Below are 55,597 nucleotides of genomic sequence, written 5' to 3'. Positions count from 1 at the left end.
GCGGATGAAGGCCCCCGGAATCGAGCCGGACCCGATCCGGACCCCGACCTGCCCTCCGGCCGACGATCACGTTCGCGAGCACCCCTCAACGTCTTGTATTGTTTGCGGCGGAGGATTCGCCTAGTGGCCTAGGGCGCACGCTTGGAAAGCGTGTTGGGGGCAACCCCTCACGAGTTCGAATCTCGTATCCTCCGCCATTGCTCTCACCGGGCAATACGTTGAAGAGCCCCACCGCTTGCGGTGGGGCTCTTTGCGTTGTCCCGTCTCAGTTGGGGTCGGGAGCCTCCTGGGCGGCCCCCCAGAGCGCGTCACCGATCTGCTTGGCAACGTTCTTGAGCATAGGCCCGGTCACGTGCATGTACCGGGCGCGCATCCGTGCGGACCCGCCCGGCTCCCAACCCATGATCGCGTCGACCACGACGTCGGGGACTCCCAGCAGCAGGAGCACCGTCCGGCGGTGTGGCGCGCGTCATGGAGCCGCCCGTCGCGGACGCCAGCGTCCCCCAGGAGCTTCTTCCAGTGGTGGTAGTCCGTGTTCGGGATGAGCGGCCCGCCGGTCGGCTGCGCGAAGACGTACCCCTTGTCCTCCCAGGCGTCTCCGGCGTGCTTCCGCTCCCGCCCCTGCTCCTCCTGGTGCTTCCGCAGCAGCTTGATGATCGGCTCGGGCAGGCCGATGGTGCGGCGGCCGGCGCGGGACTTGGTGTTCTTGACCTCGCGCCGCGTCTCCTTGCGGGCCGGGCAGTACCCCGGCTTCCGGCCGCAGCTCTCCCGGCACCCGTGCTCGTACTTCGGGCGCAGGCGGTTCTTCCGGACGCGGATGTACCCAGCGTCCAGGTACACGTCCTCCCACATCAGCCCCAGCGCCTCTCCCTGGCGCAGTCCAAGGGCCAAGGCGATGACCCACCGGGCGCTGTTGCGGAGCTTGGACGCCTCCAGAAGGAGACTCTGGATCTGCTCGATCGTGTACGGCTCGATCTCCTCCTCTTCGAGCCGGGGAGCCTTCGCGATCTCAGCCACGTTCTTCGGGACGTGCCCCCGTCGGACCGCCTCGGTGAGGGCAACTCGGATCGTGCGGTGAACGTGGTGCGCCGTCCCGGCCGCGCTGCCGTTCATCTGCATGCGGGCGTAGAACTCTTCCAGGTGCTCCGGCTCCAGCCGATCCAGCTTGTGAGCACCGAGGCCCGGTGCGAGGTGGACCCGTACGTCCACCTCGTACCCGTCGTAGCTGTTCTCACTGACGTACTTCTTGGCGATGTTCTCGACCCAGTGCTCCAGCCAGGTCTTCACCGTCCACTGCTTACCGATCTTCCGCACGGTCCCGGCTTTGCGCTGCTGCTCCAGGGCGCGAACGGCCTCGGTGACCTCGGCACGCGTCTTGCGCTCGACGTGCCGCCGGTCGGGCTTGCCGTCCGGCCGCACTCCGACGGTGACACGGCCGTGCCACTTCCCATCGGTGCCGAGGTAGATCGATGACGCGCCGTTGGGCTGTCGGGTCCGCTTCTTCTCGCTCATGAGCGCCCCCTCAAGCCGCGGTGCGGAGTCTGGCGACGTACGCGGGCAGCGCGTCCGGCGGGATGCGCCGCAGACGCCCCACGGTGACCGATTCGAGTGCCCCAGAGGCCACGAGGGCGAAGCACGTCGTACGGCCGATGCGCAGGCGGCGAGCAGCCTCCTCGACCGTCAGCAGGACGAGTGTGGAGTCATGCGGGTCGTTCACGGGCCCTCCTCAGGGTCAAGCGCGGCGCAGGCCTCCCGGGCGACGTCGCGGTTGGTCTTGATGTCGTTGGCGATGGTGGCGGCGAGCCAGGACTCGCCCGGCGTGTGTCCGTGCCCGGCGTAGGTCCAGTGGGCGAGGACGAGCGTGGAGCGCTCCGCATCGTCGTCAGGGTCGGGCAGGCCGCGTTCCCTGCGTTCCTGGGCGGCCCGGTAGTCCGCGCGGGTCTGGCGGAGAGCCCCGAGGGTGGTGGAGTAGGCACGGGACTTGGTGGAAAAGTGGCCTCGGAAGCCGAGCATGTGCGACCAGTGCGCGAGCAGCCGTTCCGGGTAGGCGTCGTCCAGGTGCCAGCAGGCTTCGATCAGGCGGCGGGTGTGGGCGGGCAGCCGGAGCTTGTCCAGCTCTGCCAGCTCCCCGATCCGTCGGTCGGTAGTCCCTGTGGTCTCGGCGGCCTTGGTCGCGTACTTCGCCACGTACGAGGCAACCGCCTGTTCGGTCAGGTCTTCGTGGCCAAGGCCCCCGATGGGCTGAACGTCGATCTGGGTGCCCCAGCGCAGGATTCGCGCGGAGTGGTCGCCGGAGGCCGGGACGGTGAGGGCGACTCGGCCGGCAGCGGCCCGGATCGCGTCATCCAGCAGAGCGACCGACGCCCAGGAAGGCGGAGGGCTGTCCGGTCCGTCGGGACCATCGAGGCGTACGACGGTGTGAAAGTGGACGGCGCCGCGCTTTTGGAACTCTGCGACCTTGCCGAAAGAGACCCGGCAGGACTCCTTCAGCGCCGTCTGCGTGATCCCGGCACGGGCGGCTATCTCACGGCGCAGGTAGATGGTGAAGCGCTGCCAGAGCTGCCCGGCGTAGTTGTTCCACAGCACCGCCCCCGCGTAGTCGTACCGGCCGGGGTCCAGGGCTGTTCCGAGCAGCGGGTCAGTCTCGGCGTGGATGGTGCCGCAGCGACAGCAGCCCGAGGCGGGCCGGTTGTGGACGGGCCCGAAAGACGGGGCGGTCAGGGTGGCGAACACCCTCGGGTGCTCCCGCACGGTGGCGGGCACATGCTTGGTCTCGTCGCCGGTGATCCCGGCCCGGATCAAGTGGTAGGTGTCCCCGGCGTAGGTCCAGGCGCAGGAGGGCAGCGGGAGGCTCGCCGGTTGCCGCAGGCGACGCGTAACCGGCCGCCGGGCTCATCGGCGGTCGAGTACGAGTAGAGGACATCCCCGGTCCGGCGGTCACGCGTCACGGTAGATCCCGAGAGGTGAATCGGATCGGAGCAGCCCCCGGTACGGCGGACCTGTTCCTGCCAGCGGTCGAAGCCGGGGGTGGAGGCGACCCGCAGGAGATCGGCGAGGGTGAGCGGGTCGGTGCCCAGAGAGGCTGCAGCACCGGCCACGGCCTCAGGGGCGACGGGGAAGACCGTCACGCGGCCACCGCCAGCACGGTGGCGTTCGCCCGCGAAGGGGTGTGCACCCAGCACGGGCGGTAGGCCGGGGAGTCATCCGTGCTGTCCAGGTCCGCGATCCAGCCGGTGAAGCCGCCGTCCAGGGGCCAGCCCGTGAGGAAGCAGGCGCAGTCGGTGCTCTCTCCCTGGTCGGAGTTGGTGCAGTGGCAGGGGATCAGGGAGCCCCGGAAGCCGGTCATGGAGCCGTCCGAGTCCACCACCACGAGCGAGCCCGCGCAGTCGTCGCAGTCCTCCAGGGGTTCGCCCGTTTCCCAGACGAACGGAACGGACACCGGGCAGCGCTCCCCGGACCGGTGCATCAGGACACCGATACCGCCGGACTTCACCCAGTCCGAGCCGCAGGCCGCAGCACAGCTCTGGCAGGAGGACGGGATGACTTTCGCGTCGTCCCTACGGGACAGCGGAGCGGATAACGCAGTAGAGGCCGGAGCGGCGAGGTCTGCGGGCATGATGGAAGCTCCCTTGTTGGGACCGGGAGCGGCGTATCTGCTTGGCGGTAGGGCGCCGCTCCCAGCGGGACATCTCTAACTTCTCTTGTGTTACCTAGATTAATAGGGATGGTGAAGAGCACAAGCCCTTGGGGAAGACTTCTTTAGATCACTTAGATAACCTGGGTTTGTGACCGTGAGCCCAGATGATCCCCGAAGCGCCTACGCGCAGGTGGCCGACGACCTTCGACGGCAGATCGCGAGCGGAGCGCTGACGGCCTGCCAGCGGCTCGACGGGAACGCCAAACTGGCCGAGCGGTACGGCGTTGCAGCCATGACCGTTCGGCACGCGTTGGACATCCTTCGCGATGAGGGCTTGATCGTGAGCCAGCAGGGACGCGGGACCTTTGTCGCCAGCGACCCGCCCGCAGTCGAGACGGAGCAGGCCCCGACCCTCGCCAACGAGTTGGCGGAGATCAAGGCCGCGCTGGAGCTCATCAACTCGCGGCTCGACCGCCTCGAAGGGCACGTGGCCGATCTTCCGTGACCGCAGCGGACAGCCGATCCACCCGTTGCGCCGCCTCGGTCAGCTTCTTCCGAATCTCGTGCAGCTCCACGAGTAATCGCGCTTTCTCTGCCACCCTCACGGCGACGGCCCCCTCTCCGTCCGGCCTGATCAGCTGAGCTTCATGTGTCCGGCCAAGCGCCGGATCTCTTCCGTGCGAGCGTTCCGATTGGCAGACCGCAGGTCATCCACCAAGTTGCGGGCGACTGGGCGGTTGCGTACGTGCTGAGGAGCGACCGAGTCGGCACGGAGGATGGACTCAGCCGCAGCCTCGGCCTTGCCGTTCATCATCTGACCGGCCGCCGTGCAGACCCAGAAGTGAGACTGCCTCTCACCCGATGCGATGTGCATGACGTCGACCACTTCGGACCGGGACAGCACGTCGCGCGGGTGCCCGAGTTCCAGGCTGACTTCCACACTGTGGATCTCCGCGTTCACCGCGTTGAACTGGGTCTGGAAGACGTTGCCGTCCGCGGGGAGGTTGGCGGCTGTCCGGCGCGCCTCGGCGAGGTGGGACTCAGCTTCGGAGCGATCCCAGAGACGCGACCAGGCCACGGCGGCCCGGAGGTGCATGGCGCCCCACAAGGAGCGGATGTTCTCGTCAGCGGTTGAGAGATCCGGTTCGAGATCGTCCAGGGCTCGGAGCGCCATGTCCCGCGCTGCCGCCACTTCCCCTTCGTAGAGCCATACCCCGCAGAGGTCCCAGCGGGCAGCGGCCCTAAGCGCCGGCGACTCCGCGCGCTCAGCCGCGACAAGCTCGCGCTGGACAGCACTCCAACCGAGGTCGTGATGACCAAGCAGGTTCGAGGAGACGCGGGCCATGTGGCTGGCTCGGAGCATCAGGGACTCGGCGCGGGAGAGGTCATCGCCGTCCGCCACGTCACAGGCAACGATGAGGTCGCGAAGGATCTGCGGGAGGACATCACCGAGAGCCGTGAACTTCGCGTCCTGGCGGAGTCGCTCGGCGGCTTCCACGCGCACGGAAATCTCTGCGAGCGACGGGGGCTCGATGCCACCGAGGAGGAGAGCACCGCCGGGCATCGTGGCCTGCTGGAGAGCGAGGCGAAGGCCGGGGATGGCCGCGTGACCCGAGTCGAGTTCCGAGGAGTCGTGGCGGTAGGGCTGCCCCGTCAGCTCGATGACCTCAACGTCGAGGGCTTCGGCGAGTTGCCCGAGGACGCTCATGCGGTCCAGCGGAAGCCGTCCGGTCTCCACCTTCGAGACCCAGCTAACCGATCGCTCTACCGCTGCTGCCAACTGCGCTTGGTCCCAGCCAAGTCGGCGGCGTGCCCGTGCCACCCTTTGCCCTGTGCTCAGTTCGGCCCCCACGATGGGCTCCCTTCGACTCTACGAAGGTACCCGCGCCCCCAGGACGGCACTGTCAGAAAAAGTGCCAGCGATCGCACGAAGTGCCATGACCCACAGGCCTGTTACAGGTTTCTCTACCTCATCAAGCACCCGGCTGCGCTCCGCTCCGCCGGGCGGGCTTCCCGGCTCCGCTCGGGGCGACGCTCCTGCCTTCGGCCCGCTCCGCGCGCGCTGCGCCGACGCCCGCCCCTACATGCGGGGTAGGCCCAAAGGCATGAGTCGAGTCCTCGCGGCCGCGGTTCTGGGGGTCACCGACATGCCTCCGGCGGGGGCGCTCCGACTCCGGGATGGCGGGGGCGCCGTGGGCGGGTGCCGGCCGAGTGGGGCTGATGCGGGGAGCTCCCATCCCGCCTGCCATCGGCCCAGGGCGAGCCGAGCAGACACGGCACCGGGCGTCCAGGTCGTTCGTCCAGTTGGGCGCTCCACCTGGACGCCCGGCACCGCGTCCGCTCCACATACGTGTGGGCCGACGGCAGACGGGATGGGAGCTGGGGTGAGTGGTGGGCGGGCATGAGGCGGCCGTGAAAGCCGGATTCCCCATCGATGGGCTAAGTAGCGCGCCTGCTAGCGTCACGGCCTGACGTGACCAGGACAGCTTGGTACTGAGCAGGAAGGCAGGCATGGCAATGCTGCGTCCTTTATTTGTGCTTTTTGCGCTTATCTTCACACTTGCAGCATGTATGCTTTTCCTAGCCTGTGGAATCCTCGTGGTCAGCCATGGGGGCTTGAGTGTCGAGTTCTTCAAGGCCCTGGCTCTCCTGGTGCTGGACTTTGGTCTCCTCATGGCCTGCAATCGCTACCTGACCGGCCAGTGGCACAGGTGGTCGCGGCCTGCGTCAGCCAGGGCTGGGCATCGCTGAAGCGGTCGATCCCCTGTGTCAAGCGAGCTCTGTTCGCTGACATCAACTGCTGACACCAACAGAGGCGGATCCCGCCGATCATCGATGAACCCCGGCGGCAGGTCAGCCAGGGCTGCAAACGGAATGTGCGAGATCGCGTACCCCGGGTCATCGACCTGATAGGGATGAGGCCAGAGTCCAAAATCTGTGCCTAGCGCGGGTGCTGTCTCTCCAGAGGGATAGCACCCGCCGACATCGTCGGTCCCATTGCTCAGCACTGAGGGACGCAGCGGTGGCATGAACGCCGCCCATGCCTGGTGCCAGGTCAGTGGTTTCACCCAGCCGGTCGGCCAGGCCACGCTGGAGGCCCGGCTCTAATCAGCGGGTGCTGGGCGGCCGCCGATGGCTGGAATACGCGAACTGTTGTGGGCGGTTCAGGTGTTTTGACCTCGCCCAGAGTCTGGCTTTTCTACGCTGGATCCTTTCAGAACCGTATGAGTCGGGGGAACAAGTGAGTACTGAGATCGTACAGTTGGTCGAGCAGGCAGGTCCGTATCTGACGGCCGCGGTCGGTACATACGGGGCAGCTGTCCTTACCCGGGCAGAGGACGCAGCGGCGGACGCCACGGTCACGCTAGGACAGCGGATCCTTGGGGCGATGTGGCGGCGCCGGGACGAAGCGGGCCAGGCGGAGCTGGAACGCGTGGTGGACGAGGCCGCCGACGAACAGGACGAGTCCTACACGGCGGCAGTGCTGGGCAGGCTGCTCCGGCGGGCGTTGCAGGACGATGCCGAGTTGCGTGCGGAACTGTCCGCGATGCTGCCGGCTCCGGCTGCCGGTTCAGTCACCATCACGGCGTCCGGTGAGCGGTCGATCTCCGCTCAGCACATCGGTACCGCGATCACCGGTGACGGTCACACCGCGCCACGGCCGTGAGCACCGACGACGAGCTGTCTCGGCTGCGGATCGAGGCGGCTGGGCAGAGGCCGATCGCCGCTCAGCACATCAGGAATGCCTACACCGGCGACGTGCTGCCCGCCGAGGCACTACACAAGCCGGAGAAGGTATCCGCTGCTCCGGGCACCTCCAACCTGCCGCCAGCCGCCCTCTGCCTGGGGCGGGAGGAGGAACTGGCCCGGCTGCGGCGCATCCTGAGCAGTCGGCACGAGGGTGCGATCACGCAGAGCGGGACGGTGCATGGTCTGGGCGGGATCGGCAAGAGCACGCTCGCTCTGCACTATGCCCACCGCCACCGCGGTGACTACGCTCTGATCTGGTGGATCAACGGCGCGTCCCCCGACGAGATCGAAACCTCCCTCACCACCCTCACCCACACCCTGGCGCCCGGCTGGGCCGCCACGGCCGATCGTGTGGCGCAGGTGGCGTGGGCGATGCAGTGGCTCGCATGGCATCCGGAGTGGCTACTGATCTATGACAATGTGGAGAACCCCGACGACCTCACCCCCTACACCGGCGCACTCCACCAAGGCCATCACCTCGCCACCAGCCGCCGCACCACTGGCTGGCCCGACAGCGCCCCCACCCTGACCCTGGGCAACCTCGGCCCTGACGACGCCACCACCCTGCTGTGCCGACTTGTTTTCAAAGACGCCAGCCCCAACGCACGCCAGCGGGCCGAAGCCCGCGCTCTTGCCTTCGAGTTGGGGTATTTCCCTCTGGGAATCAAACAGGTCGGCGCCTACCTGGCCCAGAACCGCGGCATCAGCTTCGACGCCTACCGCCGCCGCCTTGACTCCAAACTCGCCAAGACCGCCCACGGCAGCGACGCCGAACGCACCCTTGCCCGCATCTGGAACGTCACCCTCCACGCCTTGGAGAAGGCTGATCCGCTGGCTGTGGAATTACTGCACACCGCCGCCTGGCTCGCCCCTGATGACATCTCCCACAGCCTGCTCACCCCGCCCGGCACCGACCCGGACGACATCGCCGAAGCCACCGGAACCCTTGCCGCCTACAGCATGGTCACCGACACCGGCACCACGCTGAGCCTCCACCGCATGGTCCAGACCGTCCTACGCACCCCGCAGCACACCAACGACAGCGGGTCAACCCGGCACCTGCAAGGACGCGACCGCGCTGAACAAGCGATCCTCCACAGCCTGACCCCGCCGCCGGGCCAGAACACCCCCACCGAAGGCCAGTGGGACACCCTTACACCCCACCTCGTCACCCTCGCTGCCACCAAACCACCCGAACATCACAATGCACCACTCACCAGCGCGTACGAGACCGCCGGCCATCGGCTCCACCAGCAAGGCCACACGGCCCGCGCCATCCCGCTGTGCGAGGCGACCCTCGCCCAGCGTGAGCAGGTCCTAGGTGAGACCCACCCCGACACCCTGACCAGCCGCGACAACCTCGCCAGCGCCTACACGTCGGCGGGGGACCTGGGACGGGCCATCCCGCTGTACGAGGCGACCCTCGCCCAGCGTGAGCAGGTCCAAGGTGAGACCCACCCCAACACCCTGACCAGCCGCAACAACCTCGCCTACGCCTACAAATCAGCGGGGGACCTGGGACGGGCCATCCCGCTGTACGAGGCGACCCTCGCCCAGCGTGAGCAGGTCCAAGGCGAGACCCACCCCGACACCCTGACCAGCCGCAACAACCTCGCCAGCGCCTACTACGAGGCGGGGGATCTAGGACGGGCCATCCCGCTGTATGAGGCGACCCTCGCCCAGCGTGAGCAGGTCCAAGGCGAGGACCACCCCAACACCCTGACCAGCCGCAACAACCTCGCCAGCGCCTACGAGTCGGCGGGGGACCTCGGACGGGCCATCCCGCTGTACGAGGCGACCCTCGCCCAGCGTGAGCAGGTCCAAGGCGAGACCCACCCCAACACCCTGACCAGCCGCAACAACCTCGCCTACGCCTACAAATCAGCGGGGGACCTGGGACGGGCCATCCCGCTGTACGAGGCGACCCTCGCCCAGCGTGAGCAGGTCCAAGGCGAGACCCACCCCGACACCCTGACCAGCCGCAACAACCTCGCCAGCGCCTACAAGTCAGCGGGGGATCTAGGACGGGCCATCCCGCTGTGCGAGGCGACCCTCGCCCAGCGTGAGCAGGTCCTAGGTGAGACCCACCCCGACACCCTGACCAGCCGCAACAACCTCGCCTGCGCCTACGAGTCGGCGGGGGATCTAGGACGGGCCATCCCGCTGTACGAGGCGACCCTCGCCCAGCGTGAGCAGGTCCAAGGTGAGACCCACCCCGACACCCTGACCAGCCGCAACAACCTCGCCAGGGCCCGTGAACTCGCCCAGACCGTACAGCAACTAAGTACCGCAACCACAGCAACTGACTCCGGCCGACAACCCCCTTCAGAAACTGCCGAGCGACCTGTATGACCCTCGATGACCGATCTATCTAGAGCTACGGATCAGATGCTGTCGGCTGCGTCTAGTTCGGCCTTCCGCCGGCGGGCGTAGCCCTCCAGGTCCCGCTTGATGGGCATGACCTCCTCGACCGGGATGCGGATCGGCCCGCAGTGCTGGCCGTCGCACGAGCGCGGGAAGCTGCCGTCGATCAGCGAGATACCGCTCAGCACTACCCCTCCGTCATCGTCGATCTCCGTGCAGAGAACCGGGTGGAAAGAGCAGTCCTCGTAGATGTCCCCCACACGGATGCCCGCCGGGTTGCGCTGGTCTATCGCATCGTTCATGCCGCCCAACATGCCATGGCGGCCGCACAGGCGTTGTTGCAGTTCCGCGCCCGTCTCAGTTTCCGTCTCATTCACTCGCGTCCGCTGCGGTTCGCAGCCGTCCGGGAACCGGCCCGGACGCCATCGACGGGCGGCAGCGAACGCAGGTGAACGACCTTGGGTGGAGGCCTGACCACCGCCAACACACTTGGAAAGCGTGTTGGGGGCAACCCCTCACGAGTTCGAATCTCGTATCCTCCGCCAGTGCCTCACCGGGCACTTGAAGGCCCCGACCGGGAAACCGGCCGGGGCCTTCTGCGTTCCTCACCAGCGTCCAGCCGTTCGCCAGGGCGGTGGCGGCGATCAGCGCATCGGGGGGATCGAGGCTGGTTCCGGCACTCTTGAGCCTCCGGTGAAGAGCGAGGTAGGCGAGTGCCTCCCGCTCGCCTGCTGCGGCGATCCGGTCTCGGTACTGCTGACGGATGTCCGTGAGCGCCCGCTCGAAAGCGATACGCCGCACTGGATCAGGCGTTCCTTCAATGCCTGCTCCGATCTCCGCGACCGTGATGACGCTCAGCCAGAGGGCAGGAGACGGAACCGAGCGAGCCCAGGCGATGACGGCCGGGGCAGGTTTCGGCCGCGTCGTGATCTCGGCGACCACATTGGTGTCGGGCAGATGGATCACTCGCCGTCCGCCGCATCGTCGTAGGACCGCTGCCCGAACTCCAGACCCTCGAACGGGGCCGCCGTAAGCCGCTCAAGGAACCCGTCGCTGCCCAAGGTCTCTCCCGCATCCACAGCGTCATGCCGGCATAGCCCCGCAGACGCGGCCCGAGCCCGTCCATCCCATGACACTGGTGAACCATGAGAGGTATACTTGTCTCCACAGTTGATATAAAGGGGGTGCACAATGAGTCGGACGGTGATCGACCTCGATGACGAGCTGCTCGCAGACGTAGCCAAGGCCCTGGGGACCAGCACCAAGAAGGAGACGGTCAACACGGCCCTGCGCGAGGTACTGGAGAACAGGCGGCGCGCGCTGGCTTTGACCCGCCTGCGCGCAGCGGCCGACGAAGGCGCGTTCGATCTGACACTCTTCGAGGACAAGCGGAACTACCGACGGTGAACGCCGCTCTCTACCTGATCGACACCAGCGCCCTCGCCCGCTTCATGCGGGGCGACGCGGAGCAGTACGGCTGGGACCAGGCGGCGGCCGCCGGCCTGATCGCCACGTGCCCCATCACGGAGCTGGAGTTCTTCCACAGCGCCCGATCGGCCGCCGACCGGGCACGTGGCATCGAGGACGTCCGGCTGATCTTCGGCTGGGTCCCGGTCGACGACCGCGCCTACGACCGGGCCTGGCAGGTCCAGGAGGCCCTCACCAAGCAAGGCAAGCACCGCAGCGCCGGTGCGGTGGATCTCGTTGTCGCCGCGACTGCCGAGTTGCAGGGGCTCACCCTCCTGCACTGTGACCACGACTTCGAGTGCATCGCCGCAGTAACCGGCCAACCCCTCCAGTGGTACGGCCCCGAGGGGCGTAAGTAGTCGAGCGGTGGTTGCAGTTCGGGCACTTGAAGGCCCCGACCGGGAAACCGGCCGGGGCCTTCTGCGTTCCCCGGATCGTCCGGTCCCGTCTCGGCCGCGCTCCACAATGGGCCGATGACCGACGAGGTGTTCCTGATACCGGCCCGGCCGACCGCCACCGCCGGGCTGCTCGCCGGGGCCGCCGCGCGGCGGGGGATGGCGGTGCGGGCACTCGGCCCCGGTTTCGCCGCGCTGGCCGGGCGGGCCGTGCACTGGTGCGGCGGTCCGCACGCCGGCGCGCGGGTGGCCGGGGTGCTGGGGCTCGGGCTGCTGGAGCCGCCGGACGACTGGCTCGCGCGGCTTCCGGAGCGGTTCACGGGCCGCCGGATCGAGCTGACCACCCTGGGGCGGGCGCGGGCCCTGACCGGCTCGGGGCGGGCCGCCTTCGTGAAGCCGCCGCGCGAGAAGTCCTTCCCGCCGGCGGTGTACGGGGACGGCGCGCCGCTGCCGCGGTCCCTGCCCGCCGCCACCCCCGTCCTGGTCTCGGAGGTGGTGGACTTCGCCGCCGAGTACCGGCTCTTCCTGATCGACGGGGAGATCGCCGCCGCGAGCCGGTACGCCGTCCACGGGCGCCTGGACCCCGCCCCCCTCGACGCGGATCCGCGCGGGGCGGACGTACGCGGGTTCGCGGCCGGGCTCCTGGCCGAGACGGCCCCGTCCCTGCCCAGCGCCGTCACCGTCGACGTCGGCCTCGTCGGCGGGACCGGCCGGTTCGCGGTGGTCGAGGCCAACATGCCGTGGTTCTCGAACAGTTACGCCGCCCGGCCGGACGCGGTCCTGGACGTGGTGCTGCGCGCCGCCGGGCCCCGCGACCGCGTCCGCGCCGCCGACCTGCCGTTCGTGACCTCGTAGGCTCGCGGCATGGTGCCCTCCACCCCCTCCACCGCGGACGTCTACAACAGCGGGCCGGTACGGCGGCTGCTGGACCTCGCCATCGGGGTCCAGGAATCCCGCGGCGCGCTGAGCCTGGACGACGAGCTCCGGCGTTACATACGGGCGATCCGGACCTCCTGGATCGCCCGTACGCACTGCGAGCCCTACACCGCCGCCGCCCTCCTCGACCTCGTCGCACAGACCCTGGACGTGCCCGGGGCGGCGGAGCGGACCCCCGAGGGCTTCCGGGAGCGGATGGCCCGGGCCGCCGGCGACATGGACTGGGCGCAGTACCTGCGGATGCTGGCCGGCCTCGTCCGGATCCTCGACCGGGAGCCGCCCGCCTTCTACGACGAGCTCCCCCTGGGCGGCTGGGAGTCCCACGTCACCTTCCCCCACCTGGGCGACCTGCCCGACCTCCTGTTCGACGACCAACTGCCCGGCGCGACGTTCGCCGAGGCGTTGACCGCGTACGTGACCCAGGAACACCCCTTCTGCGACGAGCACCTCGCCCCGGTCGCCGCCGAGGCCCAGCACGCCCTGGTGCTCTTCCCCGGGAAGCAGTCCTACGGCGGTTGGACCCGGGCCGGCCTGCTGGAACTGCTGGCGACGATCAACGACCACATGGCGGCCGAGCACGCGTAGGAGCACGGCCGTCACACGGAGGCGGCCCGCACCCGGCCGAACAGCCGCCCGGCGAGGTCGGCGCCGACGATCACCCCTTTCTCGTCGCGGGAGAAGAAGCCGCGCTGCCCCTTCAGGCCACCGGCGGTGACGATGTAGCCGTCGTCGTCGCCGGGCAGCAGGCCCATGGCGGCCGGCTCGTAGTCCGGGGGCAGCTCGGTGTCCGACGCCGCACGGATCTCCGGCTTGATGGCGGCCCCGATCGTCAGCTCCGCGCCGTCGGTGGCGATGGTGAGCGTCATGGCGTCGATGTCGTAGCTCCCGACGACCTCCAGGGCCCGCTCGTGGTCGTAGGGGAGCGGCTCGGGGTCGCGGTCCGCCACGCCGAGGAAGGTCTCCAGCGCCCAGCGGACGACGGCCCGGTTGAAGTGGAGGCCGGCGTCCGGGCCCGCGTTGGACAGCGCGACGACGGCGAAGTCGCGTTCCGGCACGGTCAGCAGCTCGGCGAACTGGCCGTTCCCCGAACCGCCGTGCCCGACGGTGCGCACGCCGTCCACGTCGCGCAGGAACCAGCTGATGCCGAAGGCGTCGCCGAGCGTGCTGCCGCGCAGCTCGGCCGTCGGCTCCTTCATCCGGTGCAGGGCCTCGGCGGACAGCACCCGCTCACCGCTCTCCGCGCGGCCGTCGCCCAGGTGGAAGCGGGCCCAGCAGAGCAGGTCCGCCACCGAGGAGGCGAGGCCGCCGCCGGGGTTGTTGTAACGCCGCAGGGTCCACGGCCGGGCCACGGCCGGTGCGCCGTCCTCGCCGGGGTTGTGGCTCGCGCAGAACCGCCGGGTCATGACGTCCGAGGGCGCGAAGAAGCTGTGCTCCAGGCCCACGGGCTCGAACACCAGCGAGGCCACGGCCTGCTCGTAGGTGAGGCCGGTGACGTTCTCCAGGATCCGCCCGGCCAGGTTGAACGCGCCCTGGCTGTACGAGGCCCGGGTGCCGGGCGGCGCGATCTGCTCCAGCCCGGGCAGCATCGCCACGAAGCGGGCCAGCGCGTCGTCGCCCTCGCCGGTGTCGACGATGAGGTTCCAGGCGAGGCCCGCGGTGTGGTTGAGCAGGTTCAGCACGGTGATTTCCGCCGCGGCCCGCTCGTCGGCGAGACCGAGCTCGGGAACGTACCGGCGCACCGGCGCGTCCAGCTCCACCCGTCCCTCCTCGACCAGGCGCATCAGCGCGGTCGCCGTGTGGGTCTTGGTGACCGAGCCCACCTGGAACAGCGTGTCCCGGTCGACGGGCAGCGGGTTCTCGACGCTCGTCACGCCGTGGCAGGCGTAGACCTCGCGCCCGTCCACCCACACGGCGACGGCGACGCCGGGGACGCCGAACTCCTCGGCCGTCGCTCCGACGAACTCGGACAGGGCGGTCTGCGTACTCGTGGTCACGGTGATCTCTCCTCATCGGGGTGCTGCCGTTCTCGATGAGCAGGACGATGCCCGCGGGTCCTGACGGGCCGCTGACGGGCCGCTGACAGGCCGCGGACAGGCCGCGGACAGACCACTGAGGCACGGAGGCCACTGAGGCCGTTCCCGAACACCCGGCGGGGAATGCGGTCCGTAGAGGTGAGTCCACTAGTGCATCGGGTGCCCTCCCCGGCCCCGTCCACGTGTTTCCCGCCGCCGCGCGCCCATGATGTCGGGGGAATCCGCGGAGTCCTCGGCCTGCGCCGCCGGCCCGCCCCCACAGCCCCGTGCCCCTGCCGTGAACCGCCGGCAGGGGCACGGGCACGTGCACGCACACCCTCGGCCCGGACGGGGTGGGTGCGGGATCGGCCGGGCTCAGCCGAAGCTCGGCATCTCCCCGACCGTCGTCGACATGTCGATCACCGCGAAGGCCGCGCCCTGCGGGTCCGTCACCGCCGCGAAGCGGCCGAACGGGCTGTCCATCGGCCCGAAGTGCAGCTTCCCGCCGTGCTTCTTCGTCTTCGCGACCGCCTCGTCGCAGTCCGGGACGCCGAAGTAGATCTGGATGTACGGCGGCACCTCCGGCGGGAAGTCGTCGTCCATCTTCATCCGGCCCAGCACCGGGTTCTCGGGACCGTTGACGCTGAAGACCTTGAAGTCCATGCCCGCCGCCGCGGGGTCGTCGCCCGCGTCCATCTGCTGGGCGTTGTACGGGAAGACCTGCGGAAGGAACGCGTCCGGCTTGTCCGGCTCCCGGGTGAAGACCTCCGCCCAGGCGTAGGAGCCCGGCTCGCCCATCTTCTCGAAGCCCTTGTGCTCGCCCGGCTGCCAGACGCCGAAGACCGCGCCGCTCGGCTCCTTCGCGATGAGCATCGTGCCGAAGGCGCCCACCCGCATCGGACCCATCAGGACCTCGCCGCCGGACGCGGTGACCTTCCCGGCCGTCGCCGCCGCGTCGGGCGAGGCGAAGTACAGACACCACTGCGAGGGGGCGTCGACCCCCGGCATCGGCGGGACGACGGCCGCGACGGCCTTCCCGTCGGAGTAGGCCTGCGTGTAGTTGCCGTACTCGGTGCCGGCCTCGCCGAAGGTCCAGCCCAGTACGTCGCCGTAGAAGGTCTTGGCGCCCTCCACGTCCGTGAACATCGCGTCCACCCAGCACGGTGCGCCTTCGGGAAACTCAAGCATGATCGATCGACTCCTCGACTCCGACTCGTAGCTGTTCGTCGTACTCACGCTAGGCGCGCGGTGTGCCGACCGCGCGGGGAGCACGCCCACGCGGGACGCTGGAGCCATGGACAAGGACATCACCATCCGGCTGGCACAGCAGCCGGATGCGGACGCGCTGCTCGGCCGGAGCCCGCTCGCCGCGCTCGTCGGGATGCTGCTGGACCAGCAGGTTCCGATGGAGTGGGCGTTCTCGGGGCCCTGGACGATCGCCCAGCGGCTGGGCTCCGACGATCTGGACGCGCACGCCATCGCCGCGTACGACCCGGAGGCCTTCGCCGCGCTGCTCTCCGAGAAGCCCGCCGTGCACCGGTATCCGGGGTCGATGGCGACGCGGATCCAGCAGCTGTGCGCGTACCTGGTGGAGCACTACGGCGGGAACGCCGAGGCGGTCTGGGCCGACGCCGCGACGGGCCAGGAGCTGCTGAAGCGGCTCAAGTCGCTGCCGGGCTTCGGGGAGCAGAAGGCGCAGATCTTCCTCGCCCTGCTGGGCAAGCGGTTCGGCGTACGCCCGACGGGCTGGCGGGAGGCCGCGGGCGGGTACGGGCAGGCGAACGTCTACCGTTCGGCGGCCGACATCACCGGGCCGGAATCCCTGGCGAAGGTGCGGGCGCACAAGCAGGAGATGAAGGCCGCGGCCAAGGCCGCCAAGGCCTCCGGCGGCTCCTGATCCCCTGGTCCCCTGGTCCCCTGGTCCCCTGATCTCTGATCTCTGATCCGGCTCCGGCTCCGACTCCGGCTCCCGCCCTGGTCAGGCTCCGTACCTGGTCAGACCCGTGATCAGAATCGCGTTCAACGCTGAATTGACCGGGCTGACTGCCCACCGATTGACCTCTGCGCTCGGTCTATCGGGGCATAAATTGGGGGACATGACAGAGATCGCGACCCGCGCCGCCACCGCCGAAGCCATCCAGGACGCCCCCGGCAGCCTCATCACCCTGCTCACGGACACCGCCGAGCTCACCTGCAACACCGCCACCTTCGAGGAGGGCGCGGCGGGCGCCCCGGTGCACTTCCACACCAAGGCCACCGAGTTCTTCCACGTCACCGCCGGGCAGCTCGACGTCCTCGTCGGCGACGAGATCCAGACCCTGGGCGCCGGCGACTTCATCGCCATCCCGCCGGGCGTCAAGCACGCCTTCGCCCCCGCCGCCGGCCACACGGCCGCCGTCTTCGTCGGCTTCACGCCCGGCATGGGCCGCTTCGACTACTACCGGCTCCTCGGCCGCGTCAACGCGGGCGAGGCCACCGTGCAGGACATCAAGGACAGCTCGGCGACCTACGACAACCACTACGCGGAGAGCGCCGCCTGGAGCGGCCGCCGCCGCAGCGCCGAGCCGTAGACCATGTCCGCGTCGAGCCGCCGCAGTTCCTCCGCGATCAGTTCGGCGCCGCTGCGGATCTTCAGGGCCACCTTGCGGTCGGGGCTCCCCGGCAGGGTCAAGGTGGCCAGCGCCCCCGCGGGCCGGTCCACCCGGATCTCCCCGCCCGTGGTCTGCAGGCTGACCCCGGTGATCACCGGCCCGTCGGTCGCGACCCGGGACACCGCCACCCCCAGCCGGTCCTCCAGCCAGCGCGCCAGCAGCTCGGCGCTCGCGTTGTCGGGCTCGCTCTCCACCGCCGCGGCGGTCACCGGCAGCGGCTTCTGGTCCAAGGCGGCGGCCAGCAGGGCCCGCCACGGCGTGAGCCGGGTCCAGGCCAGGTCGGTGTCGCCGGGCTGGTAGCCGACGGCCCGCTCGTCGAGCACGCCGACCGGGTCGAAGGCGGCGGCCGCGTCCGTGATCCGGCGCTGCGCGAGCGCGCCCAGCGGGTCCCGCGCCAGGTCGGTGGGCGCGTCGGCCGGCCACCACGCCACCACGGGCGCGTCCGGCACGAGCAGCGGCAGTACGACCGAGCCGGCCTGCTCCGTCAGCGCCCCGTGCAGGCGCAGCAGCACGACCTCGCCGCTCCCGGCGTCCGACCCGACCCGCAGCTCGGCGTCGACCCGGTTCGCGCGGAGCTTGTGCGGGCCGCGCGAGGTGCGCCTGATGACCGCGATAATGCGGCACGGGTGCTCGCGCGAGGCCTCGGAGGCCGCGCGTACGGCGTCGTAGGCGTTCTCCTCGTCGGTGACGAGGACAAGTGTCAGTACCAGCCCCATGGCGGGGCTGCCTATGGCCCGGCGTGCTTCGAGCAGGGCACGGTTGACCTTGCTGGACGTGGTGTCGGTGAGTTCGGTCCGCATGCACCGAGTCTGTCACCGCGTCACCGGCGCTTGCGCGCCGTCCCGAAGATCGAGCGCGAGATCTCCCGGCCCAGCTGCGTCCCGATCGACCGGGCCAGCGAGCGGAACAGCCCGCTCCCCACCACCTGCTCGGCCAGCGAGGGATCCGGCTTCGGGGCGCCGCGCGAGGCCCGCGCGGCCTCCTTCTGCGCCTTCTGCGCCTGCTCGGCCTGCTTCTCGGCTTCGGCGGCGGCCGCCGCCTCCTCGGCCTTCGCCTCCGCCGCTGCCTGCTCGGCGGTGATCTTCTCGTACGCCGACTCGCGGTCGACCGGCTCCGCGTAGCGCGACCAGAGCAGCGAGGACTTCACCGCCCGGTCCAGCGCCTCCGCCCCGACCGGTCCCATCAGCGACTGCGGGGCCCGCAGCCGGATCGCCGCGACCGGGGTCGGGGCGCCGTTCTCGCTGAGCACGGTGACGACCGCCTCGCCGGTCCCCAGCTGCGTGAGCAGCTCCTCCAGGTCGTAGGCCGAATGGGGGAACGTCTTCACGGTCGCCTTCAGCGCCTTGGCGTCGTCGGGGGTGAAGGCGCGCAGCGCGTGCTGCACCCGGTTGCCGAGCTGGGCGAGCACGTCCGCCGGCACGTCCTTGGGGGTCTGCGTGACGAAGAAGACGCCGACGCCCTTGGAACGGATCAGGCGCACCGTCTGGGTGATGGAGGCGAGGAAGGCCTTGGAGGCCCCGCTGAAGAGCAGGTGCGCCTCGTCGAAGAAGAAGACCAGCTTGGGCCGCTCCAGGTCGCCGACCTCGGGGAGGTCGTTGTAGAGGTCGGCCAGCAGCCACATCAGGAAGGTGGAGAAGAGCTGCGGCTTGTCCTGGACCGCCGGCAGCTCCAGTACGGACACCAGTCCGCGCCCGTCCGGGGCGGTGCGGAGGAACTCGCTCGTGTCGAACTCCGGCTCGCCGAAGAACTCCGCGGCCCCCTGCTGCTCGAAGGCGGTCAGCGCCCGCAGGATCACCCCGGCCGTCACCGTGGACAGCCCGCCGATGCCCTTGAGTTCGGGTTTCCCCTGGTCGGAGACGAGGAAGGCGACGACCGCGCGCAGGTCCTTGAGGTCGAACAGCTCCAGGCCCTTGGTGTCGGCGTAGTGGAAGATCAGGCCGAGCGACTGCTCCTGCGTCTGGTTGAGCTGGAGCACCTTCGACAGGAGCACCGGGCCGAAGCTGGTGACGGTCGACCGGACCGGGATGCCGGGGCCGATCCCGCCGAGCGAGTAGAACTCGCCGGGGCAGGCGGTCGGTTCCCACTTCTGGGCCACTTCCCTGGCCCGTTCCTCGATCTTGTCGTTCGTCGTGCCGGGCGCCGAGATCCCCGAGACGTCGCCCTTGATGTCCGCGAGGAAGACGGGGACGCCGCCCGCCGACAGCTGCTCGGCGATGAGCTGGAGGGTCTTGGTCTTGCCGGTGCCGGTGGCCCCGGTGACCAGCCCGTGCCGGTTGAGCATCGCCAGCGGGATGCGGATCTGCCGGTCGGGCAGACACGTGCCGTCCCAGAGCAGGGCCCCGAGGTCGAGCGCGGGTCCGGTGAACGCGTACCCGGCGGCGATCTGGTCCGCCGGGACGGCGGGGTCGGCGCTCTGACTCATGGATCACTCCCCAATTGGCACTGTTCGCCACTTTTGCACCACCGCTGCGAGGCTGCGCCCGCAGGCACCGGCCCGGTAGGCTTTCCGTGTGATCTTCAAGCGCATCGGAAGCGGGCGGCCGTACCCCGACCACGGCAGGGAAACCACCCGGCAGTGGGCGGACGTCGCGCCGCGCCCGGTCCGGCTCGACCAGCTCGTGACGACCAAGGGGCAGCTGGACCTCGAAACGCTGCTCGCCGAGGACTCCACCTTCTACGGCGACCTGTTCGCCCACGTCGTGAAGTGGCGGGGGGATCTCTACCTGGAGGACGGGCTGCACCGCGCGGTGCGCGCCGCCCTGCAGCAGCGCCAGGTGCTGCACGCCCGCGTCCTCGAAATGGACTGAAGGCCCTGACGGCTTCGCGTAGATTGCGCCTTTCGGGTCACCATTGACCTATCAGCAGATCATTTAGTAGGCATCACCACCGGGCCGCACTACGCTGCGCCCATGAGCATGCTCACTCCCCCCGGCATGGGCGGAAAGTACCGCGTCACGGGAGCGGCCTACCCCCGCATGAGCCGTAAGCGGAGCCGTCCTCGGATCGTCCTCGCCGTGCTCGGCTCGGTCCTCGCGCTCGCCCTGGTCGGCTACGGGGCGCTGCAGCTCATTGACGTGTTCCGGGGCGACAGCCCCAAGCGGAACACGGCTGCGGGTGCCAAGGACTGCCCGACGACGCCCCCCAAGCCCGCTGCCAAGGGCGGCTCCACCGCCGCCTCGGCCTCGGCCCCGGCCAAACCGGCGGTCGTACTCCCGCCGCCCGGCGAGATCACGGTCAACGTCTACAACGCGACCCCGCGTGCGGGCCTGGCCAAGGCCGTCGGCGACGAGCTGGCCAAACGCGGCTTCGTCGTCGGCCAGGTCGGCAACGCCCCGGCCGACTTCGACAAGAAGGTACCCGGCACCGGGATACTGCTGGGCTCCCCGACGACCGACAAGGCCGCCTACTCGGTACTCGGCACGCAGCTCGCCGGCACCACCCAGCAGAACGACACCCGCGAGACCGCGGACATCGACCTGATCCTGGGCGACGCCTTCAAGGAGCTCAGTACGAAGGAGGACGCGGACAAGGCGCTGGCCCTGCTGGCCAACCCCGTGCCCGCGCCCGCCAAGTGCTGAACCGCGGCCCGCTCGGCTACTCGGCCGAGCCGTACATCCGGTCGCCCGCGTCACCCAGGCCCGGCACGATGTAGCCGTGCTCGTTGAGCCGCTCGTCCACGGCGGCCGTCACCACGGTCACCGGCGTGCCCGCCAGCTCGCGCTCCATGATCTCGACGCCCTCGGGCGCGGCCAGCAGCACCACGGCCGTGACGTCGTCGGCGCCGCGCTTGATCAGTTCCTGGATCGCCGCGACGAGCGTGCCGCCGGTGGCCAGCATCGGGTCGACGACGTAGACCTGCCGGCCGGAGAGGTCCTCGGGCATGCGCGTCGCGTACGTGGAGGCCTCCAGGGTCTCCTCGTTGCGGACCATGCCCAGGAAGCCCACCTCGGCGGTCGGCAGCAGGCGCACCATGCCGTCGAGCATGCCGAGACCGGCGCGCAGGATCGGGACGACCAGCGGACGCGGGTGCGAGAGCTTCACGCCGGTGGTCGGGGCGACCGGGGTCTCGATGTCCGCCTGCTCGGTGCGCACGTCCCGGGTGGCCTCGTACGCGAGCAGGGTCACCAGCTCGTCGGCGAGCCGCCGGAAGGTGGCGGAGTCGGTGCGCTTGTCGCGCAGGGTGGTGAGTTTGTGCGCCACCAAGGGGTGATCGACGACCTGCAAACGCACAACATCCTCCAAAACTCAGCCTGCGACCTGCAAAAACGGCCGCACGACGCGACCTGCACCCAAAAGGCTACGCGGTGAAGCAGCCCCTTCGCGTCCGAAGCCGCGGCCACGCCCGCAGCAGGCTGCGGATGCGACCCGCGCGGACGCCCAGCACGCTGGAACGATGAGCAACGCACCGGTCATCGCAGCCGTCGACGGGTCCGAACACAGCCTCAAGGCCCTGGAGTGGGCGCGGGCCGCGGCCGTCCGGCACGATGCGGGGCTGCTGATCGCCCATGTACTGCCCGACCACGCCCAGTTGTATGCGGGGCGCCGGGCGTCCCTGCACGACGCCTCGCAGCCGGAGACGTTCGCCGACCCCGTGAGCGACTGGGTCCGGGCGCTGTTCGGAGGCGGCCCCGAGCTGCCGGAGGGGGTCCGCTACGAGGCGCTGGAGGGCTCCGTACCCGAGGCGCTGCGGGTGATCGGGACAAAGGGCCTGATGCTGGTGATGGGCTCCCGGGGCCGCGGCGGCTTCGCCAGCCTGCTGCTCGGCTCCAGCAGCCGCGCCGTGGCGAGCACGGCGGCGTGCCCGGTCGTGGTGGTCCCGCACGCGGAGCGCAGCGCCCGGGACGCCGACGCGGAGGAGTCCGCCGGGCGGGTGGTGCTCGGGCTGCACGCCGCCGAGACGCCCGACGACGTACTGGACTTCGCGTTCGCGGAGGCGGCCGTGCGGGGGACCACCGTCCAGGTGGTCTCCGCGTACGCCATTCCGCCCGCGCCGACCCTGGTGATCGACAGCCCGTTCGCGGTGATCCCGCCGGAGGGGCTGGCCGACGACGGGGACGCGGTGCCGGCCGAGCGGGAGATGCTGCGCTCCCAGACGGCGCGGCTGGCGCCGTTCCGCATGCGCTACCCGGACGTCCGGGTCGAGCAGGCCGCGGTGCCCGGGGACGCGGCGGGCCGGCTGGTCACCGCCTCCCGGTCGGCGGCGCTGGTCGTGGTCGGCCGCCACCACCCGCGGCGCACCGCCATGTCGCTGATGATCGGCTCGGTGGCCCACGCGGTGCTCCAGCACGCGCACGGCCCCGTAGCGGTCGTCCCGACCCTCAAGGACGACGCCTGACCTGCGACGGGGTGGCATCAAACGGCCCGTCCGGGGGAAGGTGGGTGCAGGGGGGACGACCGACCAGCCCAGGTGGTGGCCGATGCCCGACACGCAGCCGAGCGATGATGCCCCGGAGACCCCGGCGCAGCGCCGAGCCCGCCGCGCGCAGTTCCTGCGCGAGCTGATGGAGGCGCGCGAGCTGCGCGACCGCGTCCAGCCCCGCCGCGCCCGCGCGGCCCGCATGCGCCAACAAATGCGCATGCGCACGTTCCGCTGGTAACCGGGCAAAACCAGCCCCGCCGGCCCAATCCAGCCCCGCCGGCGTTTGAGGCGCGGGGTCCGGGGGCGGAGCCCCGAGTCCTTCAGCCCCGCCGGCGCCTGAGGCGCGAGCCCGGCCCAGCACCGCGCAGCGCCCCGCCCCGCCGCGACACGAGCGGCCCGCAGGCCAACCGAGACGGCCCCCGCCACCCCGAAACACCCCGCCGCCGCAACCCCGCACGCCCCCCACCACCGCACGGCGCGGCACGACGCAAGCGCGGAAGACCTCTCGCAACGCCGCTGTTTCTGCCACGATGCCGATTGGGCGGGGTACGGGTGGCGAGCACACGGCCGCTTTGCCCCAACCTCCGGCCGGGGGGACCTCCAACCGGCACGCCTAAGACCAGTGGGAGAGTCACGGTGTATTTCGCCGCACTGCTCGCGCGCACCGAAGACGGGTGGGAAGCGAGCGACATGGAACTCGACGACGTCGAGTCCCTCAGTGATCTGATCGATCTCGCCCGTTCCGCCGCTGTCGACGACGACACGGTGGTCGCCCTCATCGAGCAGGAGGACGCCTGGTTCGGCGTCGTCCGCGTGGACGGCGAGGAGGACCCGCGGTACTTCGTATCGAACGCCGCCGCGGCCGCCCGCAGCTCCTACGGCTCGATGCTGACCAAAGAGCTGCTGGGCAGCGACGAGGAGGACGACGAACTCGACGAACTGGACCTGGACGGCACCGAGGACGGCGAGGAGGACGCCGTCGCCTCCTACGCGGACGACGACGCCGACGAGGACGAGGCGGGCGGGACCGGCGCGGAGCCGGTGCCGGCCGGTCCGCTCGGCGACCCCCGGCTGCTGGACGACCTCGGGGTGACCCACAAACAACTGATGACCCTCGACGGGGACGCACTCTCGGAGATCGCGGAGTCCCTCGGCGCCACCGAGGTCCTGGAGGCCGTCCGCTAGTGCTCCCCGCACACACCCACGATCCCGTGAGGGACCCGTGGCGGGACTCCATGCGCCTGGCGCTCCAGGAGGCCGCCCGGGCGGTGCCGGCCGGCGATGTGCCGGTCGGCGCCGTCGTGCTGGGCCCGGACGGGCAGCTGCTCGCCACCGGGTACAACGAACGCGAGGCGACCGGCGATCCCACGGCGCACGCCGAGGTGGTGGCCCTGCGCCGGGCGGCCGCCAAGCTCGGAGAATGGCGGCTTCCGGGGTGCACCCTCGTGGTCACCCTGGAGCCGTGCGTCATGTGCGCGGGCGCGCTCGTGCAGTCGCGCGTCGCCCGGGTCGTCTACGGCGCGGACGACGAGAAGGCGGGTGCGGCCGGGTCGCTGTGGGACCTCGTACGGGACCGCAGGCTCAACCACCGCCCCGAGGTGGTCCGCGGCGTCCTCGCCGAGGAGTGCGCCCGGCAGCTGACGGACTTCTTCCGGGACCTGTGACGGATACGGATTTCAGCGCACGGGCCACTTTGGGCTAAGCTCTCTCTCGGTAGCGTGTCCGAGCGGCCGAAGGAGCACGCCTCGAAAGCGTGTGATGGTGCAAGCTATCCGTGGGTTCAAATCCCACCGCTACCGCTCTGATCGAGAGCCCCGCCCCGCAAGGGTCGGGGCTCTCGGCGTTTCCGGAACCCGGAACCCGGAACCCGGACCCCAGCACCCCCGTCGGCCCCGCCCCCGTCGGCGCCCGCACGCGGACGCGCCCCTCTGGAGTACGGCGGCGTGACCGCCCGCCCCTTCCGCCGTTGTCACGGCATGACCAAGACCCAGCGCATCCTCGCCGCCTTCGCCCTCGCGGGGGCCGCCGCGGGCCTCGCCGCACCCGCCGCCTCGGCCGCCCCGATCGCCCCCCTCGCCCTCCCGGACCTGCCGACGGCCGCCCCGGGCATGCCGGCGGGGGCCCAGCCCTCCTCCGTCCAGGAGATCGGGGGGAAGCTCAGCGAGGGCCTGAACCAGCTCAACGCGCTCGCGGAGCTGCCCAACCACCTGGCGCCCGTGATCGCCCCCGTGCAACCCGTCACGGATCTGGCCGGCGCCATCCAGTAGCCCCCACCCCCATCCCGCCCGGCCCCGCCCCGCCCCGCCCCCCGCACCGCCGGACAGCACGAAGAAGGCCCCGACCGGGGTCGGGACCTTCGACGGGTGGGACGGGGGAAGTGGCATCGGGGGGACAAGCCACTTCCCCCGATGCGGACGGACCTGCCGGTCCGGGCCGCAGTAAGGGGGAAGCTCGCGGCCCGGACCCCGCAGTGAGGCCCTGTCCCTCACCCACCGATTTCCTGCCAGAACCGGTGGGCTCACATCAATCCTGCGCCCGCCGCAACCGCGGACTCACCGGCAAAGGACCCGGAGTGCCGGGTCATTGGTCCTTAAAGGGCAGGTGAGTGTCCCATCTTGACCGGTTAGACTCACCCGACTTGCAAGGACCGGTTGGGGAGGCCGCCCGCACGTGGACACCAAGAAGCTCATCACGGGTGCCCTCACCGTGTTCGTCCTCTTCGTGATCATCACCCAGCCGAAGAGAGCCGCCGAGATGGTGGAAATAGGCTTCCAGGGGATATCGGATGCCGCCTCCGGCATCGGCGAGTTCATGACCGAACTGGTGCGCTGACCCCGTACGCTGAAGCGGTTCCCGGAATTCCGGCCCCCCACTCCGACGGGTGGGGGGCTTTTTGCATACCCATCACTGGGCACAATGCCCTGATATGCCCAACTTGCCCTCAACACGGCGATATACGGTGCTTGCACACAGTGCACATCTCTTGTGATGCTATGACCGCTTTTGACGGATGAGTTGACTGAAGGGGTGGCGTGACCGTGCCGGCCAGTACTGCGCCTCAAGTGCCACCCCGACAGGACCCCCAGGTACCGCCCCAGCAGGAGCCCCAGCGAGAGCACCGCCAGGAGCCCCGCCAGGAGCCGCCCGAAGAGCCCCCGGCCCCGCCGAGACCCCCGAGCCGGGGCGCGGACACCCGGGCCCTCACCCAGGTGCTCTTCGGCCAGCTGAAGGGTCTGGAGCCGGGCACGAGCGAGCACACCCGGGTGCGCGGGGCCCTCATCGAGGCCAACCTCCCGCTCGTCCGGTACGCGGCCGCCCGCTTCCGCAGCCGCAACGAGCCGATGGAGGACGTGGTCCAAGTCGGCACCATCGGGCTGATCAACGCCATCGACCGGTTCGACCCGGACCGCGGCGTGCAGTTCCCGACCTTCGCGATGCCGACCGTCGTGGGCGAAATCAAGCGGTACTTCCGCGACAACGTCCGCACCGTCCACGTCCCGCGCCGCCTCCACGAGCTGTGGGTCCAGGTCAACGCCGCCACCGAGGACCTCACCACCCTCCACGGCCGCACCCCGACCACCGCCGAGATCGCCGAGCGGCTGAGGATCACCGAGGACGAGGTGCTGTCCTGCATCGAGGCCGGCCGCAGCTACCACGCGACCTCGCTGGAGGCCGCACAGGAGGGCGACGGCATGCCCGGGCTACTGGACCGCCTCGGCTACGAGGACCCGGAGCTGGCCGGGGTCGAGCACCGCGACCTCGTCCGCCACCTCCTCGTACAACTGCCCGAGCGGGAACAGCGGATCCTGCTCCTGCGGTACTACAACAACCTGACGCAGTCGCAGATCAGCGCGGAGCTCGGCGTCTCCCAGATGCACGTCTCCCGGCTGCTCGCCCGGAGTTTCGCCCGACTGAGATCCGCAAACAGGATCGAGGCGTAACCGGAACGAGTGGAGATCATTCAGTCGTTTCCCGACAGAACGGGCTGATCGCCTTCTTACCTCTTCTGTCGCTGGAGATATATGTCGACTTGGCGCTACAGCGTGTTGCCGACATGTGACATTCTGCTTGAACCGCGTTTGCCGCAGCCCCGCCTCCGGTATTCAGGTGGAGGCTGCGTTCCTCCGACGGGCGCGCCGTACGCGACCGTCCGCGACCTCAAGGGGGTGGCATGTCCGTAGACCAGGGCAGCTCCAAGGTGCTCACGCTCGTCAAGAGCGCGACACCGCCGGCAGTGTCCGACCGCTCGGAAGCCATCGACACCCGCACCCTCTCCCGCTCCCTCTTCCAGCGACTTGCCGCCCTGGACGCGGACAGCCCCGACCGGGCGTACGTACGCGACACCCTGATCGAGCTGAACCTGCCCCTCGTGCGGTACGCGGCCGCCCGCTTCCGCAGCCGCAACGAGCCGATGGAAGACATCGTCCAGGTCGGCACCATCGGCCTGATCAAGGCGATCGACCGGTTCGACTGCGAACGCGGCGTCGAGTTCCCGACGTTCGCGATGCCGACCGTCGTGGGCGAGATCAAACGATTCTTTAGGGACACCTCCTGGTCCGTCCGCGTCCCGCGCCGGCTCCAGGAGCTGCGCCTCGCGCTGACCAAGGCCAGCGACGAGCTCGCCCAGAAACTGGACCGCTCGCCGACCGTGCCGGAGCTCGCCGCCGTGCTCGGGGTCTCGGAGGAGGACGTCGTCGACGGCCTCGCCGTGGGCAACGCCTACACCGCCTCCTCGCTCGACTCGCCCTCCCCGGAGGACGAGGGCGGAGAGGGCTCGCTCGCGGACCGCCTCGGCTACGAGGACACCGCGCTCGAAGGCGTCGAGTACCGCGAGTCCCTGAAGCCGCTGCTCGCCAAACTCCCGCCCCGGGAACGGCAGATCATCATGCTGCGCTTCTTCGCCAACATGACCCAGTCGCAGATCGGCGAGGAGGTCGGCATCTCCCAGATGCACGTCTCCCGGCTGCTGACGCGCACCCTCGCGCAACTGCGCGTGGGCCTGATCGGGGAGTGACCGGGCGCCGCACGCTTCCCAATTGACGATCCGTCAGGAAAACTGGCGCGATGCGAAAGGGATCGCGAGCGGCCACCGCCCTCCTCGCCCTGTGCTGCACGGCCGCCGCCGGCCTCACCGGCTGCGGCGGCCCGGCGCGGGACGGCTACGTCGCTGTGGGCGCCGCGGCCCCGGGCCCCGAACGGGGTGCGGGGGAGAACGTGGCACCGCAGGGCCGGGTGGAGTTCCAGCAGCTCGGCGGTCCGTCCGCGGCGGGCGGATCCTCCGTGTCGTCCAGTACGTCGGCCAGTGCGCCCGGATCCGGATCCCCTGGCGGCTCCACCCCGGGCGGAACCGCGAGCACCGGCCCCGGCGGCTCCGCGAGCACACCCGGCGCTCCGGCGGGACCGGGCCGGACCACCACGGCACCCGGCACACCGAACACGCCGGGCGGCCAGGGCATCCCGACCGGACCCGGGTCGCCGGCCTCGCCCACCTCGCCGACGAGCCCGGCCGGCCCCACCAAGCCCGGCACGACACCGCCGGCTCCGCCGCCGGCCACCCCGGCGCGGCTGACGCTGTCCACGCCGACCCGGGCGCCCGCGGCCGACCGCTGGTGCGAGCACGTCACCATGACCTTCACCAACACCGGGACCACCGCGGCCCGTTCGGGCACGGTCAGCTTCGCGACGCACATCATCGGCGCCCTCGGCGTCGACTGGGCCACGATCACCACGACCCAGCCGCTCCCCGCACCCCTCGCGGGCGGAGCCTCGCAGACGCAGACCTACACCGTGTGCGTGGAGGCCTGGCGGGTGCCGCTGGGCATGCACGTGGACACCCGGAAGGTCACCGCCACCTGGAGCTGAGGCCCGCGGGCCCCGCCGAGCGGCGTTACTTCAGGACCACCCAGGCCGCCGCGCCGATCATGAGCACGAGCGCGATGACCAGCGCGATCTTGGCGGTCGGGTTCGACGAACCGGACCGCCCCTGCTCCGCGCGGCGCTGCTGACGGGATCCCGGCCCGCCCGCCTGCCGGGCCGGTGCGGCCTCTTCGACGAACGCCCGGAACATCTGCGTGCTGCCCGCGGGGTCGTGGTTGCCTTCGGGGACCTGTGAGTTGTGGTTGTCAGCCATGGAGCAGGACCCTAGCCGGTTTTCCGATTCCTTTACCGCCCCACCCCCCGGATTCGTTTGCCTGCAGCAACCATCTCCTCTTATGGTTGCCTCAAGCAACAAGATGGGGGGCCGCCCGGTGACGATGCAGACCACTCGGACCACTCCGACCGCTCAGACCACTCCGACCGCTCAGACCACGCGGACGACGCGGACCACTCCGCACGAGGAGCTGGCCGGCCGGCTCACCGCCATCGGCGCGGTCAAGCGGGAGCTCGCCCGCAACCTGCCCCCGGACTGCCCGCCGGGCGCCGCAGCCGTCCTCACCGTGCTCGACCGGCACGGAGAGATGCGGCTGAGCAGGCTGGCCGAGTACATGGCCGTCGACATCTCCGTGACCAGCCGGCACGTCACCCACGTCGCCGACCGCGGCTGGATCGAGCGCGAGACCGACCCGGGCGACGGACGCTGCCGGATCCTGCGGCTCACCCCGGCCGGACGGGCGCTCCTCGGCGAGATCGGCGCCCGGTACACGGCCGCGCTGGAAAGAGCCCTCCACGACTGGTCCGCCCAGGACATCGACGCACTGAACACCCTGCTGGCCCGACTCCGATCGAGCTTCTAGACGAAGGAAAGACATGGCCCCGTCGGAGACGACCGACCACACGCCCTCGACCGAACCCGTCCCCATATCCACGGACACGTCCGTGACCATGACCCACCCGCAGATCATGAAGGCGCTGTCCGGGCTGATGCTCGGCATGTTCGTGGCGATCCTGTCCTCCACGATCGTCTCCAACGCCCTGCCCCAGATCATCAGCGACCTCGGCGGCACCCAGTCCTCGTACACCTGGGTCGTCACCGCGGCCCTGCTGTCGATGACGGCGGCCACCCCGCTGTGGGGCAAGCTGTCCGACCTCTTCAGCAAGAAGCTGCTGGTCCAGATCTCCCTCGTGATCTACGTCCTCGGCTCCGTGGTCGCGGGCCTGTCCCAGAACACCGGCACGCTCATCGCCTGCCGCGTGGTCCAGGGCATCGGCGTCGGCGGTCTGTCGGCCCTCGCCCAGATCGTCATGGCCGCGATGATCTCCCCGCGCGAGCGCGGCCGGTACAGCGGCTACCTCGGCGCGGTCTTCGCCGTCGCCACCGTCGGCGGCCCGCTGCTCGGCGGCGTCATCACCGACACCGACTGGCTGGGCTGGCGCTGGTGCTTCTACGTCGGCGTGCCCTTCGCGGTCATCGCGCTGATCGTGCTCCAGCGGACCCTGCACCTCCCGGTCGTGCGCCGGGACGTCAAGGTCGACTGGCTGGGCGCCTTCCTGATCAGCGGATCCGTGTCACTGCTGCTCATCTGGGTCACCCAGGCCGGCGACTCCTACGCGTGGATCTCCTGGCAGACCTGGGCGATGACGGGCGGGGCGGTGGCGCTCGGCCTGCTCTTCGTCCTCGTCGAGTCCCGCGCGAGCGACCCGATCATCCCGCTGCGGCTGTTCCGCAACAAGACCATCACGCTGGCCTCGGCCGCCTCGCTGTTCGTGGGCATCGCGATGTTCTCGGGGACCGTGTTTTTCAGCCAGTTCTTCCAGTTGGCCCGTGGCGAGTCCCCCACGATGTCCGGAATCCTCACGATTCCGATGATCGTCGGGCTCTTCGTCTCCTCCACCCTTTCCGGTCAGGTGATCACCAAGACCGGTAAGTGGAAGGCCTGGATCGTCTGCGGCGGCGTGCTGCTGACGGCCGGGCTGGGTCTGCTGGGCACCCTGCGCCACGACACCCCGTACTGGCACATCGCGATCCACATGGCGGTGACCGGCCTCGGTCTCGGCATGATGATGCAGAACCTGGTCCTCGCCACCCAGAACCAGGTGGCCCCCGAGGACCTTGGCGCGGCCAGCTCGGTCGTCACCTTCTTCCGCTCCCTCGGCGGCGCCGTGGGCGTCTCCGCGCTGGGCGCGGTCATGGCCAACCGGGTCACGCACTACGTCCAGGACGGCATGGCCGCACTCGGGCCGAAGGCCGCGGCCATGGGTCACGGCGGCACCGCCGGGGGCGGGATCCCCGACCTCGACAAGCTGCCCGCGCCGGTCCGCGAGGTCATCGAGTCCGCGTACGGGCACGGCGTCGGCGACGTCTTCCTCTACGCCGCACCGTTCGCGCTGCTCGGGCTGGTGCTGGTGGTGTTCATCAAGGAGGTCGCCCTGAAGTCGAAGCCCGCGGCCCACGCCCCTGCGGCGGCTTCGCACGAGCCGTCTCCCGCGGAGGCCGCCGCCCCGGGTGCCGCGAAGAAGGCCGCGAAGGAAGCCGCGAAGAAGGCCTCGGTCAAGGCCTAAGCGCTGGCGGCCTTGGCCTCGATGCCCGCGATCAGGACGTCGAGCGCGAGGCAGAAGTCGCCCTCGGGCGCCCGCCGGACCGCGCCCCCGCAGCCGTGCAGGAACTGCGAGACGGCCAGGTGGGCGCCGGTCCGGGCGGCGTCCGCCAGGCCGGTGGCGTCCAGCAGCCGCTGGAGCGCGGTGTCGAAGGCCCGCGCGTGCGGGCCGATGTTCGGGTAGGCGGCGGTGAGCGGACCCACCCACGGATGGTCCGCCAGCACCCCCCGGTAGCCCCGGGCCATCGTCTGCAGCCGGCCCGGCCAGCCCGCCTCGCCGGATCCCGGCGGCCCGGCCGGCCCGGCCGGCATCCTCAGCTCGCCCAGGGCGCTGTCCAGGGCGAGTTCGAGAAGGTCGTGCTTGGTGTCCACGTACCAGTACAGGGACATCGCGGTGACCCCGAGCCCGGCGGCGAGCCGCCGCATCGAGAACCGGGCCAGCCCCTCGGAGTCGAGGAGTCGCACGGTGGCGGCGGTGATCCGCTCCCGGTCGAGCCCGGAGGGTGCCTCGCTGCGGCCTCTGGCGGGGGTGGCCGGCCTGGCGGCCAGCCACACACTGGTCCGGGTCTCGCCGGGATCGGCCGCAGTCACCATGCAGGCACCCTCCTCACGACAGGTGGATCAGCCCGGAATGCCCGGTCCGCCCTCTTGATGCTAGGGGGTGTGGTGTCGATGAGCCCCGATCAGGAGGTCGGAGCCGTCAGGTCGTAGAAGGTGGCTCCGCCGACCGTCGACGCCGTGAACGTGGCCTTGACCCAGGTCTCGATGGCCGTGCTGGTGCCGCCGCCCGGTCCGCCACCGCGCTGGCCGCCGCCCTCGGCGGTACCGGTGGTACCGGTGGTGCCGCCCTGGCCGATGAACCAGTGGATCCTGCCCTCCTGCACGTACTTCTTGAACTGCTCCAGGGTCGGCGAGGGGTCGCTGCCGTTGAAGCCGCCGATCGGCATGACGGGTACGCCGGAGGCCAGCTGGTAACTCGCCGCGTTCTGCGAGCCGATGGCGGCCGCCGCCCACGTGTACGCGTCGGCGCCGGCGGTGAGGGCCGCCTTGGCCTCGGCGCCGACCTGGGCGCCGTTCAGCAGACCGCCCGGCCCGCCCCGACCGCCGCCGGCGCGCTCGGCACCGGGTCCGCCCGTTCCGCCCTGGCCCTGCGGCAGAGCGCCTTGACCACCCTGGCCGCCCTGGCCTTGCCGTACGGCGCCTTGCGGCGGGGTGCCCTGCAGCGGGGTGCCGCCACCCTGGCCGCCGTCCTGGCCCCCACCCGGCCGGGCACCGCCCGGCTGTCCGCCCGGGCCGCCCTGCAACATCTCCCCGGCACCGCCCGGGCCGCCCGCGCCACCGGGGCCGCCCATCATCCCGCCGGGTCCGCCCCGGCCGCCCGCCACCGCCGGTCCGGCGGTCACGATGGATCCGGTGTGCCCGGTGCTCACAGTGGTCAGGCAGTACGCGAACGGCCCGGCCAGGGCCGCCGCCAGTCCCAGCCCGGCCGTGGCCCGCAGCATCCGGCGGCCGGCCCGCTCGGCGAAGGGCAGCGCAGCCGCGGCGAGCAGCCCACCCACCAGGACCGCCCAGCGCAGCCACGGCAGGTACCCGGTGGCGCGGCCGAGCAGTACGTACGACCAGACCGCCGTCAGGGCGAGCGTTCCGGACAGGGTGAGCGCTGCGGCCAGGCCGTTGCGCTCCTCCCACAGCAGGGCGACGCCCATGCCGATCAGCGCGGCCACGAAGGGCGCCAGCGCCACGGTGTAGTACTCGTGGAAGATGCCCTGCATGTAGCTGAAGACGACCGCGGTGATCAGCAGCGATCCGCCCCAGGCCAGGAAGGCCGCACGGGCCATGCCCTCCAGCGAGTCGGTGGCCCGGCGGGCCCGCCAGGTGACGACCAGCCCGGCCACGAGCAGCACCAGGGCCGCCGGCAGCAACCAGGAGATCTGCCCGCCGATGTTGCCCGCGAAGAGCCGGTCGAAGCCGGTCTCTCCCCAGCCTCCGCCGCCACCGCCACCGCCACCACCTGCGCCTCCGCGTCCGCCGCCGACGCTGCCGGTCTCATTGCCGTTGATCCGGCCGAGGCCGTTGTAGCCGAGGGTCAGCTCCAGGAAGGAGTTGGTCTGCGAGCCGCCGATGTACGGGCGGGAGGAGGCGGGCCACAGCTCGACGATCGCGACCCACCAGCCGCCGGCCACCACCATCGCGAGCCCGGCCGCCAGCAGCTGCCCGAGGCGCCTGCGCAGCCGGGTGGGCGCGCAGACGGCGTACAGCACGGCGAGCGGCGGCAGGATGACGAAGGCCTGCAGGGTCTTGGTGAGGAAGGCGAAGCCGACCGCGACCCCGGCCCAGAGCAGCCACCGGGTGTGCGCCCCGTCGAGGGCCCGCAGCACGCAGTACACGGTGACGGTCAGCAGCAGGGTCAGCAGCGCGTCGGGGTTGTTGAAGCGGAACATCAGCGCGGCGACGGGTGTCAGCGCGAAGGCGGCGCCGCTCAGCAGCGCGGCCCCGGGCCCGAACTGGCGGCGGACGGCGGCGTACAGCACGCCGGTGGTCGCGACGCCCATCAGGGCCTGCGGGACGAGGATCTGCCAGGCGCCCAGCCCGAAGAGCCGGACGGACAGCATCATCGGCCACAGGGCGGCCGGGGGCTTGTCGACGGTGATGGAGTTGCCGGCGTCGGAGGAGCCGAAGAAGAACGCCTTCCAGCTCTCGCTGCCCGCCTGCACGGCGGCGGAGTAGAAGGAGTTGGCGTAGCCGGAGGCGCCCAGGTCCCACAGGAGCAGCGCGGCCGTGGCGATCAGCAGCCCGGCGAGCGTGGGCCGTTCCCAGCGGGGCCGGTCGACGGCATGGCGGCCGGTACGGGCCCGCGCCTCGGGGACCGGGAAGAGCTCAGTCGCTGCGGTGGTCATCGGTTGTCGTCCTTCACGGGAGTGTCGCGCCGCTCGGGGAAGACCCAGGCGCGGAAGAGCAGGAACCGCAGCACGGTCGCGGCGAGGTTGGCGGTGATCAGCACGGCCAGTTCGGTGCCGTGCGCGGGATCGGCCGTGGCCGCACCGAGCGCGGCCAGGGAACCGCTGGTCAGGGCGAGTCCGATGCCGAACACCACCAGCCCCTGGGCCTGGTGGCGCACGGCCCGGTCCCGGCCGCGGACGCCGAAGGTGAGCCGTCGGTTGGCCGCGGTGTTGGCGACGGCCGAGAGCAGCAGGGCGGCGCCGTTGGCGAGCTGCGGTCCGGTCCCGCCGCGGAAGGCGGAGTACAGCAGCAGGTAGAGCAGGGTGGACAGCGCTCCGACGGCGCAGAAGCCGAGCAGCTGGCGGGCCAGTCCGCCGTCCACCCCGGGCAGTGCGGTGCGGTCGCGCGGGTCGTCGCCGAAGGGGCGGGCGAGCCGGTCGAGCGGGAGCGCTCCGACGGCCAGTGCCCGGCCCACGCGCCAGACGCCCTTCAGGTCCTCGGTGGCGGTCCTGACGATGTGGACGGTCGAGTCGGGGTCGTCGACCCAGTCCACCGGCACCTCGTGGATCCGCAGCCCGGCCCGCTCGGCGAGGACGAGCAGCTCGGTGTCGAAGAACCAGCCCGTGTCCTCCACGAGCGGCAGCAGCCGCTCGGCGACCTCGCGCCGGATGGCCTTGAACCCGCACTGGGCATCGCTGAACCGGGCGGCGAGGGAGGAACGCAGCAGGAGGTTGTAGGCGCGGGAGACGAACTCCCGCTTCGCTCCCCGCACCACCCGCGAGGAGCGGGCCAGGCGGGTCCCGATCGCGAGGTCGGAGTGGCCGGAGATCAGCGGCGCGACCAGCGGCAGCAGGGCGTTGAGGTCGGTGGACAGGTCCACGTCCATGTAGGCGAGGACGGGGGCTTCGGACCCGCCCCAGACCGTGCGCAGGGCCCGGCCCCGGCCCTTCTCCTCCAGCCGGGTGCTGCGTACGCCGTCCAGTGCGGCGGCGAGCCCGGCCGCGACCTCGGGGGTGCGGTCGGTGCTCGCGTTGTCGGCGACCGTGATCCGGAAGGGATAGGGGAAGGTCCGGCTGAGGTGCTCGTGCAGTCGGCGCACGCACGGGCCGAGGTCCTTCTCCTCGTTGAAGACCGGGATCACCACGTCGAGGACGGGCTCTCCGGGCACGGGCGCGAGGGGCGCCCGGGCCGGGAGGGCCCCGGGAGAGGTGTCGGTTGGCATGCTCCGACCCTCGCGGCGCGGCCTGTCACCGCTGTGTGGTGAGCCTGTGCTCCGACTGTGAGTCCGGCTCCGACTGTGAGTCCGGCTAAGCCGTGCCCGCGGACCGGGCGAGCGGCAGGACGACCTCGAAACGGGTCCGGCCCGGCTCGCTCTGTACGCAGACCCGCCCGCCGTGCGCCGCGACCACGGCCTGGACGATGGCGAGGCCGAGTCCGGTGGAGCCCGCCGCGCGGGAGCGGGAGGCGTCCCCGCGGGCGAATCGCTCGAAGACGTGGGGGAGCAGCTCGGGTGCGATACCGGGCCCGTCGTCCTCGATCCTCAGGCGGACGGCGGATGTTTCACGTGAAACATGGGCGGTGACGGTGGTGCCGGGCGGGGTGTGCGTCCGGGCGTTGGCGAGCAGGTTGACCAGGACCTGCTGGATCCGGGCGGGGTCGGCCCGTACCGGTGCCGGCTCGTCGGGCAGGTTCAGGCGCCAGTGGTGCCCGGGCCCGGCGGCCCGGGCGTCGCTGACGGCGTCGATGACGAGCGGGGCCAGGTCGGTGTCGGTGGCACCGGTGTCGCCGGGAGCGCCGGTGTGGCCGGTCGCGCCGGCGGCGTCGGCGTCGAGCGGGCGGCTCGCGTCGAGCCGGGCCAGCAGCAGCAGGTCCTCGACCAGGCCGGTCATCCGGGTGGCCTCGGACTCGATCCGGCCCAGGGCGTGCCGGGTGTCGGGGCCGGGCTCCTCCCGCCCCCGGCGGGTCAGTTCGGCGTAGCCGCGGATGGAGGCCAGCGGGGTGCGCAGCTCGTGGCTGGCGTCGGCGACGAACTGCCGGACCCGCATCTCGCTCTGCTGACGTGCGGTGAGCGCTGAGGAGACATGGCCCAGCATCCGGTTGAGGGCCGCACCCACCTGGCCCACTTCGGTCCGGGGGTCGGCCTCGGCCTCCGGGACCCGCTCGTGGAGGGCGGGCTCGCCCTCGTGCAGGGGCAGTTCGGAGACCCGGGTGGCGGTGGCGGCCACCCGGCGCAACGGGCGCAGGGCGACCCCGACCAGGGCCTGCCCTGCGAGGGAGGCCGCGATCAGCCCGGCCAGCGTGACGCAGACCTCCACGCCGACCAGGGTGCGCACCGTGGAGTCGACGTCGTGCAGGGGGAAGCCGAGCACGAGCCTCCCGTCGGGTGAGGCCCGCACCCGGTAGGTGCCCAGACCCGGCAGATCCGCGTCCACCGGCCCGGAGGCACCCTTGCCCGCCTTCCGGCCGGCCTGGGCGAGGGCCTCGCTCTGGGCCTCGGTGAGCGGCGGCGCCTTCTCGGGCGACCATCCCTCGACGCGGGCGTTGCGGGCCGTCAGCACCGTGCCGGATGGATCCACGCGCAGACCGGCGGCGTCCAGCGGGCTGCCGGGGGGCATGAGGAAGCCGCCGCCGCTCTCCCGGGCCGCCTTCTGGCCCGGCACGTGGCCGGCCATCTTGACGGAGGTGATCAGCTGCTCGTCGAGCTGGTCGACCAGGTACGAGCGCAGGGCGAGGGTGGTCACGGCCCCGATGGCCGCGCCCACCACGGCGATCAGCGCCACCGCCGAGACGACGAGCCGGGTCCGCAGCGACCAGGGCCCGCGGGCCCGCCGTCGCCGCTTTGTGCGGAGGGCCACTACTCGGCCGGCTTGATCAGGTAACCGGCGCCGCGCCGGGTGTGGATCATCCGCGGCAGGCCGGGGCCGCTCTCCAGCTTCCTGCGCAGGTAGGAGATGTACAGCTCGACCACGTTGGCCTGGCCGCCGAAGTCGTAGGACCAGACCCGGTCCAGGATCTGCGCCTTGCTCAGCACGCGCCGCGGGTTGCGCATCAGGTAGCGCAGCAGCTCGAACTCGGTGGCGGTCAGGTGGATGTCCCGACCGGCCCGGACCACCTCGTGGCTGTCCTCGTCGAGCCGGAGGTCACCGACGGCCAGCACCGAACCGCCGCGCGCCGCCTGCGCCGCGCCCGAGCGCCGGACCAGGCCGCGCAGCCGGGCCACGACCTCCTCCAGGCTGAAGGGCTTGGTGACGTAGTCGTCGCCGCCCGCCGTGAGGCCGGCGATCCGGTCCTCGACGGAGTCCCTGGCGGTCAGGAACAGCACGGGGACCTGGGGGATCTCCCGGCGCAGCCGCCCGAGGACGGCGAGGCCGTCCATGTCGGGGAGCATGACGTCGAGGACCACCACGTCCGGGCGGAACGAGCGCGCCGCCCGCACCGCGCCGGCCCCGTCGCCGGCGCTGCGGACCTCGCAGCCCTCGTAGCGCAGGGCCATGGACAGCAGCTCGGAGAGCGAGGCCTCGTCGTCGACGACGAGCACCCGGCAGGGTCCGCCGTCGGGCCGTACCAGGGCCGCGGGGTTGCTGGTGGACGTGGACGCGGGGGAGGTGGTCGTCGCAGTCATGGCGGCCACGCTGTCCGGTGCCTCTGAGAGCGTTCTTGTCCCTCTCTGTGAATTTCCTGAGAAAGGACGAGAAGGGACAAGGAGGGGCCGGAGCGCAGGGTCAGCCGTCGAGGCGGAACAGCCGGGCGGCGTTGTCGTGGCAGACCGCCCGCAGCCAGTCGTCTCCGAGGCCGAGGCGTTCGAGGGCGGCGAGCTGGTGCTCGTAGGGGTAGGGAATGCTCGGGAAGTCGGTGCCGAGCAGGATCCGGTCGCCGAGGTCCGCGAGCCGTCCGAGGTCCCCGGACGGGAAGGGGCTGAGCTGCTCGGAGAAGTCGGTGAAAGCCATGGTGGTGTCCAGGCGCACCTCGGCGTACCGGTCGGCGAGGTCGAGGAAGTCGGCGTACTCGGGCATGCCCATGTGGGCGATGACCAGCGGCAGCCGCGGATGGCGGGCCAGCAGCCGGGCGATCGGCTCGGGTCCGGTGTACTTGCCCGCGGCGGGCCCGGAGCCGCAGTGGATCACGATCGGGATGCCGGCCTCGGCGAGCAGCCCCCAGACGGGGTCGAGCCGGTCGTCGTTCGGGTCGTAGTCGCCGACCTGGAGGTGTGCCTTGAAGATCCGGGCCCCGGAGTCGACGGCTTGGCGGACGTACGCGGTCACGCCCTCCTCCGGGAAGAAGGTCGCGGTGTGCAGGCAGTCGGGGGTGCGGGCGGCGAAATCGGCGGACCATGCGTTGAGCCACGCGGCCATCGCGGGTTTGTGCGGGTAGAGCATGGCGGTGAAGGCCCGGACCCCGAACTCCCGCAGGAGCGCGACGCGCTGCTCCTCCTCGTGGCGGTAGGTGATGGGCCACTCGACGCCGGTCAGCGGGCCGACCGCGTCGAAGTACTCCCACACCTTGTCCAGGACCCGCGCGGGCATGAAGTGCGTGTGGACGTCGACTAGGCCGGGCAGTCCGAGGCGCTCCCGGAAGGTGCGGAGCGCCTCAGCCGTTGCGGGCAAAGCCGTGGCTCCGTTCGACGGTCGCGACGTGCAGGGTGTAGCTGTCGTACCAGTGGGTGCGGCCCTGCTTCATGGCCGCCTGGTGCTCCAGGTCCTCGCGCCACACGGTGAGCGACTCGTGGTCGCGGAAGTAGGCGACGGTGATGCCGAGGCCGCCGGGGGTGCGCGCGGACTCGTAGCCGAGGAAGCCGGGATTCGTCCGGACGATCTCGTTCATCCGGGCGAGGGTCTCGGGGTATCCACTGTCGTCGGCAGCCCTGACATTGCTGAAAACAGCCATGACATAAGGCGGTTCGAAGGCCGGTACCGGCTGAATGCTCATGCCCACCACCCTCTGCGGAGCGCCCCCGCGATGTCCACCGCAATCGGCCCCGGGAGGCCAAAGGGATCCAAGTCTTGACCATGGACACCTCGGCCCGCCGGGGTCAGAACAGCCCGTCCTGCTCGACGGGAGCGGTGGCGGCGGACGGGATCTGCGTCACCGGCACCGAGGTCACCGCCTCGTCCCCCGGGGCGGTGAGCTCCCAGCCGGCCAGCAGCCGGGTGTCCACCACGAGCCCGTCGGCGAGGTGCAGATCGGGCCCGGCCGCGCCCGCCAGCCGGCCCACGACGGCCCCGCCGGGAACCATCCCGGTGAGCACCCGCGCGGAAGCGGGCAACCCGTCCAGACCGAACGCCCCGGCATGGTCGGTCACTTCGCACCCCACCCGCTCCAGCGACTCCGGCCACCCGGGCAGCGCCGCCGCCCGGGCGTGCAGCTCGGCCACCTCCCGGGCCCGATCGGGCGCGGCCGGCAGGTGCGCCCGTACGGCGCGCTTGCGGGCGTACGCGATCCGGTCGGGCACCCCGAGCGCCGCCCGCAGCAGCTCCTCGGTGCGCCGGGTGGCCATCAGCGGACCGCGCCCCAGCCATGCCCAGGCCACCGCCCCCTGCTCCAGCAGCCGGGCGGAGCCGCGCTCCTCGGCGGTGATCCCGACCTTGACCATGCCGGGCCCGAACCACGCCAGGTAGACCCGGTAGGTGCGCGGATCGGCCACGTTGGTGTCGGCCGCCACGGAGAACGACCGGTCGAGGCGGGCGCATTCGGGGCACTGCGCGTTCCCGGCGCGGCCGGGCACGGTGGCGGCGGTGGGGCAGGGTGTCCGCTTCCCGGCCCGCCACACTCCGAGGCAGTGCCGCTCGCCGCGCGCGACGAAGGCCAGCCGCTGCCCGTACGCGAGCAGGCTCACCCGCTCGCCGCGCCCCTGCCCGTACCACCCGATGGCGGGACGGCCGCCCTTCCACCGGATCCCGGTGCACCACCAGGTCACAGCGGGAGCGGCCGCTCGAAGAAGGTCTCCAGCACGACGGTGGCGTGCGTGCCGCTGACCCCGTTGATGGCGTAGAGGCGGCGCAGGACGTCCTGCAGCTGCTCGGTCGAGGCCGTGCGCACCTTGACCAGCACGGAAGCGCTGCCCGCGATGATGTGCGCCTCCTGGATCTCGGGAATCGCGGCGAAGTCGGCCCCGGACTCCCCCATCCAGGCGTTGGAGTCGACCATCACGTAGGCGAGGACCCCGCTGCCGACGGCGGCCGGGTCGACGTCGACGGTGGTCCGCCGGATCACCCCGCGCTCGCGCAGTTTGCGTACGCGCTCGTGGGTGGCCCCGGCCGAGAGCCCGACGGCCGTGCCGAGAGCGGCGTACGACTGTCCGGCGTCCTGCTGCAGGCGCAGGACGAGCGCACGGTCGATGTCGTCCACGCAATCTTCCTCTCATGGGCCTGTCGACCCTTGCGAAGACGGTACCTGATCCTGCAATCTCACCATCAGGCCGAACCACATTCGGTGAAACTCTCTCAGGGGGAAATCATGTCAGGCATAGCCGACCTAGCCTTGTACGAGATCCTGGACGATCGCTTCCGGACCGGCCGCTGCGCCAACGGCGACGCCCGGCTGGACCGGCTCTACGACGACTGCCGCTGGGCCGAGGGTCCGTTGTACCTGCCCGCCTGGCGGCAGCTGGCGTGGAGCGACATCCCCAACGACCGGATGCTGCGCTGGGACGAGGCGACCGGCGCGGTCTCCGTCTTCCGCTCCCCGGCCGGCCACTCCAACGGCAACACCCTGGACCGCGAAGGCCGCCTGATCACCTGTGAGCAGGGCAACCGGCGCGTCACCCGCACCGAGCCGGACGGCAGCCTCACCGTCATCGCCGACCGCTTCGACGGCAAGCGGCTCAACAGCCCCAACGACGCGGTGGTCCGCTCGGACGGCTCCATCTGGTTCTCCGACCCGGACTTCGGCATCACCACCGACTACGAGGGCCACCGCGCACCCAGCGAGATCGGAGCCTGCAACCTCTACCGGGCCGACCCCTCGACCGGCGAGGTCCGCCTGGCCGCCGACGGCTTCCTCGGCCCCAACGGCCTCGTCTTCTCCCCCGACGAGAGCGAGCTGTACGCCGCGGACACCCGCGCGGGCCACATCCGCGCCTTCAAGGTCACCGACGACGGCACCCTCACCGACGACCGGGTCTTCGCCACCTGCCCGGGGGTCGACAACATCCGCTTCGACGACGAGGGCCGGCTGTGGGCGGCCGCGATGGAGAACGGCGTCCGCTGCCACGCCGCGGACGGCACCCTGATCGGCCGCCTCCGCGTCCCCGAACCGGTCTCGAACATCGCCTTCGGCGGCGCCAGGAACAACCGCCTCTTCATCACCGCCACCACCTCCCTCTACTCCCTGGTGATGTCGGTGACCGGCCTCCCCCGGGTTCTTTGAGGGGTGCCGCCTCCGAGACCTGCCGCCCCTGGGGCCGGCGCGCGTCCGGCTACCGGGCGACGAACTGCGTCAGGATCGCCTGCACCTCGTAGATGTCGACCCCCTTGGTGAAGGTCTTCTCGATCGGCGCCGGCGTGCCGGATATCCAGATCTTGAGCTCGGCGTCGAGATCGAAGTGGCCGGCGGTCTCCACGGAGAAGTGCGTGATGCTCCGGTACGGGACGGAGTGGTACTCCACCTTCTTCCCCGTGAGCCCCTGCTTGTCGACGAGCACCAGCCGCCGGTCGGTGAACAGGATCGTGTCGCGGATCAGCAGGTACGCCGCGTGCACCTGCTCCCCCTGCCCCAGCAGCCGCGCGTAGTCCCGCTGCGCCGACACTGGGTCGACCGTGTGCGCGTTCCCGAACAGTCCCATGAGTGCCCCCGTTTTCCGACTTCGGACGATCTTCAAAAACCGTACCGAGGCCGGCGGGTAGTCGGCGTCCCCCGCCAGAGCCATCCCGGCCCTGACATCCTCCGGGGGATCCCCTCCCCATCAAGGAGGAGAGACCCCACCCGGACAGCGGACATACGACAGAGGCCCCCAGGATTTCTCCTGGGGGCCTCTGCCCTGCTGTGCACTCGGCAGGATTCGAACCTGCAACCTTCTGATCCGTAGTCAGATGCTCTATCCGTTAAGCTACGAGTGCTTGGGCTTCCCGGGGTTTTGCGCCCCGTTGGCCTTGCGAGAACAACAATACATGGACCTCGCCGGGACGCGAAATCCATTACCCAAACCACTGCTGACCTGCGAAAACAGTCCGGATGAAGATCGTCCGGATGGACTCGCACAGAGGTCGGATCGCACCGGATTGCCCCGGAACGCATCGAAGCCCCGGTCCGTCAGGACCGGGGCTTCGATGAGGTGCGGAGGCGGAGGGATTTGAACCCTCGATGGGTGGTAAGACCCAAACCGCATTAGCAGTGCGGCGCCATAGACCGGACTAGGCGACGCCTCCAGCACACCCCCGCGTACGAAGGTGCGTGCAGATGATGACACAGGCGCAGGGCCCCTCACCAATCCGCTCCCACGGTACTAGGAGGGACGGGTGCAGGGCAAAGCCTTAAAGCCCGCGCGGCACGCAACGTCGGCGGGCCCGCGTCGTTGGTCAGGCGTACGACGTACGGACGACCTGGAGTGCCCCATGCTGCGTCTCGCCGCCTTCGCCGTCACCTCCGCCCTGGCCGCCGCGGCGGTGGGGCCACTGCCCCCGCTGCCCCTGGCACGGCTGCTGTCCCCGCCCGACCGCCTCACCATCGACCTGGCAGACACCGGCAACCGTCGGCTGGACCGGGAGTTCCTGATCGAGTGCAACCCCGTCGGCGGCGACCACCCCTGGAGGGAGCAGGCCTGCGCAAGGCTGGACACGCTCGCCAAGGAGGGGAAGAACCCCTTCGCCCCCGTCTCCCAGCGACAGATCTGCACCATGCAGGACGGGGGTCCCGCCACCGCCCGCATCACCGGAACCTGGAACGGACGCAAGGTGGACTCCACGTTCCGGCGGACCAACGGATGCGAAATCAACCGCTGGGACGAGTTGGAACCTCTGCTTCCGAGTGGGCGTTCCTGACCTGGGACGATGCGCGGGATGGGCGGTATCCACCCCACATCGGCCACCCCGCCGCGGGCCTGTGGCCTTAGACTCCTCCCGTGACTTGCCGGTAGTTGTGGTCAGGGAGGAAGCTCGTCGTGAGCAGCAGGCCATCCCGAGGCGCTGCTCGCCTCGCAGCAATACTCGACGCTCTTCCGGACGCGCTGTTGCTCGTCAACGCCAACGGCACGGTCGTCAACGCCAATTCGATCGCTCTCGAGGTCATGGAGAGCCCCGGCACGGGGCTTGTCGGCCGCGGCCTGCTCGACCTCCTGCCCGAATTCGACTCCAAGCTGATCCCCGGCTCCATGCGCCGGCCCGGCGAGGAGGAGGGCGGCCGTACGAAGCCCAAGCGGATGATCGCGCGGCGCACCGACGGCTCCGAGTTCCCCGTCGAGGTCACCAGCGCCCATCTCGACGGACGCGACGCCTACCGCGAGCCGCAACCCTCGTACACCGGTGACGAGCTGCTGATGCTCGTGGTCCGGGACCTCTCGCAGACCGTGGACACCGAGGCCGAGCTGGCCCGCTCGCAGCGGCAGACCGAGATGATCCTGCGCGCCGCCGCCGAGGGCGTCGTGGGCACCGACACCGACGGACGGGTGGTGCTGGTCAACCCGGCCGCCGCCCAGATCCTCGGCTACCGCGCCACCGACCTCGGCAACCGCGAACTGCACGGCCTGGTCCAGCACTCCCGCGCCGACGGCTCGCCGTTCCCCTTCGAGGAGTCCCCGCTCGCCGACACCCTGCGCAGCGGGCGCAAGCACCGCGTCCGCGGACAGGTGCTGTGGAACAAATCCGGACAGCCGGTCGCGGTCGACCTGACCACCTCGCCCGTACGGGACGGGGAGCAGCTCGTCGGCGCCGTCATGACCTTCACCGACCGGCGGCCCTACGACGCCCTCGCCGCGCGCCACGCGCAGCTGATGGCCGTCCTCGGCGATTCCCTGCGCGGACCGCTGGACGAGCTGCGCGGCGAGCTGGCGACGCTGGCCGCCGACGACGCCGGACAGCTGTGGCCCGAGGCCAACCAGCTGCTGCACCACCTGGCCGCCGGGTACTCGCGGATGACCACGCTGGTGGACAACGTGCTCGGTTTCCAGCGCCTGGACTCCGGCCGTGACCGGCTCACGAAGAAGAAGGTCCTGATCAACACCGTCGTCGCGGCGGGCGTCGACGGAGCGGTCGAGCTGATCGGCCCGGGCCGCGCGCAGTTCGCCGTCCACGCGCCGACCATCGAGGCCGAGGTGGACGCGGACCGGATCGCGACCGCGCTGGCGCACCTGGTCGCGGACGTCGCCGGGGTGGACGCCACCGGCAAGACCGCCCAGGGCAGCGGGTACGGCGACTCGACGATCGTGGTGGCCGCCGCGCAGCGCGGCGACGTCGTACGGATCGAGGTGCGCGGACCCTACGAGGGCGGCAACCCGGTCCACGAGCCGATCGTGCGGGGCATCGTGGCCGCGCACGGCGGCGTGCTGCAGACGGTGGAGGTGCCGGGCGCGCCCGGCGGTGCGTACGTGCTGGAGCTCCCGCTCGGCGCGGGCGCCGGGACGGTGACCCTGCCGGAACCGGCGGAGGAGCCCTCGGCGGACGCCTCCGCGGACGGCGCGGGGACGGCCGGGGACGCCGCCCCCGGCAAGGTCTCCGGCGGCCGGCGGGGCCGGCGCGGAGTGGACGCCTTCCTGGACGACGACGCCGCCGCGGGCCCCGAGGCCGCGAAGGCGGCACAGGCCGGCCAGGGCGGGGGCGCGCTGGCGCTGCCTTCCGGGCGACGGCGGGCGGGCGAGGCCGGCGGTCCCGACGCGGGCCCGGAGCTCGCGCAGTCCCCGGTGAATCCGGCGGGACTCGGTACCGGGCGCAGGCGCGGCCGGGCCGGCGACGACAGCGGCGGATCCGAAGCCATGACCGGTCCCGGCGGTCCGGGCGGCCCCGGGCGGCCCGTGCCCCCGCAGGGCACGGCCATGCCCGCGCTCCCGCCCGTTCCCGCGGTGCCGCCGGTTCCGGTGACCGAGCATCCTGCCGGGCGGCGGCGGGCGCTGGGTCCGGCCGGTCCGGCGCAGCCCGGCGGTCCCGTGCCGGCGACCGGGCTCGGGCCGACGCCCGCTCCCGCGCGGCCCATCGCCCCCGAGGGCGGCTTCGCGCTGCCCGCCGGCCCGACTCCGGCTCCCGCCGCTCCGCAGACCCCCGCGATGGCCGGCTCGGCCCCCGCTCCCACCGACGCCACCGCCGACGGCGCCGACGCCCCGGCCGGGCGGCGTGGCCGCCGGGTGCTGGGCGCTCCCGGCGGCGAGCCCGAAGCCGCCGCCGCGCAGCCGGAGGAGCCCGCGGAGAACCCGACCGGGCGGCGCCGCGCGCTGTCCGACCCCCAGGCCTGGCCGGTTCCGGCCGCCCGGACCGCTCCCGAGGACGGCGAGGCCTCCGGCCCGGTCGCGGTCCCCGGGGCGCGCCGGCCGCAGGACGCCCCGGCGGAGGGTCAGGCCGCGCAGCCGATCAGCGTGCGCGCCCTCGGCACCCTCGGCCAGGGCATCTCCTTGGACCCCTCCGCCACGGGCTCCGGCCCCGCCACGGGCGCGGGCTCCGGCTCCGGCCGCCGTCGTCGGCTCGCCGAGCCCGCCCCGCAGGGCCGGGCCTTCGCCATAGGCGCCCCCGAGGCGGGCGCCGACGAGGGCCCCGAGCCGCTGGACGGGCCGGGCGGCGCCGTCGAGGTGGTCAACCGGCCCGTGCCGCGGCCCGTGGACGACGAGCTCCCGCCGGAGCCGCTGGACAACCCGCGCCGGCTCCTGGTGTGGCCCGCGCCCGACGTGCAGACGCAGCAGGCGCTCAGCGACCGCGGCTACCGCCCGGTGATCGTGCACTCCCGCGAGGAGGTGGACGCGCAGATCGCCGCGTTCCCCGCCGCGCTGTTCGTCGACCCGCTGACCGGTCCGATCACCCGGACTGCCCTGCAGTCCCTGCGCCAGGCCGCGGTGGCCGCCGAGGTCCCCGTACTGGTCACGGCCGGGCTGGGGCATGCCACGCGCGAAGCGGCGTACGGCGCCGATCCGGCCGTCCTGCTCAAGGCGCTGGCGCCGCGCGACAGCGAACAGCACCCCTCCCGCGTGCTGCTGATCGAGGAGCACGACGAGATCGCGACCGCGCTGACCGCGGCCCTGGAACGGCGCGGCATGCAGGTCGCCAGGGCGGGCGCGGACACGGACGCCGTGGAGCTGGCGACGCGGATGCGGCCCAACCTGGTGGTCATGGACCTGATGCAGGTGCGCCGCCGGCGGGCCGGGATCGTGGACTGGCTGCGCGCCAACGGGCAGCTGAACCGCACCCCGCTGGTCGTCTACACGGCGACCGGCATCGATCCGGCCGAACTGCCGCGGCTGGCCTCGGGCGAGAGCGTGCTCTTCCTCGCCGAGCGGGCCACCACGGCGGACGTGCAGGGTCGCATCGTGGACCTGCTGGCCAAGATCGGCACCAACTAGTAATCCTGGCCCGATGGCCATCATCGACACGACCGAGCACACCGTCCCCGCCGACAACGGGGAGGTGAACCTGCTCATCGCGCGGCAGGTGGAGCCCGGGCACGAGGAGACCTTCGAGGCCTGGGCCCACGGGATCCTGGAGACGGCCGCGAGCTTCCCGGACCACCTGGGGTACGGGCTCTTCCGCCCGGCGGCCGAGGGCGGGCCGTGGTTCCTGGTCCACCGGTTCCGCAACCAGGCGGCGTTCCAGCGCTGGCAGGACTCCGCGGAAAGGGCGCAGTGGTTCTCCAACTGCCTCGGCCATCACCACACGGAGATAGCCCGCCGGGAACTGCAGGGCATGGAGACCTGGTTCGCCAAGCCGGGTACGACCCGGCCCGCGCCGCCGCGGTGGAAGATGGCGATCAGCTCGGGGCTGGCCATCTTCCCGATCTCGCTGATCGGCAACGCGGTGCTCGGGCCGTACCTGGTGGATCTGCACTTCGTGCTGCGGACGGCGGCCTTCGCCGTCGTCTTCAGCACCCTGATGACCTACGTGGCCATGCCCGCGGTCAGCAGGGTGCTGCGGCCATGGCTCACCCGGGGCCAGAACCGGTAGGAGCCGGCGACGTCAGTCGAGCTTGGTGACGTCCAGTGCGCCGTCCGCGTACTGCCGGCGGATCACCTTCTTGTCGAACTTGCCGACACTGGTCTTCGGCACGGCCTCGATGACCGTCCAGCGCTCCGGCAGCTGCCACTTGGCGATGGACTGCGAGAGGAACTCGCGCAGCCCGGTGTAGTTCACGGTCGCGCCCTCCTTGAGGACGACGGTGGCCAGCGGGCGCTCGCCCCACTTCTCGTCCGGGACGGCGACGACGGCGGCCTCGGCGACCTCGGGGTGCGCCATGAGCGCGTTCTCCAGCTCCACACTGGAGATCCACTCACCGCCGGACTTGATGACGTCCTTGGCGCGGTCGGTGAGGGTGAGGTAGCCGTCGGCGCTGATGACGCCGACGTCCCCGGTCTTGAGCCACCCGTCGGCGCTGAACTTGTCCTCGGGCCGGATGGGTTCGCCGGACGCGCCGCCGTAGTAGGAGCTGGCGATCCAGTTGCCGCGCACCTCCAGCTCGCCCGCCGACTCCCCGTCCCAGGGCAGGAGGTCCCCGCCGGGGCCGATCAGGCGGGCTTCGACGCCCGCCGGGAAACGGCCCTGGGTGAGCCGGTAGGGCCACTCCTCCTCGGCGCTCAGACCGGCCGGCGGGTGCGCCATCGTGCCCAGCGGGGAGGTCTCGGTCATGCCCCAGGCGTGGCAGACGCGGACGCCGAGCTTGTCGTAGGCCTCCATCAGGGAGGGCGGACAGGCCGAGCCGCCGATGGTGACGTGCTTCATCGAGGTCAGGTCGCGTGGGTTGGCGGTGACCTCGGCCAGCAGTCCCTGCCAGATGGTGGGGACGGCCGCGGCGTGCGTGGGCTTCTCCCGCTCGATCATCTCGGCGAGCGGGGCGGGCTGCAGGAAGCGGTCCGGCATCAGCATGTTGATGCCGGTCATGAAGGTGGCGTGCGGCAGCCCCCAGGCGTTCACGTGGAACTGCGGGACGACGACGAGGGTGGTGTCGTTGTCGGTCAGCCCCATCGACTCGGCCATGTTGACCTGCATGGAGTGCAGGTAGAGGGAGCGGTGGGAGTAGACGACGCCCTTGGGGTCCCCGGTGGTGCCGGAGGTGTAGCACATCGCGGCCGCCTGGCGCTCGTCCAGCTCCGGCCAGTCGTAGGTCTCGTAGCTGTCGGAGCGGGCCCCGAGGAGCTCCTCGTACTCGTGCACGCGCACGTTCAGGCCTTCGAGCACGGAGCGGTCGCCGAGGCCGGAGACCACGACGTGCTCGATCGTCGGCAGGTGCGGCAGCAGCGGCGCGAGCAGGGGCAGCAGGGTGCCGTTGACCAGCACGACCCGGTCGGCGGCGTGGTTCACGATGAAGACCAGCTGCTCAGGGGGGAGCCGCAGGTTGAGCGTGTGCAGGACCGCGCCCATGGAGGGGATCGCGAAGTACGCCTCGACGTGCTCGGCGTTGTTCCACATGAGGGTGGCGACCCGGTCGTCCTGGCGCACTCCGAGCTCGTCGCGCAGGGCTCCGGCGAGGCGGGTGGCGCGGGTGCCGATCTCGGCGAAGCTGCGGCGGTGCGGCTCGGCCTCCCCGGTCCAGGTCGTCACCTGGGACTTCCCGTGGATGGTCATCCCGTGTCGGAGTATGCGGGTGACGAGGAGCGGTACGTCCTGCATGGTGCTGAGCAAAGCGTCCTCCCGGTGAGCGCTGCGGCGCTGCGGCGGCTACGGATGCAGCCGATTCTGCGCACATACCGGTTGGCATGTCACTACCCGGGAGTAGAAACCCGCCCGTGTTTCACGTGAAACATCCTCTGGTTTCACGTGAAACATCCCCGGTCCCACCGCGTGGGCGTTTCGCCGTCTCGGCGCCTCGCCGTCTCGCCGTTTCAGCGGACCGGTGCGAGTTCCGGGTCCTCGCGGAGCTTGCCCAGCGCGCGGGAGACGGCGCTCTTGACCGTGCCGACCGAGACACCCAGCAGCTTCGCGGTCTGCACCTCGCTCATGTCCTCGTAGTACCGCAGGACGACCATGGCCCGCTGGCGGTCGGGCAGCCGGGTCACCGCGCGCCACATCGCGTCCCGCAGCGCCTGCGCCTCCGCCGGGTCGGAGGCCGGGGCCGCCTCGGTCTCCGGGAGCTCATCGCATACGAACTCGTCGACCTTGCGCTTGCGCCACTGGGAGGTGCGGGTGTTGACGAGGGTGCGCCGGACGTAGCCGTCCAGGGCGCGGTGGTCCTCGATGCGGTCCCAGGCCACGTACGTCTTCGCGAGGGCCGTCTGGAGCAGGTCCTCCGCATCGCACGGGTTGGCGGTGAGGGACCGCGCGGTGCGCATCAGGACCGTGCCGCGGGTACGGACGTACGCCGAGAACGACGGGTACGGCGTCGGATTCGAGGCGAGCGTGCACACAGGCGTGGTCATGTCTCCACGCTAGGAGCGCCCGCCCGCCCTGGGATCGGCCGCAGGTGCCGATGGGGGATCCACCTCAGGTTGTAGGAGTAGGGCCTGTCCCACCCCCTGAAGGTGGAGGGGGCGGGGCCCGGCAGGCCCCGGATCTCAGCCGTCGGCGCCGAGGATCAGCCCCGAGGTCGGTACCCCGGTACCGGCCGTGACGAGTGCGTGCGCCGCCCCCGCGACCTGGTTGACGGAGGTGCCGCGCAGCTGCCGGACGGCCTCGGCGATGCCGTTCATGCCGTGCAGGTATGCCTCCCCGAGCTGGCCGCCGTGGGTGTTGAGCGCCAGCGCGTCCGCGGCCACGAAGTCGGCGGCCTCGCCCGGCTTGCAGAAGCCGAACTCCTCCAGCTGCATCAGCACGAAGGGGGTGAAGTGGTCGTAGAGGATGCCGACGTCGATGTCCGAGGGCCGCAGCCCGCTGGTCCGCCACAGCTGGCGCGCGACCACGTCCATCTCCGGCAGCCCGGTGAGGTCGTCGCGGTAGAAGGAGGTCATGGCCTCCTGGCGGCGCCCGGCGCCCTGCGCGGCCGCGGTGATCACGGCGGGCGCGTGCCGCAGGTCCCGGGCCCGCTCGGTCGAGGTGACGATGACTGCCTGGCCGCCGTCGGTCTCCTGGCAGCAGTCCAGCAGCCGCAGCGGCTCCACGATCCAGCGCGAGGCGGCGTGGTCGGCGAGGGTGATGGGCTTGCCGTGGAAGTACGCGGCGGGGTTGTTCGCGGCGTGCCGGCGGTCGGTGACCGCGACGTGCCCGAAGGCCTCGGGGGTGAGGTGGTAGGTGTGCAGGTAGCGCTGGGCGGCCATGGCCACCCAGGAGGCGGGGGTCAGCAGCCCCCAGGGCAGCGACCAGCCGAGGGCCGCCCCCTCCGCCGAGGGCTCCCGCTGCTGGACACCGGAGCCGAAGCGGCGCCCGGACCGCTCGTTGAAGGCGCGGTAGCAGACCACGACCTCCGCGACCCCGGTGGCGACGGCGAGGGCGGCCTGCTGGACCGTGGCGCAGGCTGCGCCGCCGCCGTAGTGGATGCGGGAGAAGAAGGACAGCTCTCCGATGCCCGCGGCCTGGGCGACGGTGATCTCGGGGCTGGTGTCCATCGTGAAGGTGACCATGCCGTCGACGTCGGCGGGGGTCAGCCCGGCGTCGTCAAGAGCGGCGTGGACGGCTTCGACCGCGAGCTTGAGCTCGCTGCGGCCGGAGTTCTTGGAGAACTCGGTCGCGCCGATGCCGGCGATCGCGGCGCGGCCGCCGAGCTCGTCGCGGGTGCGGACGCTCATGCCGGCACCTCCGCGGTGACCGTCCCCGACACGTGCCGGCCGATGCCGTTGGCGCCGACCACCCGGATCTCGACGGTGGTCCCGGACACGGCGGTGACCGTGCCGGTGAGGGTCATGGTGTCGCCCGGGTAGTTGGGGGCGCCGAGGCGGATGGCCACCTTGCGCAGGACGGCGTGCGGCCCGAGGTGGTCGGTGACGTACCGGCCGACCAGCCCGTTCGTGGTCAGGATGTTCATGAAGATGTCCGGGGACCCCTTCTCCTGCGCGAGCGCCGCGTCGTGGTGCACGTCCTGGTAGTCGCGGGAGGCGATCGCGCCCGCGACGATCAGGGTGCGGGTGACCGGAACCTCCAGTGGCGGCAGCGTGTCGCCGACGTTCATGCGTGTTCTCCCTCGGCTGTCGAAGCGATCGAAGCTCCCAGTTCGGCCAGCAGCTCGCTGCCGTAGCCCAGGTACGCGTCCAGCTGGCGCCCCCACAGGAAGTGCCGGTGGACGGGGTGGTCCAGGTCGGCGCCCATGCCGCCGTGCAGGTGCTGGCCGGCGTGCACGACACGCTTGCCCGCCTCCGAGGCCCACCAGGCCGCCGTCAGCGCGTGCTCGTGGGCCTCGAGGCCCTGGTCGATGCGCCAGGCCGCTTCGTACGTGGTGACCCGGATCGCCTCGGTGTCCATGTAGGCGTCGGCCGCGCGCAGCATGACGCCCTGATTGGTGGAGAGCGGCCGGCCGAACTGCTCACGGGTGGAGGTGTACTCCACCGCCCGGGCGAGCGAGCCCGCGCAGACGCCTGCCTGGAGCCCGGCGAAGGCGGTGCGGGCGGCGGCGAGGGTGTCCTCGTAGGCGCCGTCGGCCCCGAGGCGTTCGCCCTCGGCTCCGGTCAGGGTCAGCCGTCCCGCCGCCCAGGGCGCGGTGGTCTCGACGGGGGACATCCGTACGCCGGGCGCGTCGGTCCGTACGAGCCACAGCGCCCGATCCGTGTCCGGGACCAGCACGTGCGTGGCGTCGCGCAGCCAGGGCACGGCCGGGGCGGTCCCGGTGAGCCGGCCGTCCTCGGCGCTGATCCGGCCGCGCGCCGGGAAGGCTCCGGTGGCCACCGCCTCGCCCGTGCCGAGGGCGGGGAGCAGACGGGCACGCTGCTCGGGGCTGCCGTGCGCGGCCACGGGGAGGATCCCGTACGCGCAGGTGGCGGCGTACGGGACCTGCGCGGTGGTGCGGCCCTGTTCCTCCAGCAGGAGGACCAGCCCGAGCAGGCCGATCTCCCCGACGGCGGCGGTCAGTCCGGCCGTGGTGAGGGCCTTCCACAGTGCGGCGTCGCTGCCGGTGCCGGCTTCCGCGAGGCGTTCGTGGGTGGCGAGATCGGAGAAGATCCGGGCGGCGAGACCGGCCGCGGCGGCCTGCCCCTCGGTGGGGTGGAAGTCCATCAGCCCGCACTCCCGCGGAAGACGGGGAGTTCGAGCTCGTCGTCGACGCGCAGGAACTCCAGCTGGACGGGCAGGCCGATGCGCACCTTGTCGTACGGGACGCCGGTGATGTTGCTGATCATCCGGACCCCTTCGGCGAGCTCGACGAGGGCGACCGCGTACGGGCCTCCCGTGTCGGCGGAACGGCCGGAACCGCCGGAACGGTTGGAGTTGCCGGAACGGTCGGAACTGCCGGAACGGTCGGAACGGTCGTGCGCGGTGAAGGCCGGGAAGGGCGGGTGGTGCATGACGACGTAGCTGAAGACCGTGCCGGCGCCGGAGGCTTCGACGGTGTCCCAGTCGGGGCTCGCGCAGGCGTTGCAGCCGGGGAGCCACGGGAAGCGGAGCGTGGCGCAGGCGGTGCAGCGCTGGATCAGCAGCCTGTGATCCCGGACGCCGTCCCAGAATCCCTGGTTGTCGCGGTTGATCACGGGGCGGGGGCGCAGGGCCGGGGGCTTGCTCTTCTCCGCCCTGGCGGCGGGCGCGTACTTGAGGATCCGGAAGCGGTGGGTACCGGCCGGCTCCCCGTCCGCCTGGACGTCCATGCGGGTGGTGACGAAGTGGCCGGTGCCCAGCTTGGTCGTCTTGCGGGGCGACACGGACTCGATGACGGCGTCGAAGGTGATCGCGTCGCCGGGCCGCAGCGGGCGCAGGTACTCCTGCTCGCAGTCGGTGGCGACCACGGAGGTGAAGCCTGCGCCGTCGAGGAGCGCGAAGAGCTCGTCGTAGGAGGAGGAGCGGTCCGAGTGGCCGGAGAGCCCGCCCATCGTCCAGGCCTGGAGCATGGTGGGCGGAGCGATGGCGTCCGGGCCGGTGTAGGCGGGGTTGGCGTCGCCCACCGCCTCGCACCAGTGGCGGATCATCGACTCGTTGACCGCGTCCTTGCCCCGGCCCGCGGTGGCGGCGGGCCGTCCCTCGAAGGCCGTGAGCAGCGTGTGGAACCGGGCTGCCTCCTCGGCTGCGTCAGCCGCTTCGACCGCCTCGGCCGTGCCTGCCGCGGTTACCTCGCCCGCCTCGGCCGTGCCTGCCGCGTCCGCCGTCATCGCTTCCTCCCCTTCATGCCGAGCCGCATCATGGCGACGATCTCCCGCTGGACCTCGCTGACCCCGCCGCCGAAGGTGTTGATCTGGGCGGCCCGGTTCATCCGCTCCAGCTCGCCGCCCGCGAAGGCCGCGGGCCCCCGGATCAGGGCCTCCTCGCCCACCACCTCCTGGCACATCCGGTACACCTCGACGGTGGACTCGGTGCCGAGGAACTTCACGCCGCTGGCGTCGCCGGGGGCCAGGGTGCCGCCGCCCACGTCCTGGACGAGGCGCCAGTTGAGGAGGCGTACGGCGGCCAGTCGCGCGTGCGCCTCGGCGAGCCGGGACTGCACCCAGGGGAGGTCGGCGGGCCGGTCGCCGGTGACCGGGTCGGGGGTGCGGGCGTGGTCGAGCGCACCCGTGTAGAAGTCCTCGGCCTGCATGCCGATGGCGGCGAGGGCCACGCGTTCGTGGTTGAGCTGGTTGGTGATCAGGCCCCAGCCGCCGTGCTCGGGGCCGACGAGGTTGCCGGCGGGCACGCGTACGGAGTCGTAGTACGTCGCCGTGGTCGTGAGCCCGCCGACGGTGGCGATCGGGGTCCACGAGAAGCCCGGGGCGTCGGTGGGCACCAGGACGATCGAGATGCCCTTGTGCTTGGGGGCGTCGGGGTCGGTGCGGCAGGCGAGCCAGATCCAGTCCGCGTTCTGGGCGTTGGACGTGAAGATCTTCTGCCCGTCGATCAGCCAGTCGGCTCCGTCGCGGACGGCGCGGGTGCGCAGCGAGGCGAGGTCGGTGCCGGCCTCGGGTTCGGAGTAGCCGATGGCGAAGACGAGGTCGCCGGTGAGGATGCGGGGGAGGAAGTAGTCCTTCTGTTCCTGGGTCCCGTACTTCATCAGGGTCGGGCCGACGGTGTTGAGCGTGACCATGGAGACGGGGGCGCCGGCCCGGTAGGCCTCGTCGAAGAACACGAACTGCTCGTCGGCGCCGCGGCCCTGGCCGCCGTACGCGACGGGCCAGCCGAGGCCGAGCAGCCCGTCGGCGCCGATGCGGCGCAGCAGTTCACGCTGGCGGGCCGGGTCCTCGGGGGTTCCGTCCGGCAGCAGATCCTTGAAGTAGTCCCGCAGTTCGGCGCGTAGCCGCAACTGGCCTTCGGTCGGGGCGAGGTGCACGGCGCGGGCCTCCCGGCATCACATCATCGAGGGAACCTGACTGTCCGTCAGATTCACCCGTGATGTCAAGGTCGGGAGGGGACCGAGGAGGCCTGGGGGACCGCGGGCATGCGCGAGGGCGCCTGCGCTACCGGACCCCAGCCGGTCCGGTCGCACAGACGCCCTCAAGCATTCGAGCGGCTTGGGCCGCGGCTACCACCAGGGGAGGAAATTGACCCCCACGTTCGAGTTGGCCTGGTGGATCACCGTGAAGGCCGAGCCGTTGACCTGCGCGGTGTTGTTCTGGTTGGAGGCACCGGAGCCGGTGGCCACCTGCTGCGAGGTGGACGAGTTGCCGCCGTTGTTCCCGCCCACGCCGCTGCCGATGATGCTGGCGACGCTCGCATTCGATCCGTCGTTCGCGAAGGAGCCGTTGTCGGCCGATGCCACCCCGCCGAAGAGCCCGACGGCGAGGGGGAGAGCGGCGAGGGCGGCGATGACGCGGGCGGTACGGATGCTTGCCATGTCTTTATCCTCCAGAAAACCGAAGTGGGACTTGCTCCAAGGCAGTTGGCCGACCGCCTCGGTCGTTCCGTGTGGTGACGACGTCGCGAGACCAGAGTTGCCCACCGAATCCCCGGCGAACCACCGCGGAGTCCCCGATTCCCCCGCAAGCATGACCAACGTCGGATAAACCCCATTCACGCCCCCGAAACCCCAGGTCAGCACCCCGGGACCCGCCGAATCCCTCTTCGCACAAGGAATGAAGCGTTCCGGCACACCGCCTCGTCCCGGACATGCCGAAAAGGGCCGCGCCGTCCGGGAACCCCACCGTCTCCCGGGCCTGCGGCCCTGCAATGCCAAGCTTCACGCCCCCTGCGCGCCCCCCGGCGCAAGCCGGGGTGATCCATCCGTGCCCCACGGCGGGGCACCACACGCGGCGCGATCCACGGTCACAAGGACCGGGCTCCAGCGCCTGCTCGTACTCGTGCTTGTGCTCCTACTGCTCGTGCTCGTACTGCTCGTGCTCTGCGTGTGCTCGTACTCGTACTCGTACTCGTACTCGTGCTCGTGCTCGTGCTCGTACTGCTCTGGGTCTTGGTCTTGGTTCTGCTCTTGGCCTTGCTCTTGCTCTTGCTCGTACTGCTCTGCGCTCGTGCGGACTGCGGGTACGGGGCTACGCGGCGAGCGCGAGCGCTTCCCGCGCGGCCC

At 71.3% G+C, this 55,597-nt stretch carries 56 protein-coding genes, 4 tRNA genes and 2 pseudogenes (1 of these 62 cut by a window edge); 28 read left to right on the top strand and 34 right to left on the bottom strand.

Annotation, left to right across the window (positions count from 1 at the left end):
- Positions 1 to 109 precede the first annotated feature (109 nt).
- Positions 110 to 197, top strand: a tRNA-Ser gene (locus tag OG534_RS19145).
- A 68-nt stretch (positions 198 to 265) separates the two neighbouring features.
- On the opposite strand, the pseudogene OG534_RS19140 reads toward OG534_RS19145, so the two are convergent.
- The 4 genes and pseudogenes from OG534_RS19140 to OG534_RS19125 form a co-directional block, all read right to left on the bottom strand.
- A pseudogene (locus tag OG534_RS19140) lies at positions 266 to 1,512 on the bottom strand (tyrosine-type recombinase/integrase).
- Positions 1,513 to 1,522: 10 nt separating this feature from the next.
- Positions 1,523 to 1,717, bottom strand: a complete 195-nt coding sequence (locus OG534_RS19135) for an excisionase family DNA-binding protein (protein ID WP_326589281.1) — start codon at positions 1,715 to 1,717, stop codon at positions 1,523 to 1,525.
- Positions 1,714 to 3,098: pseudogene (gene repSA / locus OG534_RS19130) on the bottom strand (replication initiator protein RepSA). Before repSA ends, OG534_RS19135 begins: the two are co-directional and overlap by 4 nt.
- A gap of 26 nt (positions 3,099 to 3,124) precedes the next feature.
- Entirely contained in the window at positions 3,125 to 3,439 is a 315-nt protein-coding gene (locus tag OG534_RS19125; protein ID WP_326589280.1) for a hypothetical protein, read from the bottom strand.
- 346 nt (positions 3,440 to 3,785) lie between these two features.
- Here OG534_RS19125 and OG534_RS19120 point away from each other — a divergent pair, with 346 nt between their 5' ends.
- A complete protein-coding gene (locus OG534_RS19120) occupies positions 3,786 to 4,142 on the top strand; it encodes a GntR family transcriptional regulator (protein WP_326589278.1) in 357 nt (118 codons plus the stop codon).
- A gap of 129 nt (positions 4,143 to 4,271) precedes the next feature.
- On the opposite strand, the gene OG534_RS19115 is transcribed toward OG534_RS19120, so the two are convergent.
- Entirely contained in the window at positions 4,272 to 5,459 is a 1,188-nt protein-coding gene (locus tag OG534_RS19115; protein ID WP_326593698.1) for a helix-turn-helix domain-containing protein, read from the bottom strand.
- Positions 5,460 to 6,899: 1,440 nt separating this feature from the next.
- On the opposite strand from OG534_RS19115, the gene OG534_RS19110 reads away from it, so the two are divergent.
- On the top strand, positions 6,900 to 7,304 hold the full coding sequence (locus OG534_RS19110) for a hypothetical protein (RefSeq protein WP_326589277.1): 405 nt from the start codon (positions 6,900 to 6,902) through the stop codon (positions 7,302 to 7,304).
- A complete protein-coding gene (locus tag OG534_RS19105; protein ID WP_326589274.1) occupies positions 7,301 to 9,739 on the top strand; it encodes a tetratricopeptide repeat protein in 2,439 nt (812 codons plus the stop codon). Before OG534_RS19110 ends, OG534_RS19105 begins: the two co-directional genes overlap by 4 nt.
- 32 nt (positions 9,740 to 9,771) lie before the next feature.
- On the opposite strand, the gene OG534_RS19100 is transcribed toward OG534_RS19105, so the two are convergent.
- A complete protein-coding gene (locus tag OG534_RS19100) occupies positions 9,772 to 10,053 on the bottom strand; it encodes a hypothetical protein (RefSeq protein WP_326589272.1) in 282 nt (93 codons plus the stop codon).
- Between the two features lie 67 nt (positions 10,054 to 10,120).
- Positions 10,121 to 10,693: a PIN domain-containing protein gene (locus tag OG534_RS19095; protein WP_326593697.1), complete on the bottom strand. Its 573-nt coding sequence runs from the start codon at positions 10,691 to 10,693 to the stop codon at positions 10,121 to 10,123.
- Positions 10,694 to 10,942: 249 nt separating this feature from the next.
- On the opposite strand from OG534_RS19095, the gene OG534_RS19090 reads away from it, so the two are divergent.
- The 4 genes from OG534_RS19090 to OG534_RS19075 all read left to right on the top strand — a co-directional run bounded on the left by OG534_RS19090 (position 10,943) and on the right by OG534_RS19075 (position 13,134).
- Entirely contained in the window at positions 10,943 to 11,158 is a 216-nt protein-coding gene (locus OG534_RS19090) for a type II toxin-antitoxin system VapB family antitoxin (RefSeq protein WP_030031568.1), read from the top strand.
- Positions 11,155 to 11,577, top strand: coding sequence for a PIN domain nuclease (locus tag OG534_RS19085; protein ID WP_326589270.1), 423 nt, complete (start codon positions 11,155 to 11,157; stop codon positions 11,575 to 11,577). Before OG534_RS19090 ends, OG534_RS19085 begins: the two co-directional genes overlap by 4 nt.
- 114 nt (positions 11,578 to 11,691) lie before the next feature.
- Positions 11,692 to 12,468 (top strand): ATP-grasp domain-containing protein, encoded by a 777-nt coding sequence (locus OG534_RS19080; protein ID WP_326589268.1) that lies wholly within the window; start codon positions 11,692 to 11,694, stop codon positions 12,466 to 12,468.
- A 9-nt stretch (positions 12,469 to 12,477) separates the two neighbouring features.
- The gene (locus tag OG534_RS19075) at positions 12,478 to 13,134 is read left to right on the top strand and encodes a hypothetical protein (RefSeq protein WP_326589266.1); all 657 of its coding nucleotides are present in this window, start codon (positions 12,478 to 12,480) and stop codon (positions 13,132 to 13,134) included.
- Between the two features lie 11 nt (positions 13,135 to 13,145).
- On the opposite strand, the gene OG534_RS19070 is transcribed toward OG534_RS19075, so the two are convergent.
- Positions 13,146 to 14,543: a serine hydrolase domain-containing protein gene (locus tag OG534_RS19070; protein ID WP_326589265.1), complete on the bottom strand. Its 1,398-nt coding sequence runs from the start codon at positions 14,541 to 14,543 to the stop codon at positions 13,146 to 13,148.
- Positions 14,544 to 14,936: 393 nt separating this feature from the next.
- Positions 14,937 to 15,749 (bottom strand): VOC family protein, encoded by an 813-nt coding sequence (locus tag OG534_RS19065; protein ID WP_326589263.1) that lies wholly within the window; start codon positions 15,747 to 15,749, stop codon positions 14,937 to 14,939.
- 106 nt (positions 15,750 to 15,855) lie between these two features.
- Between OG534_RS19065 and OG534_RS19060 the strand changes: the two genes are divergently transcribed.
- Together OG534_RS19060 and OG534_RS19055 are read left to right on the top strand one after the other, a co-directional pair.
- On the top strand, positions 15,856 to 16,458 hold the full coding sequence (locus tag OG534_RS19060) for an HhH-GPD-type base excision DNA repair protein (RefSeq protein WP_326589262.1): 603 nt from the start codon (positions 15,856 to 15,858) through the stop codon (positions 16,456 to 16,458).
- A gap of 199 nt (positions 16,459 to 16,657) precedes the next feature.
- On the top strand, positions 16,658 to 17,131 hold the full coding sequence (locus tag OG534_RS19055) for a cupin domain-containing protein (protein ID WP_326589261.1): 474 nt from the start codon (positions 16,658 to 16,660) through the stop codon (positions 17,129 to 17,131).
- On the opposite strand, the gene opcA is transcribed toward OG534_RS19055, so the two are convergent.
- The gene (opcA, locus tag OG534_RS19050; protein WP_326589260.1) at positions 17,080 to 18,012 is read right to left on the bottom strand and encodes a glucose-6-phosphate dehydrogenase assembly protein OpcA; all 933 of its coding nucleotides are present in this window, start codon (positions 18,010 to 18,012) and stop codon (positions 17,080 to 17,082) included. The genes OG534_RS19055 and opcA overlap by 52 nt on opposite strands.
- Before the next feature lie 20 nt (positions 18,013 to 18,032).
- Positions 18,033 to 19,634 (bottom strand): helicase HerA-like domain-containing protein, encoded by a 1,602-nt coding sequence (locus tag OG534_RS19045; protein WP_326589258.1) that lies wholly within the window; start codon positions 19,632 to 19,634, stop codon positions 18,033 to 18,035.
- An 88-nt stretch (positions 19,635 to 19,722) separates the two neighbouring features.
- Between OG534_RS19045 and OG534_RS19040 the strand changes: the two genes are divergently transcribed.
- Together OG534_RS19040 and OG534_RS19035 are read left to right on the top strand one after the other, a co-directional pair.
- Positions 19,723 to 20,019, top strand: coding sequence for a type II toxin-antitoxin system VapB family antitoxin (locus tag OG534_RS19040; protein WP_030010424.1), 297 nt, complete (start codon positions 19,723 to 19,725; stop codon positions 20,017 to 20,019).
- Positions 20,020 to 20,121: 102 nt separating this feature from the next.
- Entirely contained in the window at positions 20,122 to 20,790 is a 669-nt protein-coding gene (locus OG534_RS19035) for a LytR C-terminal domain-containing protein (protein ID WP_326589257.1), read from the top strand.
- Positions 20,791 to 20,806: 16 nt separating this feature from the next.
- Here the strand turns inward: OG534_RS19035 and upp are convergent, their stop codons facing one another.
- Positions 20,807 to 21,442, bottom strand: a complete 636-nt coding sequence (gene upp, locus OG534_RS19030) for a uracil phosphoribosyltransferase (RefSeq protein ID WP_030010426.1) — start codon at positions 21,440 to 21,442, stop codon at positions 20,807 to 20,809.
- 163 nt (positions 21,443 to 21,605) lie between these two features.
- Here upp and OG534_RS19025 point away from each other — a divergent pair, with 163 nt between their 5' ends.
- From OG534_RS19025 to OG534_RS18980, 10 genes are all read left to right on the top strand, one after another.
- Positions 21,606 to 22,547 carry a universal stress protein gene (locus tag OG534_RS19025; protein WP_326589256.1) on the top strand — a complete coding sequence of 314 codons (942 nt, stop codon included), beginning with the start codon at positions 21,606 to 21,608 and terminating at the stop codon, positions 22,545 to 22,547.
- 82 nt (positions 22,548 to 22,629) lie between these two features.
- Positions 22,630 to 22,809 (top strand): hypothetical protein, encoded by a 180-nt coding sequence (locus OG534_RS19020; protein WP_326594050.1) that lies wholly within the window; start codon positions 22,630 to 22,632, stop codon positions 22,807 to 22,809.
- A 398-nt stretch (positions 22,810 to 23,207) separates the two neighbouring features.
- A complete protein-coding gene (locus OG534_RS19015) occupies positions 23,208 to 23,756 on the top strand; it encodes a tRNA adenosine deaminase-associated protein (RefSeq protein ID WP_326589254.1) in 549 nt (182 codons plus the stop codon).
- The gene (tadA, locus tag OG534_RS19010; RefSeq protein ID WP_326589252.1) at positions 23,756 to 24,235 is read left to right on the top strand and encodes a tRNA adenosine(34) deaminase TadA; all 480 of its coding nucleotides are present in this window, start codon (positions 23,756 to 23,758) and stop codon (positions 24,233 to 24,235) included. Before OG534_RS19015 ends, tadA begins: the two co-directional genes overlap by 1 nt.
- Before the next feature lie 48 nt (positions 24,236 to 24,283).
- Positions 24,284 to 24,370: transfer RNA gene (locus OG534_RS19005), tRNA-Ser, on the top strand.
- Between the two features lie 177 nt (positions 24,371 to 24,547).
- Positions 24,548 to 24,838, top strand: coding sequence for a hypothetical protein (locus OG534_RS19000; protein WP_326589250.1), 291 nt, complete (start codon positions 24,548 to 24,550; stop codon positions 24,836 to 24,838).
- Positions 24,839 to 25,241: 403 nt separating this feature from the next.
- Positions 25,242 to 25,403 carry a hypothetical protein gene (locus OG534_RS18995; RefSeq protein ID WP_326589248.1) on the top strand — a complete coding sequence of 54 codons (162 nt, stop codon included), beginning with the start codon at positions 25,242 to 25,244 and terminating at the stop codon, positions 25,401 to 25,403.
- 230 nt (positions 25,404 to 25,633) lie between these two features.
- A complete protein-coding gene (locus OG534_RS18990) occupies positions 25,634 to 26,512 on the top strand; it encodes an RNA polymerase sigma factor SigF (RefSeq protein WP_326589247.1) in 879 nt (292 codons plus the stop codon).
- 230 nt (positions 26,513 to 26,742) lie between these two features.
- The gene (locus tag OG534_RS18985) at positions 26,743 to 27,585 is read left to right on the top strand and encodes an RNA polymerase sigma factor SigF (protein ID WP_326589246.1); all 843 of its coding nucleotides are present in this window, start codon (positions 26,743 to 26,745) and stop codon (positions 27,583 to 27,585) included.
- A gap of 50 nt (positions 27,586 to 27,635) precedes the next feature.
- Positions 27,636 to 28,433 carry a hypothetical protein gene (locus tag OG534_RS18980; RefSeq protein ID WP_326589245.1) on the top strand — a complete coding sequence of 266 codons (798 nt, stop codon included), beginning with the start codon at positions 27,636 to 27,638 and terminating at the stop codon, positions 28,431 to 28,433.
- A 25-nt stretch (positions 28,434 to 28,458) separates the two neighbouring features.
- On the opposite strand, the gene OG534_RS18975 is transcribed toward OG534_RS18980, so the two are convergent.
- Complete coding sequence (locus OG534_RS18975; protein WP_326589244.1) at positions 28,459 to 28,701, bottom strand: hypothetical protein; 243 nt, start codon at positions 28,699 to 28,701, stop codon at positions 28,459 to 28,461.
- 211 nt (positions 28,702 to 28,912) lie between these two features.
- Between OG534_RS18975 and OG534_RS18970 the strand changes: the two genes are divergently transcribed.
- Entirely contained in the window at positions 28,913 to 29,305 is a 393-nt protein-coding gene (locus tag OG534_RS18970) for a MarR family winged helix-turn-helix transcriptional regulator (RefSeq protein WP_326593696.1), read from the top strand.
- A gap of 88 nt (positions 29,306 to 29,393) precedes the next feature.
- Positions 29,394 to 31,010, top strand: a complete 1,617-nt coding sequence (locus tag OG534_RS18965) for an MDR family MFS transporter (protein ID WP_442807231.1) — start codon at positions 29,394 to 29,396, stop codon at positions 31,008 to 31,010.
- Here OG534_RS18965 and OG534_RS18960 read toward each other — a convergent pair.
- From OG534_RS18960 to OG534_RS18920, 9 genes are all read right to left on the bottom strand, one after another.
- Positions 31,007 to 31,639 (bottom strand): TetR/AcrR family transcriptional regulator, encoded by a 633-nt coding sequence (locus OG534_RS18960; protein ID WP_326589242.1) that lies wholly within the window; start codon positions 31,637 to 31,639, stop codon positions 31,007 to 31,009. The two genes, OG534_RS18965 and OG534_RS18960, sit on opposite strands and share 4 nt — an antisense overlap.
- 89 nt (positions 31,640 to 31,728) lie before the next feature.
- Positions 31,729 to 33,942 carry an ArnT family glycosyltransferase gene (locus OG534_RS18955; RefSeq protein WP_326589241.1) on the bottom strand — a complete coding sequence of 738 codons (2,214 nt, stop codon included), beginning with the start codon at positions 33,940 to 33,942 and terminating at the stop codon, positions 31,729 to 31,731.
- A complete protein-coding gene (locus OG534_RS18950; RefSeq protein WP_326589240.1) occupies positions 33,939 to 35,207 on the bottom strand; it encodes a bifunctional glycosyltransferase family 2/GtrA family protein in 1,269 nt (422 codons plus the stop codon). The genes OG534_RS18955 and OG534_RS18950 overlap by 4 nt, the downstream gene beginning before the upstream one ends.
- 85 nt (positions 35,208 to 35,292) lie before the next feature.
- Complete coding sequence (locus OG534_RS18945) at positions 35,293 to 36,840, bottom strand: sensor histidine kinase (RefSeq protein ID WP_326589239.1); 1,548 nt, start codon at positions 36,838 to 36,840, stop codon at positions 35,293 to 35,295.
- Positions 36,840 to 37,607 carry a response regulator transcription factor gene (locus OG534_RS18940; protein WP_326589238.1) on the bottom strand — a complete coding sequence of 256 codons (768 nt, stop codon included), beginning with the start codon at positions 37,605 to 37,607 and terminating at the stop codon, positions 36,840 to 36,842. Before OG534_RS18940 ends, OG534_RS18945 begins: the two co-directional genes overlap by 1 nt.
- Positions 37,608 to 37,707: 100 nt before the next feature.
- Positions 37,708 to 38,589: an amidohydrolase family protein gene (locus OG534_RS18935; RefSeq protein ID WP_326589237.1), complete on the bottom strand. Its 882-nt coding sequence runs from the start codon at positions 38,587 to 38,589 to the stop codon at positions 37,708 to 37,710.
- Positions 38,573 to 38,911, bottom strand: coding sequence for an antibiotic biosynthesis monooxygenase family protein (locus OG534_RS18930; RefSeq protein WP_326589236.1), 339 nt, complete (start codon positions 38,909 to 38,911; stop codon positions 38,573 to 38,575). Before OG534_RS18930 ends, OG534_RS18935 begins: the two co-directional genes overlap by 17 nt.
- Positions 38,912 to 39,014: 103 nt before the next feature.
- Complete coding sequence (locus OG534_RS18925; protein ID WP_326589235.1) at positions 39,015 to 39,899, bottom strand: DUF2797 domain-containing protein; 885 nt, start codon at positions 39,897 to 39,899, stop codon at positions 39,015 to 39,017.
- Positions 39,896 to 40,330 (bottom strand): Lrp/AsnC family transcriptional regulator, encoded by a 435-nt coding sequence (locus tag OG534_RS18920; protein ID WP_326589234.1) that lies wholly within the window; start codon positions 40,328 to 40,330, stop codon positions 39,896 to 39,898. Before OG534_RS18920 ends, OG534_RS18925 begins: the two co-directional genes overlap by 4 nt.
- Positions 40,331 to 40,438: 108 nt before the next feature.
- Here OG534_RS18920 and OG534_RS18915 point away from each other — a divergent pair, with 108 nt between their 5' ends.
- Positions 40,439 to 41,350 (top strand): SMP-30/gluconolactonase/LRE family protein, encoded by a 912-nt coding sequence (locus tag OG534_RS18915; protein ID WP_326589233.1) that lies wholly within the window; start codon positions 40,439 to 40,441, stop codon positions 41,348 to 41,350.
- A 49-nt stretch (positions 41,351 to 41,399) separates the two neighbouring features.
- Here OG534_RS18915 and OG534_RS18910 read toward each other — a convergent pair whose 3' ends face one another.
- The 3 genes from OG534_RS18910 to OG534_RS18900 form a co-directional block, all read right to left on the bottom strand.
- Positions 41,400 to 41,765, bottom strand: a complete 366-nt coding sequence (locus tag OG534_RS18910) for a PH domain-containing protein (protein WP_326589232.1) — start codon at positions 41,763 to 41,765, stop codon at positions 41,400 to 41,402.
- A gap of 201 nt (positions 41,766 to 41,966) precedes the next feature.
- Positions 41,967 to 42,039: transfer RNA gene (locus OG534_RS18905), tRNA-Arg, on the bottom strand.
- 218 nt (positions 42,040 to 42,257) lie between these two features.
- Positions 42,258 to 42,348 (bottom strand) — tRNA-Ser (locus OG534_RS18900).
- 186 nt (positions 42,349 to 42,534) lie between these two features.
- On the opposite strand from OG534_RS18900, the gene OG534_RS18895 reads away from it, so the two are divergent.
- The 3 genes from OG534_RS18895 to OG534_RS18885 all read left to right on the top strand — a co-directional run bounded on the left by OG534_RS18895 (position 42,535) and on the right by OG534_RS18885 (position 47,052).
- Entirely contained in the window at positions 42,535 to 42,960 is a 426-nt protein-coding gene (locus tag OG534_RS18895) for an SSI family serine proteinase inhibitor (RefSeq protein WP_326589231.1), read from the top strand.
- 119 nt (positions 42,961 to 43,079) lie between these two features.
- On the top strand, positions 43,080 to 46,454 hold the full coding sequence (locus tag OG534_RS18890) for a response regulator (RefSeq protein WP_326589230.1): 3,375 nt from the start codon (positions 43,080 to 43,082) through the stop codon (positions 46,452 to 46,454).
- 13 nt (positions 46,455 to 46,467) lie between these two features.
- Positions 46,468 to 47,052 (top strand): antibiotic biosynthesis monooxygenase, encoded by a 585-nt coding sequence (locus tag OG534_RS18885; RefSeq protein ID WP_326589229.1) that lies wholly within the window; start codon positions 46,468 to 46,470, stop codon positions 47,050 to 47,052.
- A 12-nt stretch (positions 47,053 to 47,064) separates the two neighbouring features.
- Here the strand turns inward: OG534_RS18885 and OG534_RS18880 are convergent, their stop codons facing one another.
- The 9 genes from OG534_RS18880 to OG534_RS18840 all read right to left on the bottom strand — a co-directional run.
- Positions 47,065 to 48,723 (bottom strand): long-chain fatty acid--CoA ligase, encoded by a 1,659-nt coding sequence (locus OG534_RS18880; RefSeq protein ID WP_326589228.1) that lies wholly within the window; start codon positions 48,721 to 48,723, stop codon positions 47,065 to 47,067.
- Positions 48,724 to 48,923: 200 nt separating this feature from the next.
- Positions 48,924 to 49,457, bottom strand: a complete 534-nt coding sequence (locus OG534_RS18875) for a SigE family RNA polymerase sigma factor (RefSeq protein ID WP_326589227.1) — start codon at positions 49,455 to 49,457, stop codon at positions 48,924 to 48,926.
- Between the two features lie 135 nt (positions 49,458 to 49,592).
- Positions 49,593 to 50,759 (bottom strand): lipid-transfer protein, encoded by a 1,167-nt coding sequence (locus OG534_RS18870; RefSeq protein WP_326589226.1) that lies wholly within the window; start codon positions 50,757 to 50,759, stop codon positions 49,593 to 49,595.
- Positions 50,756 to 51,139 (bottom strand): MaoC family dehydratase, encoded by a 384-nt coding sequence (locus OG534_RS18865; RefSeq protein ID WP_326589225.1) that lies wholly within the window; start codon positions 51,137 to 51,139, stop codon positions 50,756 to 50,758. The genes OG534_RS18870 and OG534_RS18865 overlap by 4 nt, the downstream gene beginning before the upstream one ends.
- Positions 51,136 to 52,176: an acyl-CoA dehydrogenase family protein gene (locus tag OG534_RS18860; protein WP_326589224.1), complete on the bottom strand. Its 1,041-nt coding sequence runs from the start codon at positions 52,174 to 52,176 to the stop codon at positions 51,136 to 51,138. The genes OG534_RS18865 and OG534_RS18860 overlap by 4 nt, the downstream gene beginning before the upstream one ends.
- A complete protein-coding gene (locus OG534_RS18855; RefSeq protein WP_326589223.1) occupies positions 52,176 to 53,258 on the bottom strand; it encodes a bifunctional MaoC family dehydratase N-terminal/OB-fold nucleic acid binding domain-containing protein in 1,083 nt (360 codons plus the stop codon). The genes OG534_RS18860 and OG534_RS18855 overlap by 1 nt, the downstream gene beginning before the upstream one ends.
- Positions 53,255 to 54,406 (bottom strand): acyl-CoA dehydrogenase family protein, encoded by a 1,152-nt coding sequence (locus tag OG534_RS18850; RefSeq protein ID WP_326589222.1) that lies wholly within the window; start codon positions 54,404 to 54,406, stop codon positions 53,255 to 53,257. The genes OG534_RS18855 and OG534_RS18850 overlap by 4 nt, the downstream gene beginning before the upstream one ends.
- A gap of 192 nt (positions 54,407 to 54,598) precedes the next feature.
- Positions 54,599 to 54,910, bottom strand: coding sequence for a hypothetical protein (locus OG534_RS18845; RefSeq protein WP_326589221.1), 312 nt, complete (start codon positions 54,908 to 54,910; stop codon positions 54,599 to 54,601).
- 652 nt (positions 54,911 to 55,562) lie between these two features.
- Positions 55,563 to 55,597 carry the final stretch of a DUF6344 domain-containing protein gene (locus OG534_RS18840; protein WP_326589220.1) on the bottom strand. It continues 418 nt past the right edge of the window, so 35 of the gene's 453 nt are visible here — the last part of the coding sequence; its start codon lies beyond the right edge, outside the window — the gene reads right to left on this strand; the stop codon is at positions 55,563 to 55,565.

This window comes from Streptomyces sp. NBC_01294, assembly GCF_035917235.1.
GTDB classification, from domain to species: Bacteria; Actinomycetota; Actinomycetes; order Streptomycetales; family Streptomycetaceae; genus Streptomyces; species Streptomyces caledonius.
The sequence above is the reverse complement of the archived record's forward strand: the minus strand, read 5'-3'. Positions and strand labels throughout refer to the sequence as shown.

Coding starts and splice junctions, on each gene's coding strand:
- OG534_RS19100 (WP_326589272.1), bottom strand. CDS start 10,053: ATGAACGATGCGATAGACCAGCGCAACCCGGCGGGCATCCGTGTGGGG.
- OG534_RS19090 (WP_030031568.1), top strand. CDS start 10,943: ATGAGTCGGACGGTGATCGACCTCGATGACGAGCTGCTCGCAGACGTA.
- OG534_RS19080 (WP_326589268.1), top strand. CDS start 11,692: ATGACCGACGAGGTGTTCCTGATACCGGCCCGGCCGACCGCCACCGCC.
- OG534_RS19075 (WP_326589266.1), top strand. CDS start 12,478: ATGGTGCCCTCCACCCCCTCCACCGCGGACGTCTACAACAGCGGGCCG.
- OG534_RS19065 (WP_326589263.1), bottom strand. CDS start 15,749: ATGCTTGAGTTTCCCGAAGGCGCACCGTGCTGGGTGGACGCGATGTTC.
- OG534_RS19060 (WP_326589262.1), top strand. CDS start 15,856: ATGGACAAGGACATCACCATCCGGCTGGCACAGCAGCCGGATGCGGAC.
- OG534_RS19055 (WP_326589261.1), top strand. CDS start 16,658: ATGACAGAGATCGCGACCCGCGCCGCCACCGCCGAAGCCATCCAGGAC.
- opcA (WP_326589260.1), bottom strand. CDS start 18,012: ATGCGGACCGAACTCACCGACACCACGTCCAGCAAGGTCAACCGTGCC.
- OG534_RS19045 (WP_326589258.1), bottom strand. CDS start 19,634: ATGAGTCAGAGCGCCGACCCCGCCGTCCCGGCGGACCAGATCGCCGCC.
- OG534_RS19035 (WP_326589257.1), top strand. CDS start 20,122: ATGAGCATGCTCACTCCCCCCGGCATGGGCGGAAAGTACCGCGTCACG.
- OG534_RS19025 (WP_326589256.1), top strand. CDS start 21,606: ATGAGCAACGCACCGGTCATCGCAGCCGTCGACGGGTCCGAACACAGC.
- OG534_RS19020 (WP_326594050.1), top strand. CDS start 22,630: ATGCCCGACACGCAGCCGAGCGATGATGCCCCGGAGACCCCGGCGCAG.
- OG534_RS19000 (WP_326589250.1), top strand. CDS start 24,548: ATGACCAAGACCCAGCGCATCCTCGCCGCCTTCGCCCTCGCGGGGGCC.
- OG534_RS18985 (WP_326589246.1), top strand. CDS start 26,743: ATGTCCGTAGACCAGGGCAGCTCCAAGGTGCTCACGCTCGTCAAGAGC.
- OG534_RS18980 (WP_326589245.1), top strand. CDS start 27,636: ATGCGAAAGGGATCGCGAGCGGCCACCGCCCTCCTCGCCCTGTGCTGC.
- OG534_RS18975 (WP_326589244.1), bottom strand. CDS start 28,701: ATGGCTGACAACCACAACTCACAGGTCCCCGAAGGCAACCACGACCCC.
- OG534_RS18965 (WP_442807231.1), top strand. CDS start 29,394: ATGACCCACCCGCAGATCATGAAGGCGCTGTCCGGGCTGATGCTCGGC.
- OG534_RS18960 (WP_326589242.1), bottom strand. CDS start 31,639: ATGGTGACTGCGGCCGATCCCGGCGAGACCCGGACCAGTGTGTGGCTG.
- OG534_RS18955 (WP_326589241.1), bottom strand. CDS start 33,942: ATGACCACCGCAGCGACTGAGCTCTTCCCGGTCCCCGAGGCGCGGGCC.
- OG534_RS18950 (WP_326589240.1), bottom strand. CDS start 35,207: ATGCCAACCGACACCTCTCCCGGGGCCCTCCCGGCCCGGGCGCCCCTC.
- OG534_RS18940 (WP_326589238.1), bottom strand. CDS start 37,607: ATGACTGCGACGACCACCTCCCCCGCGTCCACGTCCACCAGCAACCCC.
- OG534_RS18930 (WP_326589236.1), bottom strand. CDS start 38,911: ATGAGCATTCAGCCGGTACCGGCCTTCGAACCGCCTTATGTCATGGCT.
- OG534_RS18915 (WP_326589233.1), top strand. CDS start 40,439: ATGTCAGGCATAGCCGACCTAGCCTTGTACGAGATCCTGGACGATCGC.
- OG534_RS18910 (WP_326589232.1), bottom strand. CDS start 41,765: ATGGGACTGTTCGGGAACGCGCACACGGTCGACCCAGTGTCGGCGCAG.
- OG534_RS18895 (WP_326589231.1), top strand. CDS start 42,535: ATGCTGCGTCTCGCCGCCTTCGCCGTCACCTCCGCCCTGGCCGCCGCG.
- OG534_RS18885 (WP_326589229.1), top strand. CDS start 46,468: ATGGCCATCATCGACACGACCGAGCACACCGTCCCCGCCGACAACGGG.
- OG534_RS18875 (WP_326589227.1), bottom strand. CDS start 49,457: ATGACCACGCCTGTGTGCACGCTCGCCTCGAATCCGACGCCGTACCCG.
- OG534_RS18870 (WP_326589226.1), bottom strand. CDS start 50,759: ATGAGCGTCCGCACCCGCGACGAGCTCGGCGGCCGCGCCGCGATCGCC.
- OG534_RS18865 (WP_326589225.1), bottom strand. CDS start 51,139: ATGAACGTCGGCGACACGCTGCCGCCACTGGAGGTTCCGGTCACCCGC.
- OG534_RS18860 (WP_326589224.1), bottom strand. CDS start 52,176: ATGGACTTCCACCCCACCGAGGGGCAGGCCGCCGCGGCCGGTCTCGCC.
- OG534_RS18855 (WP_326589223.1), bottom strand. CDS start 53,258: ATGACGGCGGACGCGGCAGGCACGGCCGAGGCGGGCGAGGTAACCGCG.
- OG534_RS18845 (WP_326589221.1), bottom strand. CDS start 54,910: ATGGCAAGCATCCGTACCGCCCGCGTCATCGCCGCCCTCGCCGCTCTC.